Here is a 57,671-nt window from a genome sequence, read left to right on the forward strand (position 1 = left end):
TAAAAGCACGCTCCTTTTGATTTGGTTTAGTCACTTTAATCTTACACGGTTGCGTGCTTTTTGTGTACCCTAAAATCAAAAAAGTAGGACAATAATCAGATTTTCTTCTGACTATTGTCCCACTCCCCTTTTTCTCCACTCTTTTATTCTTCAATTTCAACATCAGGGAACGTGATGATAAACGTGGTCCCCTTATCTGGTTCACTTTCTACATCGATTTTTCCTTTATGCAGACGAACGAGCTGCTGCACAATCGGCAGACCTAAGCCGGATTCTCCATATTTAGTATTTTTTCTAGAAGGATCAGCTTTATAGTAGCGGTCCCAGATATTTTTCAGCTGCTCTTCCGACATTCCAATGCCAGTATCAGAAATTTTAACAATTGTTTCCAGATAGCCTTTTTCCAATTGAACATGAATCTCTCCATCGGTTGTAAACTGAATCGCATTCTGCAAAATGTTCACTACAATCTGCACAAAACGGTCGTAATCAGCAAAAACATCAATTGATTCTTCCGTATCAAGATAGAGCTTATCTCCTGCTGCATCTGCTTTAGCTTCCAGCTGGGTGAAGATATTCTTGATGGTTTCAGTAGCATCAAATTTTTTCACAACAATACTAATTTGATTGGTTCTGATTTTTTCATAATCAAGATTTTCATTAACCAGCCGAATTAATCGAGCCGTTTCATTCTGCATCAGCTTAATTGCATTTTCTTTCTGGTTTTCCGGAATCGCATTGTATTCCAAACCTTCCAGCAGACCATTAATTGTCGTCAGCGGTGTTCTCATTTCATGAGAGGCATCTGCCATAAACTGACGCCGCCTTTCCTCTTGACGCTCAATCTCTTTCTGAGACTCAGCCAGAGACTCAGCCATGCGGTTGAAGTCCTCTGCTAAATCATCAAACTCATCTTTGTCATGGACAGCTAGCTTAATATCGAAGTTCCCACTGGTAATTTCCTTCGTAGCCTTACGCATTCGATTAATTCGTTTCACCTGTAAAGTGGCGAAACCATAACTAACAAAAACAGCTACTACACTGGAAATCACAAAGCCTTTAAATAAGTTTGAGGTAACGGAGGTTACACTGTTCGATACATTTTTAGCCGGCTGCGTAATCGTTAAATAACCGACAATCGTTTCAATGCCTAAATTGGTCAATTCAACCTTAACAGGAACCGTCACGTAAGAGGTCGCTCTCGTATGACCAAAAATATCCTTGTCAATCGTCTTATCAACCCGATCGCCTTCGGCCAGGCGATCCAGTTCCTGACTGGAAATTGAAAAATCAAGCTGTTCATTATTTATTTCCGGAAACAGCCGATTCATTTCCACATCAGTATAGACAAACTGAGCCCCCTGATTACTCAATATTTCCTGAGTCATCTCCAAAGCGGCATTCAGTTTTTGTTGTTCACTCCAGCCAACCTGATTGTCAAAATATTTTTTTACATTTAAAGCAGATTTTGCGTATCCGTTGAGCTGGTCATAATTTTCAGCCTGCATCGTCTGTTTCGTAAACTGCGTAAATGATGTCCCAACAATAATAATAATCAAGACAATCAATCCCCAAAAAGCTAAGAGCTGCTGATACAAGTATTTCATGAAGCCACTCCGGAATCATCAAATTTGTACCCAACTCCCCAAACAGTCTGAATAACCTGAGGACCCACCTTTTCAATTTTCTGTCTCAGCTTTTTGATATGAGCGTCCACTGTCCGCTCATCGCCGAAATATTGGTAATCCCAAACCATTTCCAACAGCTGCTCTCTTGAAAAGACCTGCCGCGGCTTTTTCGCTAATGTATACAGCAAATCAAATTCTTTTGGCGTCAATCCTTCAATCAGCTGATCGTCAAGATAGGCTTCTCTGGTTTTCGTATTCATTTTGAAATGCTGTGTCACCACATCAAAGGTCTCATCGCTATTTTCATCGCCGCCTACGTGCTCTACTAATTCAGAACGTCTATGCAGAGCTTTCATTCTTGCGATTAAAGTCAACGGGCTAAACGGTTTAGTCACGTAGTCATCTGCACCCATCTCTAAACCAATTACCTGATCACTTTCCGAATCACGTGCAGTCAGCATAATAATCGGTACTGAGTGGGAAACCTTTCGGATTTCCCGGCAAACAGCCATACCATCCATTGAGGGCAAATTTAAATCAAGCGTCACCATATCCCATTTTTCAGGATTTTCCAAAAACGTGTCCAAGCCTTTTTTTCCATCATACTCAAAAACAGCTTCCCAGCCTTCATTTAAAAAGAACATCTGCATCATTTCCGAAACGGATTCATTATCTTCTATCATTAATACATTCATACGTTTATCATTCCTTTACCAACAGTAGTTATCTCTTTATTAGTATACTCTAAAAACCCTGCAGCTCCAATAAATTCTATATTTCTTCAAGAAAGGTTTGTTAATTATTCATTAATTTTGAGAGACTCTTCCATACTATCCCCGTATTCCTCTCTTTTCTGCTTAAAGAGACTTCGTCAAAATAATCATGTGACAATTGTTGCCGTAGACATTCGGCTGAATACCAATGACTTGAAAACCCCAATCCAGCAGCCAAGAATAATCAATACGTGTTGTTTCCAGCCTGTTCATTGCAGCTGCAACATCTGTGATTTTCTCTCCATTTATCGTAAAATCAACAGTGCTCATTCCCGTTCTCAGCATGGTATACCCTTTGCTCCTTGCATAATTCTCTGCTTGTTCGAACAGCTTTTCCAGTTTATGCTCCAGCTTAAATACACCCTGATCATCATAACCGCAGCATTCCAGTTCCAATGTATTATACGCCTTTAGTTCTCTAAACAACACCCAGCCAGTTGGCTGCTTCTGATCATTTTCCAGATACCAGCCGACAGTATCGATACTTGCCTGAACATCTGTCAGCTGAGCTAAACCATCATGAGCTGTCGGCCACCACTCAGGCTTTATCCGATTCATGAAAGAAGCCACTAACGGAGCATTCTCTTCATTTAAATTGATAACTCTTTCCATTTGTTTCTCCTGACCTATGACCATATTTTATTTTTTCTTTTCAATTAAAAAAATAATGTAAGGTTTCTCCAAAACTATATAAAAATTTCTTACCTCTGTCAATTCTTGTTTAATTGTAGGATTTTTTTGCAGAATTTATAATGTTAGATAGATTAGAAAAGCTGATGGCTCATTCGCCATCCAATCAATAGGTCCCGCATTCAGACGCATGATGCTCTTTATCATAAGGTGGATTCCCTTATTGTTGAAGATAGCTTGCTCATGTAGAGTCTAAATTTCCAGACTTTTGTCACAGTGGATGAGACAGAAGCGCTAAACTTTGAGAAAAGTCGACTTTTTTCCGAAAACTTCAACTCTTAGTGCTTTTAGCACTTAGAAATTGATGCTATCTGAACGAAGTGTAGTAAGTTGTTTTTGTCTCACCGTTTATCGGATTTTAGAAAGGGCAGCGTTTGGACATGTAGTTATGTTCCAAACGCTATATTCATAGATAATTTATAGTCTCTCTACCAACAAAAAAATCCTGACTTCTATTTAGAAGTCGGGATTTCTTTCTTCTTCTTTGTCTGATAAAAGCAGATAATGCTGCCTGTCACCTGTACCAGCAATAACGTTAATAATAAGCCGCCCAGAAAATAATGTTCTCGAAGAATTGCCCTTCGAAGTAAAACCAATACAATCAAGCTACTTGCCGAATACAGCGACCATTGTTTATCCATGCCCAAAGACCCCTTTGTTTTGTTACGTCAAGCATAGGACTTTCATATAGAAAAATCAAGTATCTTTCGGATGAAGGCGGATTCCATTAGAAAATTCTCATTATATCTAAATAGACTTCTTTCATTTGAATCTGCCGCTAAAAATGGTACACTATTTTTGGTATATATCACATTATTTATCGAGGTATTCTATGGAAAAACAATTGGATACAAATATCCAGCTATTATTTGATATCTGTCTGACTGCTGGAAAAATTATGATGGAAAATGGTTCTGAGGTTTACCGGACTGAAGACACAATGAACAGGATTGCCCGAAATGCCGGCTATCCTGATAGTGTTACCCATGTTACTGTTACCGGCATTTTTATGAGCTTTCGTTCCCTACCCTATACTCAACTGGAAAATATTACTGAGCGCAGGATGAATATGGAGAAAGTCGCTGCAGTTAACCATCTTTCCCGCAAATATGAAGAAAAGCAACTATCTCTTGCAGAGCTTCAACAGCAGTTGAAAGCTGTAGATACACAAACGCCTTCTTTTTCTGTTGCTTTACAGATTTTTGCGGCTGGCATTGTCAGTTGTACTTTAATGTACGTATTTGGAGGCTCTTGGATGGATTTTTTACCAGCCTTCTTTATTGGGATGCTGGGTTTCGCAGTCTCTTTCTATATTAAAAAATTCTTGAAACTAAAATTTCTTGATGACTTTGCAGCTGCTGTAGTTATCGGCTTAAGTGCCTATCTGTTGGTTACATTTCATTTGGCTGAAAACATGGATAGTATTATCATTGGTTCAGTAATGCCGCTGGTTCCCGGTGTAGCTATTACAAATGCCTTTAGAGATATTCTTGCAGGTCATCTAATCAGTGGAATGGCACGGGCTACAGAAGCGATTTTTGTTGCCGGATCTATTGGCATTGGCATTGCTATGGTATTTATTTTATTTTTGTAGGAGTGAACAAATGGACGTTATTATTCATCTTTTATTCAGTTATTTAAGTACTGTGGCTTTCGGCATTATCACCAATGTTCCCAGAAAAGCGCTAAATGCCTGCGGGTTAACGGGGGCTGCCGGCTGGGGGATTTTTATGCTGACCAGACATTTAGAGACAGGAGAGGTTTTCGCCAACTTCTTCAGTGCAGTTTGTATTGGACTGCTAAGCATTTTCTTTTCCCGGAAGAAAAAAATGCCGACCATTATCTTTAACATTCCTAGCTTGGTTCCTCTAGTACCTGGTGGTCCAGCTTATCAGGCAATGCGAAGCTTTGTGCTGGACAACTATATCTCTGGTCTGCACCTTACTATGACTGTAATTATGACTGCTGGAGCTATTGCTGCTGGTTTCATGATAACTAATTTGGTTGAACGAATACTCAAACGTTTAAGCACAAGAAAACAGCAGACAAACAACCAGCTTTGATTCATTCAACATACTTTCCTTTTTACGAGAAGATGATTTCACTAAAATAATGGGACAAGCATGGATAAGAGCCGCTGCTCTATCACTGCTTATCCCATTATTCATATTTCCTATGCATTAAAACTTGTACAAGAGTCCATATCCAAATAAAGCATTGCTCTTATTCTGTTTCTTCTAGCTGCTGTTGAAGCTCTTTGGCTCGTTCCTTTATCCTCTCCGGTTTTACAGAATAGGTCTTTCCAACAGCAGCCGCTTTAAGCTTCTGCAATACATAATACCAGCCTGCCAAATCTAAATAAAGATTGGGAAAGGTTAAAGGTAGTGTTTCAAAGAAGCGCAGCTTTGTTTCTCCAGTGGTTGTTTCACTTATTGACAATACCACTCTGCCATCCGCCCATGAAAAACCTAACAAGCTTTCTTCCTCATATTCAAAAACAGCCAACTGTTCGCTGAATCCCTCACTTTCGAAGTTCAATACCCGTTCTGCTAATAAACAATCTGCCTTAATCTCGGGAAACCACTGAGAAAATCCTTTGGTGGTTGTTATCAGCTGCCAAATAGCTTGCTTTGGCGCCTGAATCAACAGCTCATTTTCATACTCTATCCGATCACTTTTTTTAATAGGTTTAATGAGGATTCACCTTCCTTGTAGTTCGTTTATCTGTGAGAGCCTGCCGCAAAATAGATTGAGAATTCTGCCGCAGGTTTCTGGCATCTTTGCCTTGATAAGATAATTGAGCCGCTGTTTCTATTAAAGATCACGGCTCAACGTCTGACAAGGTACACCATCCTCGTAGTATACTTCAGAAATAAGCTGATAGCCAATTTTTTCATAGAATGGGACTGCTTCTGCTTCTGCATGAATCAAGGTCTTTTTTATATCTAATTGCTTGGCATATTCTTCAAGGCCACGAACAATTTGGGTACCAAGCTGTTGACCTCTATAGTCTGATAATGTAGCAATTCGGGTAAGTCTGGCTATATCGTCAGTTTCTTTGATAAATCGTCCAGTAGCAATTGGCTGATATCCAGCAGAAATAACAGCATACACCGTATCCGGCAAATCAAATGCATCAAATTCCAGCTCCGGCTGCATTCCTTTTTCTAAAACAAATACATTCATCCGCACAAAGCAGCTTGCTGCACGCTGCCACGGCTGACTGCCTAACGTCAGCACCATTTCTTCACCCATCTTTACCTCTCCTTCCTCTTTCAGAACAAAACGATTTAAGTAATCTGTTTTATGAATTTTGCTGCTCATATAACTACTCAGGTATCTTTCCTTGCCGCCATTTTGATACTTTTGACAAATCGGTTCTTCTTCTTAGCCGCAATACCTTCTTCTTATTTTTTAAGATGAATACAGCCTTATAAATACGCCCGTGTCTGACGTTCCGCCCTTTCCAATCAAACTTATGGGAAACCAGCTCATCTTTATCAAGGATAAATGATGGCAAACTAAGCAGATAATGCCGGGTAAAATATAGTTCTTCCAGCCATATAGCCGGCTGATTCATTTCGCCATTTAATAATTCCAACAGCTCTTCCTGTTTTTCTTTGGTTCCATCTTCAAGATATTTCCTAAGTTGATAGTAGGTAAACAGTAACGGGATAAGCTGAAATGAACTAACGAGCAGGAACACGAACAATGATAGAATAAAACTTACTAAAATCAGCTCTCCAAATGAAGTCTCTGATTCCTGTGTTTGTCCAAATACTAAAACCAGCCCCATTATGACTGCTAAAGACCCGCCAGAGAAAATTCCCAGCAGAAGGCCAACACGAATTACTTTTTTTGTATAGTCCCTTAATATTATCATGTTACTCCTTTAACGCTTTTTTCTGGTAGATTAACAGTCTGGTGTATAGTCTGATTGCAGCAAGCAATACTCATTTAAGTCACGCCATTCCCCATAAATCAGCTTATCTTGTTTGCGGGTTCCCACCAATGAAAATCCGCATTTTTCAGCAACGGCATTGCTACCTGTGTTTTCAGTATCTGCAATTATTGTAAGCTTATTCAGGTTTAGCATACTAAAGGCGTATCTACATAGCGTCTTAACCGCTTTCTGGGTAATACCCATTTTTGTATAGGATGAATGCAGCCAGTAGCCGATTTCAGCTTTCCGGTCAGATGAATTGATAAAATGGAAGTCAATACAGCCAATGATTTTTGTACCCATCGCTATGAAAAATAACTTATCTGTTCCTTCAGCTGCTCCTTTTAGCTTCAGCTTGATATAATTTTCCTGACTTTTGCAATCGACTACATCATCAACAAAATCTAAGAACTGACGCAAATGTGTTCGGTCAGAATCAATTAATCGAAAGACTTCTTCGGCCATTTGAAGCTCCGGATAGATAAGACATAGCTCATCTTCAATGACTAATGAGAAATAACTATTCATATATCCTCATCCCTTCTTATTTCTTTACGTGATTATAACAAAGAATACATCTTCTTGAAAGGTCGTTTCCATAATCTAGTATTTTATAAAACTAGATACCTATGAAAGCCAACCGCTCAGATAACTTATAAAAAAAGCATTTTTTCAACCAATTTTCAGGTTGAAAAAATGCCTTTGTCTTATATCAACTATTACTCTGCTTTTTTCTTTTTCTTAGAAGCTTTTTCACGTTCATTTTTATTCAGAATTTGCTTTCTCAAACGAATACTTTCCGGCGTTACTTCACAGTACTCATCATCATTCAGGAATTCCAAAGATTCTTCTAAAGTCAACTTTTTAGGTTTCTTAATAACTGAAGTCTGATCCTTTGTTGCTGAACGAACATTCGTCATTTGTTTTGCTTTTGTAATATTTACCGTCAAGTCATTATCCCGGTTATTTTCACCAACAATCATGCCTTCGTAAACTTCTGTAGTTGGTTCTACAAAAACCGTTCCGCGTTCTTCAATACTCATGATACTATAAGTCGTTGCTTTTCCAGTATCAATAGAAACCAGTGCGCCCTGATGACGTCCGCCAATTGTTCCCTGAATCATCGGTAAGTATTGATCAAACGTATGGTGCATGATTCCGTATCCTCTAGTCATAGACAGGAATTCAGTTGTGTAGCCGATTAGACCACGAGCAGGTGCTAAGAAAATCAGACGAATCTGACCGTTTCCAGTATGAATCATATCCTGCATTTCGCCTTTACGCTGACTCAGGGATTCGATAATACTTCCCATATATTCTTCAGGTGTATCAATTTGAACGCGTTCAAACGGTTCACACTTCACACCTTCGATTTCTCGTTCGATTACCTCTGGACGCGATACTTGCAATTCATAACCTTCACGACGCATATTTTCAATAAGGATAGATAAATGAAGCTCTCCACGACCTGAAACAGTCCATGCATCTGGTGAAGCAGTAGGATCTACTCTCAAAGATACATCTGTTTGCAGCTGAGACATCAATCTTTCTTCAATTTTACGTGCAGTTACAAACTTCCCTTCACGTCCGGCAAAAGGAGAGTTGTTTACTAAAAAGGTCATTTGAAGAGTTGGTTCATCGATATGCAGAATTGGCAGTCCATCCTGATGATCCACTGGAGTAACTGTTTCTCCAACAAAGATATCTTCCATACCAGATACAGCAATCAAGTCGCCAGCTTTCGCCTGCTCGATTTCTAAACGCTGTAAACCGAAGAAACCAAATAATTTTGTCACCCGGAATTTCTTCACAGAGCCATCCAGCTTCAGCAGGGCAACCTGATCGCCTACGCTGATTGTTCCGCGGAAAACACGGCCAATCCCAATACGTCCCACATAATCGTTATAATCAAGTAGAGAAACTTGGAATTGCAGCGGCTCATCACTATTGTCGACAGGAGCAGGAATATGTTCGATAATCGTATCAAAAATCGGTGCCATAGTTGCTTCCTGATTCGCAGGATCATCTGAAAGACTAGATGTTCCGTTGATTGCTGAAGTATAAATAACCGGGAATTCCAACTGGTCTTCATCCGCACCTAATTCGATAAATAATTCCAGCACTTCATCAACTACATGCTCTGGACGTGCAGAAGGCTTGTCAATTTTATTTACAACTACAATTGGCGTCAAATGTTGTTCTAAGGCTTTTTTCAATACAAAACGAGTTTGAGGCATTGTTCCTTCATAAGCATCTACAACAAGCAATACGCCGTCAACCATTTTCATGATACGTTCTACTTCACCACCGAAGTCCGCGTGCCCAGGTGTATCCATGATATTCACTCGCGTACCGTTGTAATCAACCGCTGTGTTTTTAGCTAGAATTGTAATACCACGCTCTTTTTCAATTGCGTTCGAGTCCATTGCCCGTTCCTGCAGCTGTGTATGTCCATCTAAAGTTTGTGATTGTTTCAGCAGTTCATCCACCAGTGTTGTTTTTCCATGATCGACGTGGGCGATGATTGCTACGTTACGAATATCTTCTCTATATTTCACCATTAATTTGTTTACTCCATTCTCTTAACTTCTGACTTGAATAAAAATCCGACTGTTTATTATAACAAATTTTTTTCATGAAATATAGTCTAAAGTTTTCAGAAATCATGAAAACTTTAGACTATCTGCCCTTTTCTCTCATTATTCAGAGCATTTTAACGCTAATCAGCTGTATTTTCATGAAAAACAGCCATGATTTCTTGATGTGCTTCCGGCGGTGCCGCCACAAAATACTCTCTGCCGTCAAAGGACAGCTGTTCACCGAAAATCGTCGTTGCTTTATAATCAAATGCTTCGATAAGCGCCATTCCAGGTGCGTAATCCCATGGTGCAAGATTGGAAACATAGCCAACATGATTCCCTTTCAGTAAAGCAATCATCTCTAGACCGGCACAACCGCTTACTCGAACACCCATGCTTTTATTTGCAACAGCTTTAGCGCCATGAATATTTTCTCCATACATATAAGCATTAAAACCCAGCAGTCCAGCTCCCAGTTCTGTTGTCTGAGGCTTAGACAATTTTTCTTCATTTCGGAAAACACCAGTCTCTTTGCCGCCCCAATACAACTCATTACGCATGACATCATAGATGAATCCTAGTTTACCAATACCGTCTTCAAAGATCCCCAGCATGATGCAGAAATTTTCCTGCTCCATCACAAAGTTCATCGTTCCGTCAATCGGGTCAATAATCCAAACACGTCCGTCCATAGAATCCAGGGTGTTATAGCCTTCTTCCTCACCAAGAATTTTATCCTTCGGGTACACCTGCTGAATTTTGCTAATCAGCAGCTGCTGCGTTTCCTCATCAATATTCGTTACTAAATCTGTACGATTGGATTTCTCCTTGACCTTCAGCGTATTATTCAAGCTACTTTTGATGAATTCTCCTGCTTCCGTCAGCCAGTTTTTGACTTCTTCAACATTAATCATCTGCATCTTTTCTTATCCCCCTACCTTTAATCTGCCTGTCCCCTTTTTCTTGGCTTCTTGTACGGTTCGATACAGCGAATAGCCGGAGACTCGTTCAAACTCATGGCCTAGACGTTTCTCTTCGCCGATACTCCGCACAACCTGTTTGAATTTTTGATAAGCATCAAGAAAGACTTCTACTGCAATTCCTGATTCATTCGCTTGTTCCAAAGCAGACCACAGATTTGTCACACTAACCATTTCATCCGTTGTCCAGTCTAAATCTAGTGGATACTGATAATCCTTCATAGTTTCACCTCATCTACCTCAGTGTAGCACATCTGGAAATTCGCTGAAAGTATTCCCGTCGATTATCTATCATCTTTTTTTTGACTCCAGTTTTCATAGAGCGGGAAAAACAGCTTGCCTTTTCCAGCACCTACCTCCTGAGCTCCATAAATCCCAGTATTTCCAGAGCACATATAGCTGATAATGCAAATCATTAAAAGAAAAACTGCACCCTCACTTCCAAACAGCTCTACGCCCATAATGAAGCAAGCGATCGGTGTATTGGTTGCTCCTGAGAAAACACCAATAAAGCCTAACGCCGCCAAAAAAGGAACGGAAACGTGAAGGACCTGAGCCAGACTACTTCCCATTGTCGCACCAATTTCAAATAAAGGCGTGACTTCTCCCCCTTGATAACCCGCACCTAGAGATAAAACGGTAAACAGCAGTTTTCCGACAAAATCGAATAGCTGAGCAGTCCCTTCAAACGCATCTGTCAGCAACGGTAAACTTAAACCAAGATAACGGCTGGTCCCTAAAAGCAAAACAGCTGCAACCACTACTGCTCCCCCTATAAAGTTACGCAGAACCGGATTGGAAAACCAATTACTGTACATCTTTTTCAGAAAAACAATCGACCGGCTAAAAAACCAGCCCATCAGACCAAAACAAATGCCCGCCAACAACAATTTCATAAATAAAGCCACTGACCATTCTGGAATTGTTCCCATTGCATAATGAGTATGAGTAACACCATACATTTCCGTCACTGTGTTCGCAAAAAAAGCAGCAAAAAAACTAGGGAAAATTGCTTCAGAACGGAGCTTTCCTAAAGCCAGTACCTCTAAGCCAAAAATAGTACCTGCAAGAGGTGTACCAAAGACAGAGCTAAACCCTGCACTAATTCCGCTTATTAAGACAATTTCACGTTCATAGCCGCTTAACCTGAATATTTTGCCAACTGCATCTGCTATAGCACCGCCCATTTGAACGGCTGTTCCTTCCCGCCCAACAGAACCACCAAAAAGGTGTGTGGTCACTGTGCCAAAAAATGTTAGCGGAATCAGACGCAGCGGCACTTCTTCTTCTCCTCCGTTCGCCTGACGAATGATTAGATTATTACCTCCGGCAGCATTTTTTCCGTATTTTGAATAAAGAAATGCAAAAACTGCACCGCTAAACGGAAGCAGGTAGAGTAAATACGGATGACTTTCGCGAGATGAAGTTACCAGAGTCAGACTGTTTAGAAATAGAGCAGAGAGACTTCCCATTATCAATCCAATAATTACTGTAATCAAAAGCCATTTAACCATGTATATTCCTATAAAAACACCTTTATGTTCTATTTTTTTCAACTCCCTCACTCCAGTATCAGTAATTTAGAAAAGCAAAAAACGCCTACCAAATAAGGGACTCATCCCTTGGTTTGGTAGGCGTCATTAATTTATTTCTTTTCAAAAATAAATGCTTATCGGCGAACACCATCGCCATCATCTTCTGTTTTTCTGTACATAACTTATCATATTATTTTCATTAACGCAAGTGATAGCACTAAAGGATTGGAATATAGATATCAGTTAAACTTCTATTATTTATTCATTTTCATTCTAAAGATTTAGAATGTTCATAACACCAATCTTGATTAACTGGCTGCTCTTTAACTTTTTTTAATTCCGCCAAAGTATAGCTTCTATCCATTATCGGAGCGCATCACAAAAGTGCAGTGGTTATACTGGTGGAACGCCAATTAAAATCGATTATTCTCTTGAACCAGAAGGACAGAAGACGAAAGACATTGAGGCAACATTAAGCAAATAGTTTAAAACTATCCCTAGCAATCTATTCAAAATGATAACGTTTGATTGCGGAAAAGAAATATAATTACTACCCAATTCTTCGCCTCTATCAATAAATCTGCTACTGGTATAGAAAATATCACATCATCTTCATTTTCTTTTCCTTAAAAGAACTACTAAGTAAATGTATAGTTTCTGCATTTAAATATTCTTTTTGATAGTCCTCCAGATTATTGTTAATCCATAATTGACCTTGTTCTTTTCTAAATAATTGTCGATTGCCAATTTCAAGAAAAAGTACACTAGTACTTTTTTCTAGTAACATACCCATCAGTTGTAAAGCCTCTAAAATCCCTTTATCAAAGGTTTTATTATAAACCTCAATTGAAAAATATGTGTTTACATTTATCTGATAATTATCTGATACAAAATCAATATCTGATTGCTCATCCAGTTCTATTGAAAAAGAGAATTTATCCATTCCCATATAAACACTTTCTTCTGTCTGGATTATATTCATTTCTTTATTGAAAAAGAGCTTAAAACTCCTTTCGTCTTCATTAAGTAATTCTTCGTAGGTCAGTTTTGTATAAATAAATAACTCATATTCCATCATTACTCCCTCCAAAATACCTGATTCACTTGTCTATCTTTGACAAAAATAACCTCTTTTAACCGCTTTAAATCTTGATTTGGATTTGCTTTTCTATGAATAGCTTCAATTAAATTATCAACTACTTGTTGATCAAAACCATCCAAATTTAGAACTAATCTTTCAGATTGCTTTTTAGTCTTACCTTTCATTTCTCGTATTATATTATCTATACTCTTTCCATTACTAGAAGCATAGCAATCAAAAACTTCATTTTCTATCAGCCAATGTCAGTGTAGTTAGCTCATCAATCGCCGTATGAGCCGCACCATTTCCTGTCACGGTTGTTCGGGTATCCTTTGTAATCATACGTGACTGACTAATCCCTTGAACCCCTTCACTAATACCTGTGGCCAACTGACCAGCAACAGCTGCGTTTGAAAATACAGTCTCCATATTCATCCACTCATTTATTTTAGCAAACTTAACATATTTAAAATTATCAATTTTAAAAAAAAATACAGATAAAATGATAAAATAACTAATTTAAAGACATAGATTGATAACAGCTTAGAGCGCACTTATTCTTTGAGATTCAAACAAAAAAGCCATCTGAGCAATACCCAGATAGCTTTACACTTGTTATTTCATTTTTTGCTAGTATTACCTATTATTACCAGTAGATGTCATGGTTTTACTGAACAGGTTCCTGATTACGGCTAAAGTATTGAGCCCACTTGCCTTTTACAGCGGAAACAAAAGGAATAGACGCTTCCTTTATTGCACAATATTTATCCACCATTGTCACAATATAGCTTTCTTTATATTTCGGAGGCGCAATCGTTGCCCCCCACATGTGCTTAATAATGATATCACGTTCAAGATCAGATAATTCCGTAATTTTTTCAGCATTTCTTGCTGCAATCCGCGGATGCATATATGCGTGCGAACCTTCGTCGAACTTGGTTGTACGCCAGTCGTAATAAAATAAATCATGAAGCAGACCCGCTCTAGCAGTAGCTCGGGCATCACCATTCCATTTTTTTGCCAGCTTATAGCTGTAGTACGACACGCTGATTGAATGTTCTAAACGAGTTGAGTTTACATGCTGAATGTAATTCCCTAGTCTCTGCACTTCTTCAGTTGCTAATAAATCCTCTACATAAGACATATACTCTTTATCTTCAGTCCATTTTTCCGTCATAGATATGGGTGCCACCTTTATATGTAGTTAAGCTCTTAAGCTTGTGAAAATTATAGCACCCTTTTTTCAAAAATACTAGATTATTTAAACACCGTAAACAAAGCTTAATATTTGTCATCAAAGGGCTTGACAGGGATACCGACCACCCAACAAAGACATCTGTTATTTATTCAACCACAGCCATTTCAAGGCTTCCTTTTCAACTTTCTTCACAAACTCATCCTTGTAATCTCCATAGCTTTCAATATCTTCAGGATAAGCAGCTGCAGCTGTCTGTTTTATTTCACCATACGTTGAAGCTATTTCCCGATGATTGCGCAGAAAATCTCTAAACGCTATGTGCCGGCCAATTTCACTTAAATTATCAAACTGATAGGCATGGATATGATGACTGCGCTGATCTCCCCCTTTAGGAAAGTATCTTCTACCAGGCAATCCATAGGCTCCCCAGCTTTCATAGCCTATTTCAGCCATTACTTCCTGATATTTGTCCAGTTCAGCTATATCTTCTACAATCAAGCAAATATCAATAATCGGTTTTGCCGCCAGTCCCGGAACTGAAGTGCTGCCGATGTGAACTACGCTAACAACCAGTTCATCCGGCAGAGCTTGCTTTAAGCACGCCTTCTCCTCTTCAAACAAATGCGGCCATGCTGGATTATAAGGAACCACTTCAATTTTTCTGCTCATTTTCTTTCCTTCTTTCTTCAAACATAAAGTCTTTGCCTAAAAATGTACTCCATCCTTTTCAATTCTTTCCATTAATAGTTTGTGTTAGTAAAAACTCTTTAAGAAAAAATCGCCAATACTTTTAAGAATTCCTGCATAAAAGAACAACTAACCGTAAACTGAATTTTTTTAATGTTACAGTTTATCAGAAAGCTAGTCATCTCATAGATAGAATACCGAAATTCTACTTAAACCTACAGCTCTCTTCTTTGGAAAAAAGGATTGTGTAGGGAATGATAAATAACCTAGCATCATACGTTTTTTGATGTAGAGCTTTTAAATCAATCATAGTTTATCAAGAGTAAAAACCGGACAACTATGCTACAGCACAATTATCCGGTTCTAGCTATTTACTTCTACTTAGCTTCTACATTTCATCTGGTGCATGCAAACCTAGCAAACGCAAATCCTCTTTTAACAGCGTAGCCATGCTGTAAACTAGTGCCAGACGAGCATCCCGCTGTTCGTCCTCCACTAGAATTTTTACATGAGCATAATATTTATTAAAAGCTTGTGCTAGTTGAATAGCATGCTTCGCAATAACAGATGGCTCATATTTTTCAGCAGCCAACAGAACTGTATCTGGGAATTTCTGCAGCAGCTTGATAATTTCCCAGCTTTCCGAATCATCCAAAACATATGTTGCTTTTTCATTCGGTGTAAATTCTGCTTTTCTTAAGATACTCATCGCCCGAGCATGTGTATACTGAACATATGGACCTGTTTCTCCCTCGAAACGAACCACTTCATCAAGAACAAAATCGAAGTTGTTCAGACGATCATTTTTCAAATCGTGGAAAATAACTGCGCCGATTCCAACCTGTTTTGCAACCTCTTCACGATTGTTCAAATCAGGATTTTTCTCCATAATCTGCTGTTCAGCCGATTGAACCGCTTCGTTCAGCACTTCTTCTAATAAAACAATCTTCCCTTTACGAGTAGAAAGCTTCTTCCCGCCTTGTGTAATCAAACCAAAGGGAATATGGTGCATATCATCTGACCAGTCAAAGCCCATCTCCTTGAGTACAGCTTTCAACTGCTTAAAGTGGTTTGACTGTTCATTACCAACCGCATAAATAGACTGGGCAAAATCATAAGTCCGTTTACGATACAAGGCTGCAGCCAAATCTCTGGTAATGTACAGCGTTGCTCCATCTGATTTCCGAATTAGCGCCGGATTCAAATTATAGGCTGTTAAATCAACAATATCTGCTCCCTGATTTTGTTTTAGCAAGTGCTTCTCTTCCAGCATAGTAATAACTTCATCCATTTTATCATTGAAGAACGCTTCTCCATTGAATGAATCAAAGGTTACACCAAGCATATCGTAAATCTTATTGAATTCCTGTAAAGACTCATCTCTGAACCATTGCCACAGCTGGATGGCATCTTCATCGCCTTCCTCCAGCTTTTTGAACCAGGCTCTTGCTTCATCTTCCAGCTCCGGCTCTTCTTCTGCCACTTCATGGAAATGTACGTATAGACGCAGCAGTTCGCTAATCGGCTCTTTTTTAACAGCTTCTTCTGAACCCCATTTTTTGTATGCCACAATCAACTTACCAAACTGTGTGCCCCAATCGCCTAAGTGATTGATTTTAATCGGCTGGTAGCCAATCTTAGCCATAATATACGCCAGTGAATTACCGATTACTGTAGAACGTAAATGCCCCATAGAAATTGGTTTTGCGATGTTTGGTGAAGACATATCGATGGTTACATTTCTATCGTTCCCCACGGACGCGTCGCCATAATGTGCTTTTTCTTCAACGACAGCTTTGATGACTGCCCCGCTGACCATTTTTTTATCCATGAAGAAATTCAAATACGGTCCGACTACTTCAATTTTTTCAAATGAGGTTTTATCAATTTGATCAGCCAAATCTGCGGCTATCTGCTGAGGAGCTTTTCTAAAGATTTTAGCTAGTGAAAATGCTGGAAAGGCCACATCCCCATGATCAGCTGACTTAGGATTTTCTAAGAGCTGAACAATTTGTTCAAATGTCAGGTCATCTTTTACAACGGCAAAAATTGCTTCTGCAACGAGTTGTTTGTTATTCATATTCTGCCTCCTATAAATTAAAATAAAAAACGTCCCTAACCACCCGACAACCGGATGATTAGAGACGAGAAATTCCCGCGGTACCACTCTACTTATTTGCTGTCTAGCCAGCAAATCTGCTTCACTCTGATAACGGTTGATTAACCGGTCGCTATACGACAGTAGTAAAGTGCGCTTCCCGCTATCTGCTCATTTTCGGCTCCCATCGCCCCGAAATTGCTGTGATGATCTAAATAGGGTACTCTCTTTACTTTTGTACTTACTTCCCGAAGTATATCAAAAATTTTTGTATTTGACTAGTGGTTTTCTTATTTTCAGCAGCTTTTGCAGAAAATTGCTTTTGCAGCTCCCTTAATCTGCTGCCTCAATATATATTAACTGACTTGCGTAGTCTCCCCATGCTTCCGTATCAATATAGAGTCCAATATTCATTAGTTCGTCGCCGCCCACAACTTTGTCCTTAATCCGATAGCTTTTCTCAGGATTCAACCCTGTTAGCTTCAACACATGGAAAGGAGCAGAGGCTTCTGCCAGTACTCTGCTGTAAAAGACCAGCGCTTCTGATTGATCAGGAGCAACAAACTGCCAGGAAACTTCATTCCCTTCAAACGGACTCTTCAAACGATAGTATGTGCCGTATTGAATCAGTTGCCGATGACTTTTATAAAAGTTTGTTTGCTCCTTCAGCTCCTCCCTTTCTCCATCAGAAAGATGCGTCAAGTCCAGCTCATAGCCGAAAAGTCCAGACATCGCCACATTCCCTCTTGTTTCCAAGCTAGTAGTACGACCGGTCTGATGATTAGGGACTGCTGCAACATGAGCGCCTATTGTTGAAACTGGATAAACCAAGCTAGTGCCATATTGAATTGCCATTCGTGATACAGCATCTGTATTATCGCTCGCCCAAACTTGAGGCATGTAGTAAAGCATCCCCGGATCAAAGCGGCCGCCCCCTCCTGAACAGCTTTCAAAAAGAATGTCAGGATATTCTGTGGTCATTCGTTCAAGAAATTCGTACAACCCTAAAATATAACGATGAGCGGTTTCACCTTGTTGTTCTTTTTTTAGAAGTACCGAATAGACATCCGTCATATTACGGTTCATATCCCATTTAATGTAATCCACTTGAACGTGATCTAAAATAGCCTTCATTTGCTGATAAACAGTTTCCCGAACATCCGCTCTGGAAAAATCAAGAACAAACTGACCGCGCCCAATCGTTTTTTCACGTCCTGGAACATGAAATGCCCAGTCTGGGTGTTTTTTATAAAGTTCGCTTTGTTCTGATATCATTTCCGGCTCAAACCACAAGCCAAAGGACAAGCCGAGTCCATGAATCTCTTTTGACAACTGAGCCAAACCTCTTGAAAGCTTACCTTCATATTCATACCAGTCACCTAAGGAGGAATTATCTGCATCTCGTTTTCCAAACCAGCCGTCATCCAAAACAAAAAGCTCTGCCCCCAGTTCTTTCGCTTCCTTCGCAATCTCCATAATCTTTTCTTCGTTAAAATCAAAAAAGGTTGCTTCCCAATTATTCGCCAGAACAGGACGCGGTGCATACTTAAATCTTCCCCGGATTAGATGGTGTTGAAATAGATAGTGAAAGCTTTGAGACATGCCGTTTAATCCTTCATCAGAGTATACCATTATTGCTTCTGGCGTATAAAAATCATTGCCTGCTTCAAGACTCCAAGAGAACTGCTGAGAATTAATGCCCATTGTGACCCTTGTTTGCTCATAAGGATCACGTTCAATAGTCGTCTCATGATTGCCGCTATACACAAGAGAAAAACCGTAGGCTTCTCCCGCTGCTTCCGTCGTCTCAGGTGTCACTAATGCTGCAAAAGGGTTTTCGTGATGGCTGCTTGATCCTCTTCTACTGCTTAAAGCTTTTGTACCTGGAGCAACCACTTCCCGCTGAATCATTCGTTCTCGTGACCATGAGCCGCTAAGATGAACCAGTTCAAAAGAACGGCTGGCAAAATCCAAAGACAGGCTAGCTAATTTTTGAATAGCAAGCGTTTCTGCCGACTCATTCCTCAGTCGGCTGGAGCGCACAAGAACGGCTTGATTGTCAAAAACAGTGTAAAATAAATCCAGATAAATGTCATAAAGCTGGTCTTTTAATGTAATAATCAGAGTGCTTGCTTCTTTTTCCATAGCATATGTAGCCGGCAGTCCGGGAATGGATTTTTTCCCTTGAATGATTTCATAATCTTCAAAACGAAAGTCACTCACACTGCTGCCGGATTCGTGTAGAAGCTCAAGCGCAGGCACTCGAAAGTCTCCAGGATTTCCGGGTAATTCCTGCAGCACAGTATCAAAAGAAAATAACCGATCCTTTGCCAATGGTGGATTGGGAGAAAAAGAACGGTCTGCTCTAGGATAACGAAATTGTCCGTGATAGCTCTGGACTGCTTTCCCAAAATAGAGGTGAGCCAGCAGACCGCCGTCCTCCACTTGAATCAAGTAGCTGATTTTATTTGTTGACAGATGGAAAACCTGCTGTTTTTCATCGTAAGTTATCATTTTCATTTTTTCAGAACCCTTCTTTCCAAAAACTGAAGCAGACAGTATCCTAGTTTTACTACAAACGCAACAAACGTAGGTTCTGCTGTTCTTTTTTGTTCAATAAATATATAGTTAATCTTTTTAGTAGAGTGGAAGCATATTAACAAAAAAGGGATGCAACATTCATTAAAAAAGCAATGCGACATCCCTGAAAAGCATCTTCCAAGTTAAATCCTTTAAAATCTGCTTCTTTCTCTTTAATCGACTAGATGAGTCTATTTAATTGGAACACATACCAATCAGCTACGATTCAAAATAAGCCTGTAGTCACTTTCATCTATCAAGTTATCTGCAGCTTTTCTAACCCAAACAAATAATAAGTAAACAAAAATCTTTTGAGGCTATCGTACTTCATTTTTCGTTTATGAATAGACTCTTCTAAGAAACCCATTTATTCATTATTCCTTTACTTTATTTAACAGAACCATTCGTCATACCTGAGATGATGTTCTTTTGGAAAATCAGATATACAATCAAGATAACCAAAATCCCTACAACATAGGAAGCAAAAGAAGGACCAAAATCGTTAAAGTATTGTCCAGAGTAATTGTATTGGAACAGCGGCAGCGACCAATTAGATGAATCCTTATTCAAAATCAAAAGCGGCAACAGGAAATCATTCCAAATCCAAAGTGCGTTAATGATTAATGTTGTTGCATGCATTGGCTTCATCAATGGAAAAATAATTTGAAAATACATCCGCAGCTTCCCTGCGCCATCAATTTCAGCAGCTTCGTCAATTTCTTCTGGAATCGTATTTTTGATGAATCCGACATATAAAAACAACGTCTGCGGAATGGCGTAGGCTAAGTATAAAAGAATCAGCCCAGGTATATTAGACATATTCAGCTTGCTCATTAAGCTGGTAATTGGAATCATGATTACTTGAAAAGGAACAAAAATCCCTAAAATCAGCAAGCTGTACATAATACCAAATGCTTTCTTCCTCGAAATATTTCTAGCAATAGAATAAGCTGCCATTGGAACAAAAATCGTGATTAAAAAAATTGAACAAACGGTGATAATAACTGAATTTTGAAAATATTGACCAATCCCATCATCCAGTAGACGGGTAAAGTTCTCACCTATGAAAGGTGCTGGTATACCTAGAAAATCTCTAGTAATCTGCTTCGTTTCTTTAAAGGCGCTGATAAATGTGTAAAACAGCGGAATAAAAATCAGAACCAGTCCAATCATTAAGCCAAGATATTTAAAAACAGCTGACTGCTTTTTCATGATGTTTTCCCCTCTCTACACTTCATATTTCCGTGATGTACGGATTTGCAGAACTGATATCAGACCAATAACCAGAAACAGAATAACTGCAATCGCGTTTGCATAACCAAACTTATTACTCTTGAATGCATAATTGTAGACCAACAAACCAACCGAGGTTGTTTTTCCACCTGGACCGCCACCCGTTAGAGAGTAAAGAAGATCAAAAGCAGTCAGTCCGTTCTTCAATGCCAGGATAAAGACCATGCTGATTGAAGGCAGCAGAAACGGAACCTCTACATTCCAGAAGCGCTGTCCCGCTGAAGCACCGTCAATCTCAGCAGCTTCCATTACATCTTTTGGAATACTTTGTAATCCAGAAAGGAAAATCACCACGGGAATAGCGATTCCCTGCCACAAAGCGACAAACAAAACGCCCAAAACCGCTGTTTTTTCATTTGCAATTAAATTTTCCTGCAGAAACGGAATATTCAAGGCCTCACCAATCTGGGGCAGCCCGTAATTAAATATCTGTTTAAAAATCAATCCTAATGTAACCGTACTCAATACTGCCGGAAAAAAGTAAACAGTTCTAAAAAAACCAGAACCCTTCAATTTGCTGTTCAGCAATCTGGCAATAAAAATACCGATGACAATTTCTCCTACAATCAGGCCCACCGTGAACAATACGGTGAACCAGATTGAAGAGCGCAGCTTTTCATCAGCCAAAATTTCCTTGAAGTTGTCTGCGCCGATAAAATTGTAATTTGATGTTAGACCTGTCCAGTCCGTCAAACTATAAAAGAACCCCTGCAGCATTGGAAAATAGAAGAAAACCAGCTGCAAAACGATAGGGATGATCAAGAATGAATACGCCCAGCCAAGATTGAGGACACCCTTCTTTTTCATTTGATCGTTACCCTCTTTCTATAATAAAGTTATTATTTCATGCTGTTGAAGAATGTGTTCAAATTTTTGGCCAGCTGACTACGGTCGCCGCTGACAATATAGTCAACTGTGGCATACCAGAAATCCGCCTCTGAATCCCATTCATTATGCAGCCAGATAATTTGCTTATCTGTTCCTACTAGTTTAGAAACTTCTTCAATTTCAGGGAACTTATCAGCAGTATCTACTGATGTAACAAATGTTGGCGAACCGTCTACATCATAATACTTCTGCATTGCTTTTTCACTGGCCAGATAGCTGACAAATTTCTCAGCAGCTTCTTTATTTTTTGTCGTTTTACTGATGGATACAGCCAAATCAGCAGCTCCTGCTGTCAGCTCTTCCCCAGCTTCTTTACCCGGATAAGCGAACATGCCAACTTCAAAATCAGGCTCCTGACTTTGAATAGCAGGCAATGCCCAGATACCATTAGGGAAAATTAAAGCTTCTCCTGTAGCAAAAGCTGCAACTGCGTCATCATAGGTCGCGCCATTTGCATTTTTCTGAGTATTTTCGTGCATGATATCCAATTCATCAGCAACTTGTTCAAAGGTTGAATCATCTACCTTGATAGCATCCTTAGGACTGCGAAGTAGGTAGTCATTTGCTTGTTCATGTCCACCGGTTAGTGTTGCCCAGGCTAATTGATGGAAGCCATTTAAGAAGCCTGCCGCATCTGTTGTCAACGCAGCAGAAAAAGGTGTTTGGCCGTCTTTCTTAATAGCAGCAACTGTTTTTTCAAACTCTGCCCAGGTTTTAGGTGCTTCCAAGCCTAATTTTTCAAAAGCTGTCTTGTTGTAGAAAAAGCCGTAAGCATTGTTGGTCAAAGGAACCGAATAAACCTTATCATCTACAGCATACGATTCAGGTACACCTTCCTTGATACCTTTCAAGATGTCGCTGTCTGTCAGATCCTCAAACATATCGTTTTTTGACCATTCAACAAAATCCGGTAAGGCTGGAAAAGCGTGAACAACATCTGGAACATCATCACTTGCCATCCGTGTTTTTAAAACAGTCAACCCATCGGGAACATTCGTCAGATTGACCTTAATATCAGGATTTTCTTTCTCGAAATCTTTAATGATTTCCTTCATCGTCGGCACCATTTCCTGCTTTTGGAAAAAGAACTCAATTTCCTTCTGTTTACCGCTATCCGCAGCTCCCTCCTTTTTACTTCCACAGGCGGTCAAAATCCCTCCTAATGTTAATGCAGCTGTCAGTAACACTAATTTCTTCATCGGTTTCATTTCTGTTACCCCTTTCATCATTTTGAAAAAGCGTTTCCACTAACTATGTGCACACATTACTGTTTACTAAAATTCTTGTCAATACTTTTGTTCACTTTCCCGAATAATTATTTCACCCGGAATGACACAGCGAATTGGATAGCTTCTCACTCCATCTATTTTCTCTTTGGCAAAGCGAATTGCCTGTTTTCCCAGTTCCATTGTCCGCAGCTCTACAGTAGACAGCGGCGGCGTCAAATATTCCGCTACCTCAATATTGTCAAAAGAAACTAGAGAGATATCTTCCGGAATCTTGACCTCCGCTTTCTGCAACGCCCGATAAACCCCTACAGCCATTGGATCGCTGGCAACCATTATTGCCGTGGGCAAATCGCCTTTTTGCTCCTCAATCAGCTCTTCTGCCAGTTTCATACCATTTTGTGTATTCCATTCACCTAGCTTCATAACAATATTTGCTTCCAATCCACGTTCAGCCATCCATTTTTTATAGGTAACTGCCCGAACATCTGCATCATCCTTCACTGTGACTCCCTCAGGGCGATGGCTTGTATGAACCCCGCCGATAAAAGCAATCCGCCGGTGACCATTTTTATATAAGCGGTCAAGATTCTGCCTAGCTGCTCCTTCAATATCAGAATAAACCGTATCGTATTTTTCCGAAGTAAACGGGTCGTCAACAACCAGCAGCTCATTATTGTGCTGATAAATTTCCTCTAGAAAAGACTCTTCCAAATGCCCAAGAATAATCAGGCAGCCAAAGGCTTCCAGCTCTTCCAGTTTGACTCCGCTACCTAAACGAAAGAAGCGGTTAGCAGCTATCTTCTGTTTCTTTGCCTCTTCAAAAATCCCTAGGCGAATTGACCGGAAATACGGATCATCAATCTCTTCAGCTTCCGATACAGTAGTGATGATAGCAATTGAAGCTGTTCTGGAACGCGTACTTTGCCCCTTTTTATAATCCAGCTCCTTCACTGCCTCTTCAATTCTTTTTTTCGTTTCATTTGTAATGGACAGCTTTACATCTTCATTCAAAAAGCGTGAAACGGTTGTGGGCGATACGCCAGCCCTTCTTGCTACATCTCTAATTCCTGCCATATTCTTTTCCTCCTACTATAAGTAATCAGTTATTTTCGTTTACTGTTTACCGTAACTATAAATCTAATTAATGCTTTTTTCAAGAGAAAACACAAAAAAGTAAACAGCATGTTCACCTGTTTACTTAATTGCTTTTTTATTCCTTATTTCACTTCATCCAGCCATTTAGCCATATCCTCAGGCCATGATTGAATACGAGGTAAAATCATATCACGTTCTGGTGATTTCGTTTCTTCTGTTCCCAAAGATAAGCCGTGAGGTCCCTTAGGATATAAATGGAACTCACAGAAAATTTTTTTCTTCACCAACTGTTCAACTAACAACAAACTGTTTTGAACAGGAACTACCTGATCTTCAAGTGTATGCCAGATAAAAGTCGGTGGAAACGCTGCTGTGACTTGTTGTTCAATGGATAATTGATCTCGCAGGGTTTCCAGCCGATCTCCTAAAAGTTTCTTAAAGCTGGAGACATGCATATGACTACCGCCTGAAATGACAGGATAACATAATATCAAGCCTGCTGGTCGAAGTTGCTCTGAATTATTTGTCAAATCCGACAACAGCTTATCCTGCCAAAATGCACCCAAACTAGCCGCCAGATGCCCACCTGCTGAAAAACCCATCACGAAAATTCGCTGATGGTCAATCCCATGAACTGCTGCCAGGTCTTTGATGCAAAGTAGTGCCTTACCCAGCTGTCTTAGAGCTGTTGGGTATTCTGCCGGTGCGACACTATACTTCAAAACCGCCGCGTGGAAGCCTAATGCAAGCATTCTTAACGCCACCGGCTCCCCTTCCCTGTCGGAAAGATTTTCATAGCCGCCCCCGGGACAAATTAGAATCAGCGGCCGTTTTCGTTTTGGATCTATCCCTGCAAAGTTGTCTTGAATGTAGAGACTTAATTCAGCAGTCCAGCCCTCTTCTAAAATTTCTTGCTTGGCATAAAACATAATTAGCCCTCTTTTCTGTAGGGAATTTTTAAGCTCTGACTGGCTGTTAGGGTATACTCATGGTCATAAACCACAATCCTCTTTGGTTCATTTCCCTCTGTTGTTAGAATAATTTCCTGCTTTCCAGCAGCAACCTTTATTGGACTGCCCTGATAATTAACCGTGAAATGTAGTGCGTGCCATTTTTTAGGTAGTCTTGGATTCAATGCTAAGTGGTCTTTTCGAATCCGTAATCCGGCAAAACCAAAAACCAATCCTAAATAGGTTCCTCCCATGTTCGCAGCATGAATACCGTCCTGCGTATTGCCATGAGAATTTGTAATATCAATTTTAGAGGACTCGTCAAAATAGTGATAAGCCTTCTCTACGTCGCCGATTTGATTTGCGACAATACTAAAGATACAGGAGGACAGAGAAGAATCATGAGTCGTCAACTTCTCATAATAATCGTATCCTCGTTTCATCTCTTCTTTATTAAATGCTTGATCATGTAGAAAATAAGCCAAAACTAAATCAGCCTGCTTACAAACCTGATGACGGTATAAGAATAGTGGATGGTAGTTAAGCAGCAGCGGGAACTTCTCTTTAGGCAGCTCCTCAATCGGCAGTACTGGTTTAGCCAAAAAGCTATCATCCTGCGCTTGTATCTGCAATTCCTCAGAATAAGGCAAATACATAGCTTCAGATGCTTTTCGATAGTCTGCTATTTCTTCGTCAGTTACACCGAGACGGTCTAAAAAAGGCGCCTGTTTTCCTTTCAGCAGTGGATAGTGATCCGCTAGCCAAGACAGTTGGTACTGTACAGATATATTTGTATAGTAATTATTATTAACGACACAGGTGTATTCATCCGGACCAGTCATACAGTTCAGCTTAAAACTGCCGTTTTCGTAGCTGCCTGCGTCCAGCCAGAGGCGGCTTGTTTCAATCAGGATTTCTCCACCGTAAGAGAGTAGTGTCTCCAAATCTCCAGTTGCCTGATAATACTGAATAATAGAATACGCAATGTCGCTGTTGATATGGTATTGGGCAGTACCAGAAGGGTAATAGCCGGAACATTCCATACCGCTGATTGTCCGCCAGGGGAACAAAGCACCTTGCTTATGCCCAAGAACAGCCGCATTTTCTTTAGCCGATTCCAATATATTGTAGCGAAATTCGATTAGCTTCTTAGCAATCTCAGGATGAGTCAGAGTAAAGAAGGGCAGCATATAGATTTCAGTATCCCAAAAATAATGTCCTTCGTATCCTTCTCCACTCAATCCTTTTGCCGCAATATTAGAAATACCGTCTTTGCCAGCAGATTGAAGTAGACTGTATAAGCTGTAATTCAACGAGTCATTCAACAGCGGATCCCCCTCAACAGAGACGGAAGATTGATTCCAAAAAGCAGCTAAATATTCTTTTTGCTTCCGATACCAGCCCTCCAGCGGCTGTTTTTTCACCTCTTTAGCCAGAAGGCTGGCATCTGTTTTTAAATCATATCGGCGTGAGTCTAAAAATAGGCTATACTTATTCAGACTGATTGTTTCTCCCTCAGTGATTTCACCGTCAAAAACAGTCGTTATTCCTTCGTGTTCTTCAATAGCCCCTAATTCCAAGCTGTCTGATACTTCATGAAAAACCACTGTTTGTACACGTAAGTTGGAGTTGGTTGTTTCTGCGGTAATAGAAGACATCTGCTTTTCCTCGTCATATACGCACTCCTTAACGGTTAGATACTTCTCTGCTTCAGCAGCCATTCTGGGATCATCAGGATTCACAAAGTTTTCAGCAGTCCCGAAATGCTCGGAGACAATTGAGACTTTCCCGGAAAAATCTCTAGATTTCACTTCAACCTCAATCGTAAACAAGGGCAATAATACCAGTGAAGTCATTCTACGGTAGCTAATCTCAACCTCTTTGCCCTGTTTGCTTTTCCAGACAAAGCTGCGCAGCGCTAAACCATTCTCCATATCTAAAACTCTGGTTAACCCTTGTATCCTATCGGTAAAGACTGTCACTTCCTCTTCATCCAGATAAAGGTGAATGCTCTGAGTATCTGCAACGTTTAGCAGCACCTGCTTCTTATTAGGAAAACCATATAGCTGTTCCGCCTGTTTCATCTCAGCAATATCATAAAATCCATTGATGTATTGGCCTCTGCTGGAAACAAAACTCTCTGGATACCCCTCTTCAAAATTTCCACGAACACCAATATAGCCATTTGCAGTATGAAATAGTGTCTCTTGCAAAAGAAGTTCTTCATTTGTTAAAGAAAAATCTTTACGAACCATTTTTTTACTCATGCTGAACGCTCCTCTCATTTGGCTTTAGTTTATCATTGATGCTGGTTTTATTTCTCCTCGATTCCTCTTTTATTTATGTTGATTTCTTATTTTCATTTGATATTCTTTTGGTGTCAGCTGATATTTTTTCTTAAAGCCCTGAATGTAGGAATGAATACTGGAAAAGCCGTTTTCTATTGCGATATCAGTCACTGTTTTATTGGCGTAGTGCAGCTCCTTTAATGTTTTATTTAAACGAAACTCTATCAAATATTGATAAAAACTTATTTTCATTGTTTCTGTAAAAATTTTTGAAAAATAAGAAACTGAATAACCTGAGGCTTTGGCAGCCTGCTCCAAACTTAATGGATTTTGATAGCTCTTTTCAACTAAACTCAACACGGGAGAAAGCCGCTCTTTGATCTCCAACTGACTTTCCGCTGCAGTAGCTGCCGCCCAAGTATTTCGGTAAAGCTGAACCAGTAAATCCAGCAGCAGTGAACCAATTTCTCCTTCATAGTACGCTTCTTCACTTTGGTAAAGACGTCCGATTTCTTCAACAATCGGATAGAAAAGATGCTGTTTGCTCTGTACAGCCAGTTGGTTAAAGCGACCTTGATCATAATAAGGAAACCAGCTTTGGACAAAATCTGATGGAATCAACAAGGTAACACCTTCCATTTTATCCTCAGCAGCAACTGAAAAAATCTGATGGGTATCCCCACTATTAATGACTATTAGTTCTTTTTCTTGTAGTATTTGCTGCTTGCCTTCTATTTCTATGCCAACTCGCCCCGAAGCGATGAGTAGTATTTCAAGACTCCTGTGCCAGTGAACAGGAGAAGAAAGCTCAGGACCACTCAGCCTCTGATTCCATATTTTTAAAGGCAGCAGCGGGTTCTCACTGCGAACGACCTCATGTATCAACATTTCAACTTCCTCACTTCCAGCAACAGCTGTTACTGTTGCTTATTATACCCTACGACACAGCACAAAACTTTCGACAGCTCTCTTATACTTATCTAAACAAACATCACCAGCGACAAGCTCTGCTAACTATTGCTTGTCAAAAATGTTCTTTTAATGATGCTAAAAAGAGTTTGAACAAAAATAAATACTCATCCTTTTCTTTAAAAGACAATAAAACGGCGTTCCAGCAATCGTTTATTACACTACGCTTCGATAGCATCAACTTCTAATGTACGATAGCACTAAGAGTTGCAGTTTTCGGAAATCAACCGAACCATTCCAAAAATACGGGAAGCTCCAGCTGGGCAACAATCAACAGCTACTCGATTTCCTCGTAGCATTTCTTGACAATTCTCGGATAACTTGTCTTGTTGCTGAGAAACACAGTGAGGGACGAGCTGATGTTGAACCGCACCTTCCTGGTTCTCAAAGCTAAACACTTTTGTCTCGCCCTCAAACGCCTACCTACTATACCACAAATAAAAAACAATTTAAAACGCTCTCTATTTTCCTCTTGAGTTTATTTAGTAAATATTTTATAATATATTTACTAAATAAATTACGAGGTGATTTTGTGAAGGCAAAGCTGCAAGAACTCTATAAAAATCGTTTTAACTCTGAAAATGGTCAGTTTTATTTTGCTCCCGGCCGCATTAACTTAATTGGTGAACACACAGACTACAACGGCGGACATGTTTTTCCAGCAGCAATTTCCATAGGCACGTATGGTTTAGCTGAAAAAAGGACAGACAGAAAAATTTGTCTCTACTCAGAAAACTTTCCTCAGCTAGGTGTTATTGAGTTCAGCTTAGATGACTTGGATTATCGTAAAGAGGACGATTGGACTAACTACCCTAAAGGCGTTATTCGCTATTTAATTGAAGATGGAGCCGTTATCAATCATGGCGTGAATATCCTTTTCTACGGTACGATTCCTAACGGTGCGGGCCTTTCTTCTTCCGCTTCTATCGAGCTACTGACGGGCGTAATTCTGACTGATTTGTTCGACTTAGATGCAAATACACTTGACCTAATCCGAATTGGAAAGCTTGTTGAGAACAAATTTATCGGCGTAAATTCAGGCATTATGGATCAGTTTGCCATTGGCATGGGTAAAAAGGACCACGCTATTCTATTGGATACCAACACGATGTTTTATGAGCTGGTTCCCGCTGCCTTTGGAGAATACGCTGTGGTTATTATGAACACCAACAAACGCAGAGAGCTGGCCGATTCTAAATATAATGAACGCCGGGCAGAGTGCGAAGAAGCGTTAAAAAGACTTCAAGAAGCTTTAGCCATTGATTCTTTAGGTGAATTAGACGAAGAAACCTTTGAAGCAAATACTCATCTGATCAAAGACGAAACCTTAATCCGTCGGGCAAAACATGCAGTTACTGAAAATCAGCGGACATTAAAGGCCAGACAAGCACTAAAAGAAAATGATTTGATTACCTTTGGAAAGCTGCTAAATGCTTCCCATTACTCCCTACAGTTTGATTATGAAGTAACAGGTATCGAACTCGACACACTGGTAGAAGCGGCACAGAAACAGCCGGATGTTCTTGGAGCTAGAATGACTGGAGCCGGATTTGGCGGCTGCAGCATTGCCTTGGTGAAGGAGCAGTCTATTCCTACCTTCACTCAGGCTGTTGGCACAGCCTACAAAGATAAAATTGGTTATGAAGCAGACTTTTATACAGCTCATATCAGTGATGGTGCCAGAAAATTAGACATAGATGAAGCATTCTAAGGAGGAAAAATAATGGGTATTTTAGTATTAGGCGGAGCCGGTTATATTGGTTCCCATGCAGTCAATCAGTTAATTACTGCAGGTGAAGAAGTGATTGTCATTGACAATTTATTGACCGGACATAGAAAAGCAGTCCATCCAAAAGCAGTCTTTTATGAAGGCGATATCCGCGATAAAGAATTCATGGAAAAGATTTTTGAAAAAGAAAATATTGAAAGCGTCCTTCATTTTGCTGCCAGCTCTCTGGTGGGCGAATCGATGGAGAATCCTTTGAAATACTTTAACAACAACGTTTACGGTATGGAAATCCTATTAGAGGTTATGGCTGCTTATCAGGTGAAGCACATTGTCTTTTCCAGCAGTGCCGCAGTCTACGGGGAACCAGAAACTTCTATTATTACAGAAGAACTGCTTCCTAACCCTAAGAATCCCTATGGAGAAAGCAAGCTGATTATGGAAAAAATGATGAAGTGGTGCAGTCAAGCCTACGGCATTCAGTTCGTTGCTCTCCGTTACTTTAATGTTGCCGGAGCTAAGTCTGACGCTTCAATTGGAGAAGATCATACGCCTGAGACTCATTTGGTACCGATTATTCTGCAAACTGCATTAGGACAAAGAAAAGAGCTGGCCATTTTTGGTGACGACTATGCTACACCTGACGGCACCTGCATTCGGGATTATGTCCATGTGGAGGATTTGATTGCTGCTCATCTTTTAGCTTTGAAGTACCTGAAATCAGGAAACAGCAGTGCCGTTTTCAACTTAGGCAGCAGTCGAGGCTATTCAGTTAAAGAAATGCTGGAGGCTGCCAGAGAAGTCACAGGCAAAGAGATTCCTGCAGTTGTAGCGCCAAGAAGAGCTGGCGACCCAGCGGTTTTAGTCGCATCCAGTGAAAAAGCAAAAGCAGTTTTAGGCTGGACACCTGCCTACACGACAATCAAAGATATTATTAAAACTGCCTGGGATTGGCATGTAAGTCATCCAGAAGGCTATCAGGAATAGGAGCATACACTTATGACAACGAGTCAGACAATTAAAGCATTTGCCGCTGCCGCTATCCAAAGCGGCGGCTGGCAAGAGCTGGACCGGATTTACTTGGAGAATCGAGTGTTGGCATTGATTGGGGAAGCAGGTTTAGAGGATGAGACAGCTGCTGCAACCGTTCTATCCCCTCTCCAGTTAACTGAACAGCTGATGAAGCTGGCAAAGAAAAATCAAGTCATTGGTGAACTACAGGCGGATTATGACATGCTTGAGGCTCAGCTCACTGATTTATTAACCCCTTCTCCTTCTCAAGTTAATCAGCTGTTTAATGAAAAATATGCAGAAAATCCAGTAGCTGCCACAGATTATTTTTATCAGCTAAGCCAAAATAATAATTACATTAAAACAAAAGCAATTGCTCAAAATATTGTTTTTCCAGCTAAATCAGAATATGGTACACTGGAAATAACAATTAATCTTTCCAAGCCGGAAAAAGATCCGAAGCAAATTGCAGCAGAAAAAGAATCGCCAAGCAGTAATTATCCAAAGTGTCTGTTGTGCATGGAAAATGAAGGCTATAAAGGACGGATAAATGCACCTGCCCGCACCAATCACAGGATTATCCGAATGAAGCTTGGCGAAGAAGACTGGGGATTCCAATACTCCCCCTATGCCTATTACAATGAACATGCGATTGTTTTAGCTGAGGAACACCGGCCAATGAAAATCACCCGACAGACCTTTCAGAGACTGCTGGAGATAACTCAAGTCCTTCCTCACTATTTTGTTGGTTCAAATGCTGACTTACCTATTGTGGGCGGCTCTATTCTTTCCCATGATCATTATCAAGCTGGACGCCATACCTTTGCCATGGAAAAAGCTGAGATTGAAAAGAGCTTTACGCTGACTGATTTTCCTGCGGTAAACGCCGGAATCGTCAAATGGCCGATGTCTGTTATTCGACTACAAGGAACTGAAACGACAGTACTAACAGAAGCTGCTGCAATGATTTTACAGAAGTGGCAGACCTACTCCGACTTAACTGTTTCAGTTAAAGCCCACTCTGAAGACGGGACACCCCATCATACTATTACACCGATTGCCCGTAGAAAAGGCGACTTGTTTGAATTGGACTTAGTTCTCCGTGATAATAATATCTCAGCAGAATTTCCAGATGGTATTTTCCATCCTCATAAAGACGTCCATCATATAAAAAAAGAAAACATCGGTTTAATCGAAGTTATGGGACTGGCTGTTCTGCCGCCAAGGCTGGCAGCTGAGCTTAAGGAAACAGAGGCTTACCTGCTGGAGCAGGAGAACAATCTGGCTGTGTATCACAAGGCCTGGGCGGATAAGCTCAAAAAAACAAAAACAATTACTAAAGAAAATGTAACAGAGGTTGTTCAGCAAGCTGTCGGTAAAGTATTCGAACGAGTTTTGGAAGATGCGGGAGTTTTCAAACGAAACCAGCAAGGACAGGACGCCTTTCATAAATTTATCAATTATTTAAATTCTGCTGAATAATTATCTGCAGGCTAAAAGGAATGAATCTATTTTCGATTTAGCAGAATTTATAGATTTTAGTTAAGAGAAGGTGATGATTATCGCAACAATTAAAGATATTGCTCAGCTGGCAGGTGTTTCCCCTGCTACTGTTTCCCGCGTTTTGAATTACGATCAGGGACTATCCGTAGGTGATGAGACAAAGAAAAAAATATTTGAAGCTGCTGAAGAATTGAGCTATACAAAGCATAAAAGAAATCAGCCTCAAGGAAAGCACACTCTTCGGTTGGTACAATGGTATAACGATCAGGAAGAGCTTGCGGATATTTACTACTTATCCATTCGGTTAGGAATCGAGCGCAAAGCTGAAGAATTAGGCATTTTCTTATTAAAAGAGCCCTTGGATGCACTATCTGAAACTAAAACTGACGGTACTATTGCCCTCGGTAAATTTGATGAAAAACAAACTACAGCTCTAGGCTCATTAGGAGGCAAATTACTGTTTGTCGATTTTGATGCTTCGGCTGCTGGATATGATTCACTAGTTGTCGATTTCTCACAGGGGATTGACTTAGTTTTAAACAAGTTTATTACAGATGGACATCAGAAAATTGGCATTCTGGCAGGAGTCGAACATACTAAAGGCTCTGGCACAAAGCTGGCTGACCCTCGATACCAATTATTTAAACAAAAAACAATGCAAAAAAAGCTGTTTTCCGAAGACTTTGTTATCGAAGCAAATTTTTCAGTAGAAAACGGTTATGAAAAGACTAAAGAATTTCTTGATAATAGACAACCTTTACCAGAAGCACTTTTTGCTTCCAGTGATGCCTTAGCAGTTGGTGCAATCAAAGCAATCCAAGAGCATGGTCTTCAAATCCCTGAAGATATTTCTGTGATTGGCTTTAACGATGTCAGCGTTGCGAAATATCTCTCACCGCCGCTTACCACTGTAAAAGTCCATACTGAATGGATGGGCGAACTGGCGATCGATACTATTCTTGAACTGATGAAAGAAAACGCACCAGTTCCAAGAAAAGTAATGATTGGCACAGAGCTAATTGAGCGAACCTCTACCCGCAACAAGCACTAGTTTAATCAGATTGCGATTAAATGGTATTGGCTTGAGAAAAATTAAATAAAACCCTAGAACTTGGAACAGCAAGCAGAAAAAGTCTGGCTTTGTTCCAAGTTCTATTATTTGAAAAAGAACTTCGCCAATGATTTGAATAATCAGTTGGCAGTAATCTGACATTCTCTTTTCTTGAAAATAATTTCTAGTTAAAAATCCTAGCTGGCACCCTACGCTGCTTTTATATATAATAGTTTATATAACACTAGCTGCAGCAGCGATATTTTTACTTTATCCCCTTACTCTATTGGAGGACGGCAACTGTTTTTATCTATAGGTATGCGCACAGATTTTATAAGGAATAACTGTTATATCATGCTTATTTCTGATGTTAAAAAGGAGCGAACCATTGGAATTACTATCGAAGAATAACATCTTTAACGATTAAAAGGAGGCAAATAAATGAGCGAACCTTTGTTGTTCAACACCCGTGATACATTTAGAGAGTGGTTGACAAAAAATGCCGAAACTAGTGATGGCGTCTGGCTAACCTTTGGTAAAACAAAGGCACTACCCACATTAAAAGCCGGTGAAGCACTAGAAGAAGCCCTTTGTTTTGGCTGGATTGATGGTTTAATGAAACGGGTAGACGACCAGTCTTACATTAAATATTTTTCTCAACGTAGAAAAGATAGTAAATGGTCAAAAAAGAATAAAGAGCTGGCACTTCAGCTGGAAGAAAAAGGGCTGATGACCGATTTAGGCAGAAGAAAAATAGACGAAGCAAAGAAAAACGGAAAATGGGCGAGTGCCTCTTCCCCTTCCACTGTGACAGAGGAACAAGTGGCACAGGTTCGTCAGCTGTTGAAAGCAAATGAGGCAGCTTATCTAAATTTCACAAATATGTCTCCTTCTGTGAAACGGACATATACCAGAGCCTATTTCGATGCTAAAACAGAAAGCGGACGTACAAAACGCCTAGCATGGATGCTGGAACGGCTAGAGCAAAATTTGAAACCTATGTAGATAACAGTCAGGAAATCAAAAAAGGATGGAACACATATTACATGTGCCTCATCCTTTTTTGATTATTGAGTCCGTTTTTTCATTGATAAAAATTCTATGAACGCAGGTAGGACTGGTGATCGATAATCACAGCTTTTGCCTAAATCAGCTAGTAAAGCTCAGCCCGGGAACAGCATTTAGACGATAGTCGGCAAGATGCCCTTTCTCTAATTCAATAAAAGCAGCGGCGCCAATCATTGCTGCGTTGTCTCCACAAAGCTTCAATGGCGGAACAATCAACGTGACGTCAGGAAGCTCTTGCGCGACAGCTTTTTCCAACGCTTCCCGCAATCCTTTATTGGCCGCCACACCGCCTGCAACAATCAGCTGCTTTACAGGATATTCCCGACAGGCACGCAGTGTTTTGGATACAAGAACTTCTACTACACTTGCTTGAAAGCTGGCAGCTAAGTCTTCTTTACTGAGCGCTTCTTCCCGCTGCTGTGCATTATGAACAGTATTGATAAAGGCACTTTTCAACCCGCTGAAGCTAAAATCGTAGTTGTCTTCTTTGATCATCGCCCGCGGAAAATCAAAGGTATCCCTGCCGAGATGAGCTAGCACATCAATTTCCTTCCCACTGGGATAGCTTAGACCCAATACACGGCCAACCTTATCATAGGCTTCTCCTGCAGCATCATCCCGAGTTTCACCGATAATTTGATACGAACCATCTTCCTCCATATACACCAACTCTGTATGACCACCACTGACCAGCAGCGTCATCAAAGGGAACACCAATGGCTGAACTAGTTTTGCTGCATAAATATGGCCAGCCATATGATTTACCGGAATCAAGGGTAAATCATTCGCCCAAGCAAATGCTTTGGCTGCAGATACTCCAATGAGCAACGCTCCAACTAGGCCAGGACCATAGGTTACCCCAACAGCGGTTAAATCATCCGCTTCTATACCTGCTTCTTCCAGCGCTTCCTCCATGCATATTGTAATTTGTTCTACATGATGACGACTGGCAACCTCTGGTACAACACCGCCAAAACGCCGATGGCTTTTTATTTGAGAGGCTATTATATTAGAAAGCACTTCAGTACCGTTTCGAATGACCGCGGCACTTGTTTCATCACAGCTGCTTTCAATTGCCAATATTAAGCATTCTTCTTGTTTTAAATCCGACATTTAATCCCCTTCTTCTATTCTCAGTTCCATCACTAAGCCGTCTTCCTGAGGGTGATGGTAATAATTCTTTCTTCGATGGATACATTGGAAACCAAGCTTATTATAGACCTTTTGTGCAGAAAGGTTTGAAGCCCGAACTTCTAGAAAAACTTTCTGCAACCTGTTCTCCTGCCATATTCTGAAAGTATTCAGCAGCATATCTTTCCCATACCCCTGATTTTGACTATTCTTTTCAATTACAACATGAGTTATATCTGCTTCATCTAATACTTGCTGATAGCTGACAAAGCCAATCAGCTGCTCTTCATCAGTGTAAAGCAAATAATGGCTGCTCTCTCTCATCACATCTTCTTGAAACTGTGCAGCTGACCAGGGAGAACCGTGTGGATAGCTATCCACACACAGCTGCCAAAGTTTTTCTGCCCAGCTGGAATAGTCTGTACTCTTTATTTTTTTCAGCTTCTCTAAACTAGCCATTGCTCAAATCCATAATCATTTCTAATGCATCTTCCCCGTCATCGTAATATCCTTCAGTGATTTTACTTGAGGTAAAGCCGATTTTTCGATAAACACTTTGCGCATGCTTATTTATCAGCTTAACCTCCAATGACATTTGGGTACAGCCTTGTGCAGAAGCAAATTGAATTGCTTCGTTCAGAAGATAACTGCCAATCCCCTGTCCCTGTGCTGATTTTCCAACCGCAACATTCGTAATGTGCCCGTCATGCTCAATCACCCGACAGCCAATAAATCCCACGGTCTTTTCTTCTTTCTGGATTAGGATATAGAGATGAGGATTTTTCGAATGAATTTCTGATAGAAAAGCAGAACGAGTCCAAGGCAGCTCGCCATTGTATACCTCTCGTTCAATGGTCAGAAGATCCTTGATATCACTTTCCACAATCCCTCTTACTGTATACTCTTTATCTTCAATAGTGACTGTTTTACGGTCAAAAGCCTGCCAATTCGACTTTTTTTTAAACAGTCTGCGAAGCGACTCAAATTTTTTCAACGTAACTCTCATCCCCCATTGAATGTTCTTTCAGCCAATTTTCTTCCGCCTCTACTCTTTTCAAGTAGTCAGGCAAAAATGTATGTATCTCTTCCACAGGTTCTTCTACCGCTCCTAAAAAGGCGGCAGCTGCACTGGAAGGAATCTGCCACTGCGGATAAGTATTAAGGGAACTGTCCGGCAGTTCCTGTTCTATTTGTTCACGAAATTTTTCGATATCTTCTCCAACAAAATAAACAGCAGGATAGCTTTGGAGCTGTTTTAGCCAGTCACTCATAGAAATATGCCGGTCAGAAATAATAGTTTCCCATGCTTCTGTCTCTTTATTAAACGTATAAGCTCCTGTATAAACATTGTTTCTGCGAGCGTCAAACAAAGGGACAATCAGTCCTGAAATATTTATGCAGTTGGCTGCCAGCACTTTTAAACTGGATATGCCCACAAGCTCCTTTTTCAATGTATAGGCCAACGTCTTTGCTGTAGTAACACCGATTCGTAAGCCAGTGTAGGATCCAGGTCCTTGAGCAACTACAATCCGATCCAGCTCCTGAGGCTTCAACTGACAAACAGTCATCAGCTCTGTAATCGCCGGCATCAGAGTAATGCTATGATTTTTCTTTACAGTACTTGTAAATTCTCCCAGTATTTTGTTATCTTCGCATACTGCAACGGATAATGTTTGATTTGATGTATCTATAGCTAAAATACGCACAAAAACCAGCCTTTCCATCTCTTTGTCGATTTATTGTAGCACATTTTCTCATTAAGGTAAAAAGTAGAAAAAGACTTACTCTTTTTAATCATTATAAAAAGCAACAAAATACCTAATTTTTTGTTTTTTCATACAGTATAAGTTTCTGAAACATCTGAGATTTTTTTTATTAAAAAAACTAAACATAAAACAGGGTTATATTTTCTTGGAATCCCCTATGGTATAATTAATACGTTTACAAGTATTTTGAAGGAGGAATCGTAATGGGTATTATTAAAGCAGCAATTGGCGCTGTCGGCGGAGGCTTAGCTGATCAGTGGGTCGAGGCGATTGAGCCGGCTGACATGTCAGACACGACTGTTATGACAAAGGGTGTATTTGTACGAAAAGATGACCGTAGAGGTTCGAATAAAAAAGGAACGGCAGATGTTTTAACTGATGGTTCTGTTGTCCATGTTTATCCTAATATGATGATGATCTTGGTCGACGGCGGAAAAATTATCGATTATACCGCCGAAGAAGGCTACTATGTAGTAAAAAATGATTCCGCTCCATCCATGTTCAACGGCAGCTTGAAGGACGCTGTAGCTGAGACCTTCAATCGTTTCAAATTTGGTGGTGTAACACCACAGAAGCAGCAGGTTTATTACATTAATCTGCAGGAAATCAAAGGCATTAAGTTTGGAACAGCTTCGTCAATCAATTACTTTGATAATTTTTATAATGCAGAGCTGTTTCTCAGAGCACATGGTACGTACTCAATTAAAATCACTGACCCGTTATTGTTCTTCTCAAATGCCATTCCGAGAAATAAAGAACAGGTTGAAATTAATGACATTAATGAACAGTATTTATCTGAGTTCTTAACTGCTTTACAGGCTGCCATTAATAAGATGTCAGCTGATGGGGAAAGAATTTCCTATGTACCATCAAAAAGCATGGAACTAAGCAGCTACCTTAGCTCTATTCTTGATGATAACTGGCGGGAGCTTCGCGGAATGGAAATAGTTTCAGCAGCGGTTGCCAGTATTTCTTATACTGATGATTCTACAAAATTGATTAACATGAGAAATCAAGGTGCGATGCTGGGAGATCCAGGAGTTCGTGAAGGCTATGTACAAGGTTCCCTTGCCCGCGGCATGGAGGAAGCTGGTAAAAATCCGAATGGGTCAATGAGCGGCTTTATGGGTGTCGGTATGGGGATGAATACCAGCGGCAACTATTTCAATCAGGCTTCGCAGACCAACCAGCAGCAAATGCAGCAAAATCAACAACAGCAGGAGCAGCAGAAACAATCAGCCGCGGATTCTTGGACCTGTCCTCAGTGTGGTGTAGAAAATCAAGGTAAATTCTGCTCAAACTGCGGCACACCAAAACCAACGAATGAAGCACCAAAGCTGGAAATGAAGTGCAGCGAATGCCACGAAATCGTTGATCTTGCCAACGGTATTCCGAAGTTCTGCCCTCATTGCGGCAAGCCGTTTCAAGGAGTTCCTTTATAAAGACTTGGTCAAACATGACAATGCAGCAGCACCTCTATCACTACAGCCTGCTGCTGCATTGTTTTGTTGTTGGACAGGATTAATTTAGCACTAAATAATTTCAATTTTAGTAGTTACCCATTTATATATCCTGGAAAGGAGTACTTATGGAAAGTTCATTTACACACAAGTGTCCCAACTGTGACGGACCACTCTTTTTTGATCCGAAGGATCAGAAATTTCACTGTGAATATTGCTTAAGTATTTTCACTGAAGAAGAGGTAACCGCCTACGAGAAAAATCAAAAGGAAGCACGGCTTCAAAAAACACCTGATGAAGCTGCACAGGAGACAGATACTTCAGCAGCAGAAAAAATGACAAGTGAAGCTCAAACAAGCAGCGGTGACTTGGAACTGTTTACCTGTGCCAGCTGCGGCGCAGAAATTGTAACGGATGCAACTACTGCAGCGACCTACTGTTATTATTGCCATAATCCGGTTGTATTATCTGGTCGAATCAGCGGGAAATTTCTCCCGGATAAAGTCCTCCCTTTTAAAATCGAAAAGGAGGAAGCGGTCAACAGATTTCTTGACTGGACTAGAAAAAAGAAATTTATTCCAAAGGATTTTTTTAATGCCTCACAAATTGAAAAGATGACTGGGGTTTATTTCCCCTACTGGTCGGTTGACTCTGATATTACTGGTCAGCTGAACGCCACTGGGACAACGGTTCGTGTTTGGCGCGTAGGAGATATTGAACATACGGAAACAAAGCAGTTTGCTATCAGACGAAAAGGAAAGCTTTCCTTTAAGGAACTAGTAAAAAATGCGTTATCAAAGAACACCCAGCAAAAAATGGTCGAGGTTGTTCAGCCATTCCCACTGGAACAAGCGGTTCCTTTCAAAAGTCAGTATCTATCAGGATTTCAGGCTGAAAAACGAGACATTGAATTTGAAGCACTTAAGGCGGACATTGAGCAGGAGCTAAAAGGATATTCTAATCAATTGTTGAAAAATTCCGCTTCCGGCTACACAACTTTAACAGGCGTGAATACGGACATCCGTATCGACCGGCAGCAGCAGGATTATATTTTATTGCCTGTCTGGCTAGTTACTTATAATAACCGTTCAGGTGATGATAAAATATATTATTACGCGATGAACGGTGTTACTGGAGAAACGCACGGTGAACTGCCGATTAGCTTCAAACGCCTTCTTTTCGCAGGGTTTGGCATTTTTGCAGTCCTCTTTATTCTCTTTATGATTGGGGGATATATGATATGAGAAAATATCGGATAATAGCTGCAATTCTTTTAGGCTTTTTACTTTCTTTCCCTCTATATGGGGAAGCCTCATCAGTAACAGTGGATGACCAAGCGGGTCTTCTAACGACTGAACAGGCACAGCAGTTAAATGAAAAAGCAAATGAAATTGAACGAAAGGCAAAGGCCTCTGTTTTCATTGTAACCAATACGGATAATACGGTAGACTCCACCCGCTTTGCCGATCAGTACATGCTTGATAAAATTGGAAAAAATCAGAACGGTATTACTTTGTATATCGATATGAATCAAAGAAAATTTATCATCTCTACATCTGGAAATATGATTGACTACATGACAGACAGTCGGATTGAAAACACGCTGGACAACATGGAATCTTATATGAGTGATGGCCAATATTTTCAGGCAGCTGACAGCTTTTTAGGCAATGTCAGCACCTACTTTGACGACGGCGTTCCCAAAGGGCACTATCGCGTAGACTCAGAAACCGGTAAAATCACGTATTATAAAGTATTGACCCCTTTTGAAATTGCTGTTGCTTTCATCGCAGCACTCGCGATTAGTGCTTTATTCGTTTGGCTGACAATGTCTAAATATAGACTAAAATCCGCAAAGCATAGCTATCCGGTTTATGAAAAATCCTCATTGCAATTAACTGAAAAAGAAGACCGCATGACCAACTCCTTTATTACGACACGTAAGATACCACGAAACACATCTGGTAGTGGCGGCGGTGGAACTAGAGGTGGTGGCGGCAGTACTACACATACCACTGGCGGCGGTACCTTTGGCGGCGGCGGACGCAGCTTTTAATTGAAAAGAACGAATGTTTATTGGAAAGAAAGTAAATTTCCAATAAACACTCGTTCTTTTATATTTCCGGGAAATGCTTTAATACATAATCCTCCGCCTCTTTGGACCAAATTCCCTGATTGTCAGCTAGGATTTCTGCTAAGGCTTTATCCAGCTGTGCTATTTCGTTCAGAGCTGTACGTTCAAAGCTTTTATGAGTGTAGACCAGCTTTTTCCCGCCGCCAATTTCAGGTTGGGTCAAAGTCGTTTCTCCAACTGCATTCAATCCTAAAATATGGGTTACTACATTAGCTACATGAACTTTTCCATTTTCAATCAGTTGAACTGCTTTTCGCATATCATCTGTATTGCCGCCGGAAGTACCTACATAATGAGTAAATGAATAGTGTAAATCATAAAAATTAATTGGTGCAGCAAACTCCTTATTCTGCGGTCCTGCAAAAAAGTTCAAACAGCCATCGGGATTCAATAAAGCTGAAGCCTCCTCTAACACTTTAGCAACCGGAATCATAACAAAAATATCATCAAATTTTCCATTAATAGTTTTTTCTAAATGCTCTGCCTGATTTTCCACATTTCCTACATTTACATAAAAAACTTCAATACCATCCTGACTCGGATATAATCGCGCTGCCCGCTCGAGCTTTTCGTCGTTGACATCCGTTACAACAATTCTTTTCGGCTTTCTTTCCCCGTGTAACGCATAATCTATTGCCAGCAGTCCCATCGGACCAGTCCCGCCCATAATCAATAAATCTCCGTCTTTTTTTATCCCCATCTGATGCTCATAACTATTCTCAATCAAATGAAAATTTGCTTCAAAAGCACCAATTACACAAGATAATGGTTCAATTAACGAACCTTCGAAATACGTTTCTCCATTATATGGAATCAGACAATCCTGTTCCATAACATCTTTTGAAAGAATGATATAAGTTGCATCTCCTCCAGTATAAGGGTAGGAATATCCTGGACAATCTGGACGATCCGGCAGCTGCAAGTTGGCTTGAACAACATATTTTTCACCAGCTTTAAAGCGATTATGCCAGTTTGCACCAACTTCTAGCAGCTCTCCACAAAATTCGTGACCAATAATAATTGGATTTTCAGCGAGATTATCTGGTGCCTTTTTGTGATCTGCTCCTTGATTCGCCAGTTTCCAGGTGGACATACAAATACTATCTGTGATAACTGAAGCCAGGATTTCATCCTCGGTAATTTTTGGCAGCTCAAATTCTTCCAGCCGAAGATCCTTTTTTCCATATAAGCGTATTGCTTTTGTTCTCATCTTTTTTCTTCCCCTTCTCTACTGTAAAATTCCCAATCCATACCCGGCAATTCCAACTGCAAATAAAATAAAAATTAACAAAATTGGACTAATTTTCTTCTTCAACAGTTTCATCATTAACAAAGTTAAACCTAAAGCTAATAGTCCAGGTATTAAATCGTCCAGAATATTCTGTACAGTAGTTACAATTATTTCTCCATCGGCTCCCGGTGTTTCAGAAACAACAAGAGGAACATTGATGGTTGTCCATTTTGTAACCAAAACGCCCATTATGAATAATCCTAAAATCGTTGCTCCTTCAGTCAATTTCTGCAGCAAATTTCCAGACAGGTCTTGAACAATATCCAACCCTTTCCTAAAACCGTAAGTCAGACCAAACCATTTCATTGCTAAACGAATAAGATTAAAGACTAGAAAGAAAAATACCGGTCCCAACAAATTACCAGTCAATGCTAAAGAAGCGCCTACTGCTGCTGTAATCGGGCGCAGCGTACCCCAAACCAATGGATCGCCAACTCCTGCCAACGGTCCCATCAATCCGACCTTTAGGCTGTTAATCGTTCCATCATCAATCTCTGCTCCGCTAGCTTTTGCTTCCTCCATAGCAATCGTTACGCCAATAACGGGTCCACATACTGCTGGTGTCGTATTAAAAAATGTCAAATGACGCTTCAAGGCTTCTGCCTGCTCCTCTTTTGTTTTATAGACTCTTTTAATTGTCGGAATCATATCTACGCAAAATGCCAGCGCATGAATTCGCTCATAATTAAACGAGGCCTGTTGAAAATTTGAAAAAACAAACGTTGTCATTAAATCCTTTTTGGTAATCAGAGATTGCTCCTTTTTTTCTACTGGAGCCGTTGTATCCGTTGCTTCCATTTTTTCTCCTCCTTAATCTTCCAGTTCATCATCTGCAACTGCTGACACACTGCCGGCAACCGCTGGCTCTCCTAGCTCAGTGCCCTGCTTCTTGAACTCTGGATTCAGTTGAACATAAATTAGCGCAGTTATCAGACCAACTACTCCAAATGACAGTAAACTGAATTCTAAATAACCGCCCAATACGAACCCTAAATAGAAAAACGGCATTAAGTACTTAACACTCATCATATTCAAGACCATAGCATACCCAACAACTACAATAAAACCACCGGCAACAGCCAACCCGCCAGTTACTATATCGGGAATCGCAGAAAGCATGGTATTAACCATCTCAGCACTGACAAAGGTTGCTATTATAACAGCTGGAATCGCAACCCGCAGAGCTTGAACAAAAAGAGCGCTGAAGTGAAGAAAAATAATTTTATTAAATGCTGCTTTTTCTGCTTCTTTATCTGCTGCATGCTGGAAAGCGACTGTAATTGTTCGGGCAATCACGGTTAGTACTTGGCCGGCAGCTGCAACTGGCAAAGCGATAGCGATGCCTGCTTGAATATCCTGTTGACCAACAACAACTAAAATCGTAGAAATGATACTAGCTAAAGCTGAATCTGGTGATTGGGCGGCACCGATATTCATCCAGCCAAGTGCAATAAGCTCCAAAGTGCCTCCCAGAATAATCCCGGTTGTCAAATCACCAAGAATTAAGCCAATTACTGTACAAGCGATTAATGGTCTGTGGGTCTGAAACTCATCTAAAACACTACCCATTCCTGAAATAGCTGAGAAAATAAAAATAAGAATAATCTGAATGACTGAAAGTTCCATAGTATAACCTCCTTTTAAACTACTGCTTCCTTAAGTTTCGCTTCAAAATCAATTTTTGAATCAGTTGCAACTACCCTGCAATCTAATTCCACACCGGCAGCTTTTAATCCTCTAAACGCTGCTACATCCTCTGGGCTTACAGAAATAGCTTTAGTAATTTGCGTCTTACCATTCCTAAACTGCATACCGCCGATATTAATCGATGCCAATGGCACTCCTTGTTGCACCAGCTCCAATACCTCTGTCGGATTAGTAAATAGATAAAAGACTGTTTCCTTCTCATATTTGGGATTTTGAAAAACCTTTACTGCTTTTTCTACATCAACTATATTTACTTTTATTCCTGGAGGGGCTGCTTGCTTGACCAGTGTTTTCCGTATACTGTCCTCATTCACTTCTTTACTTACTACGATAATTCGTGAGGCTCCTGCTTCTTTTGCCCAAACCGTTGCAACCTGTCCATGAATTAAACGATCATCAATTCTAGCTAAACGTATCTCCATCTATAATTCCTCCTCGTCTTCAACCTCATCCTTCGAAAATAATTTAACTGTCTCAGGGATCATCTCTTTAATCTTGCATACGATTTCATTTATTGGCATTATCTTCAACTGACCTGCAATTTCCAGTACCATTGGCAGTGACATACCTGAGAGAACCTGTATATTCTGCGTTGACTCCTTCATTGCCAGACTACAACTTGCATTAAATGGAGTGCCACAATATAAATCTGTTATAATCAGTGCCGTTTCTGCATCTGCCAACGCATACCTAAGCTTTTCTTCCAGACTATCCAAACCATCCTCTGTATTAAACACTACCGGAAAAAATTCATCTGCTTTTCCAAAAATCATTTCCAGTGAGTTTTTCATTTCTACCGCTAAGCAGCCATGTGCTGCTAAAATTACTTTTGTCATAGTCTTTCTCCTATCCCCTAGTCTTTCCTCCTGCAACATTCAATGTTACACCACTTATGTAGCTGGCTTTATCTGAAATAAGATAAGCGACTGTATCAGCAACTTCGGATAGCTTTCCACTTCGCCCTAGCGGGATAGTTGCCGTCTGACTGTACCCTTCTCGAATAGCCTCTACCGTTTTCCCTCTAGTGTAAGCTAGCGCTGTCTCGTAAGCTAAAGTTCGAAGACCAGTTTCTTCCATAATTCCGGGTGCAATCCCTACAACTCGAATCCCTTCCTTTCCTAATTCTTTCGACCACGAACGGGTGAAACTGTTAACTGCTGCTTTAGTTGCAGCATAGCAGCTTTGTCCCTCCGAGCCTTCTAAACCTGCTTCCGATGACATATTGATAATGACTCCTGAATGCTGCTTTAACATAATCTTGCTGACTAACTGACTAGCAAGATAAACACCTTTTTGATTAATCATAGTCATCTTCTCAAATAGATCATCTGTTAATTCATAATCACTGACATTCTTTTTATCTGACAACAAAGCCGGAACATTTACTCCCGCATTATTTACCAGAGCATCTACTCTACCGAATTTATCAATAGTAAAATCAACCATCTGCTTCACAGATTCTCTCAATGCTACATTGGTCTGAACAAAGAAATAATTACTATGCGTGAATGCTCCTTCATTAATATCTGCATTAACAACAAATGCACCTAAGTTACATAGCTCTTTTGCAATGGCTTCCCCAATTCCTGAAGAAGCTCCTGTTACGATAACAACTTTATTCTCAATATTTAACCAGCTCATTTTTCTCCCTCACTCACATTTGATATTTTATATTAACATTTGTGATATCACAAATTCATTATATGTATATGCTTTCACAATGTCAACACTTTTTTCACGTTTGATATACAGAAATCACGTTTGTTATTTTTGCAAAAACTAAAAAACAGGCAGTCTGTTAACAAACTACCTGTTTTTGTTGCTAAATTATTTATTTTAATGCTACTATTTTTCTTGCGGTTTCTTCAGTTGTTATCAAGGTTGTTAGCAGATGTCCTTTTAATGCAGCACGAATACCGGCAGCCTTTTCTAAAGATTCAGCTATCCCAATCCGTTCAGGAACATTTTGCAGCTGCTCCATTGAGATACCGATAATCCGACCATCCAAGTTGCTCCTTACCTGTCGTCCTTCTTTGTCAAAGAAGCGGGATACAATATCACCGGCAATTCCTTTTGTTTCCAGCTCTTTTAAAACCTCTTCTCCATAGAAGCCCTTCCAAACATCATTTTCACTTAAGATTGGACTACCGATTCCGAATACAGCAATATCCAGTTCCTGCCAAAGCTGCAGCAACTCTTGGTTAAACGAACCATTCATCAGGCCATCTCTTAATTCACTAGTTTCAGTAATTGCTGGAGAATCAATCATTAAAGCGTCACCAGTAATTTTTTTTGAAACAGCATAAGCAATCGTATTTACATGATACTCACTCGCCAGCTTTCCGGAAGGTCCTCCTATCATTGGTACACAAAGGATATTTTCAAAGGCTCTTGAAGGCATTTCTTCAGCCATCGCGGCAAGAGAGTGTCCCCATGAAAAACCAATCTTTAATTGATTTTTTAGATAAGAGAGAAAGCATTCGCCGGCAGCTTTACCTAATATATGTTCCTTTTGCTGTCTGGTTAAATCAGCAGCTACAGGAACAACAACTGCCTTGTTTAACCCAAATTGCTGTGTTAGCTCTTGTTCCAGTGAATAGCTAGTTGATTTGTCATAATTGATTGTAATTTGAACAATTCCTTCTTCTCTTGATTTTTTCAACAGGCGACTAATCGTCGTCCGATGAATATTCAACTCTTTCGCAATCTGACTTTGATTTTTGTCTTCTTGGTAATACATCTCCGCGATTCTCATCAGTAATTTTTCTTCATCCATAGCTTTGCTCCTTTTTCATCTGAACAAACTATATCATACAATGCACAATCGTGAAAGAGTAATATCATTTGTAAGCCACTCTTAGCTCCTTTTTAATTTTTTTACCAATTTCTCTTTACTCTAAACCTGCTTCATAGTTTATTATTAGAATATCAATTGATAAGCAACGAAAGGAGTACCAATGAATATTGCGCAATTTTCAAAAATCAGCGGTGTATCCGTCAGTACACTGCACTACTACGATCGACAGGGCCTTTTTTCTCCTAGCGGACGAATAGCTCAAAACGGCTACCGAACTTATTCAGCTGAACAATTACCTGAGCTGAATCAGCTGCTGGTTTTAAAGGATTCCGGCTTTAAACTTGCGGAGATTAAAGAGCTTTTAACGGACAGCCAAGCCTCTGCTACATTGAGTCAGCGGCTTGCCGAAAATATTACAGCATTGGAAAATGATATCTCTCAAAAAAAACAGATGATTCGCAGAATACAAACTAATTTATTTTTACTACAGAATGGAGGAATCCCCGTAATGAATGAGATTATTATAAAAACAGTTGAACCTATTTTAGGCGCCAGTATTCGACGGAGCTTTAAAAAGAAAAATCCAAAACAAACCTTTGATGCATTTTCAGAAGAAGTCTGGCATGAACTGGAAACTGCCATTCAAACATGTGGAGGGCAGGTGACTACTCCCTGTCTAACCATTTACCGTGAAGGCTTGTTCTTGAAACAGGAAAGCCCAATTATTGACCAGGAAATCATCGAGCCTTTGGTTAAAGAGTTGAAGCTTCCGCCAAGCAGTGATGTAAAACTAACAACTTTACCGGCAGAGCAGGTTGTTTCTGCTATTCATGAAGGAAAATTGAACAGTATTGGCGAAACTTATACTCAGATGTTGGACTGGATTGAACAAACTGGGCTGACTGTCAGCGGATTTATCAGGGAGATTTATCATCAGGAAAACATCACCGAGCTTCAAATTCCAGTCAATGCTAAATCGTTAGAGAAATTTTAGCAGTTAACTAAAAAGAATGATCCAATCCTTTGAGTGAACGAGGATTGGATCATTTTTTTATTCATATTAAAAATCAAGAAAAAATTTTTTCACAGATTATCAAATCTACAACCAGAGACCGAATAATCAGCACTGAAAAGTCAGACCGAAGCAGGATGAAGAAAAAGCGTTAATTCTATAGAATAAGAGTAAGAGAGAAAGAAGAATGGAGGAAATAGAAATGAGAAGAGGAAGTAAAATTGTCGTAGGTGTCGCACTAATTGGGGTCATTTGTCTCATTGGTTTTTCTAAAGGGGCTATTTTCTATTCAAATGATTGGCAGAAAGAGACACGTTCACAGCTGGATAAGACTGCAAAAGAAATGAAAAAAGAGGCAAAAAATTTCCGTTCATCCTTAAAAAAGACATGGAAAGAAACTTCTGAAGATATTAAAGAAGAATGGATACATATTGATTAACCATGCATAGTTAAATCCTTTAGAAGCTTCTATTACAAAGCAGCCTCTTTTGTTTAAGAGCGGCTTTGATAGCAGCCTTTGTTTAAATTTAATACAAAAAGAGAATTTGAGCCATAAGGGATGGCCAAATTCTCTTTTTTTGCACAAAGCTGCATAACTGTTGGAACAGACTCAGCTTTTCCAAATATTTCTATGACTGTTTCAGCAGCTGAGAAGGCTGCTGATCGCTTTCAAGTAAATACAGTTCTGACATCGCCCGTGTACAGCCCACATACAAGAGATTTTTATCTAAGTTGGAATGATAGTTTTCCTCTGTAATATATGGAAGAATCACAACGTCGAACTCCAAGCCTTTTGCTAGCGTGAAGGTTGTCAAATTAATGCCTCTTTTGAACTGCTTGCTGTTTTCATCTAAAACGTGCAGCTCCCTTTCTTTAAAAAAATTCTTGATTTCAGCAATTTCTTTCGAGTTCTTGCAAATGACACCGCATAGCTGACTACCTGATGCAGAAAAACGGATGAACAATTCCTCTAGTTGTTTCATCTGATCAGTCAGATTTTTGTAACGCTTTACTTCCGGTAATTTTCCGTGGCGCTCCACTGGAATCAGTTTTTGATCCGAAAGGAATCGCCGAGCGTATTGAATGATTTCGTATGAGGAGCGATAGCTTTTATTTAGCTCTACCATTCTTCCGTCGGAGAAATATTTACTGATTTCTTGGCTGTTCAGTCCTTGCTCTAGTGAAATATTTTGAGAAACATCCCCTAAAATTGTTTTACTACAGCTGAACAGCCTGCTGATTACCTCGTATTGAATTTCTGAATAGTCCTGCATTTCATCAATAATCAGATGCTTGACGTTTTTGATTTCTTCCTGTCCCTCCCAACTAAATTTACAAAGAAGTAGCGGAAAAATATCTGAATAACTGAGTGCTTCTTTGTTTTTGCTAGTGAACATCAGTCCTGTTTTGGAACAAAAATCTTTATAAATTGAAAGCGGGCTTTGATGTATCAATCTTTTTAAGAGCAGCTGGTGGATTTGCTTTTGAGTTAAGCTCTTTGCAGTCTGCTGCTCTTCCCTTTGACGAAGAAACAGTTGCTTCGCTAGTTCATCTACTCTGTCATACACGGAAGCGGAGCTGCTGCATAGGGCAAATAAATTGTTTAATGCCTCTTTTGATAGCTGCAGAGTTCCAGCCTCGATTCCTTTTTCAAAGGGAGCTTTAGCTACCTCCTCTAAGTAATTCTTCAGTTTTTTAGTGAATCCTTTTCGATTAATTTCTCTACAGCGTTTTGCTTGTTGGCTGTTGGGAAAAGCACTAAGATTATTTGTTTCTTTTAGGTAAGATGAATCAATCGTCAGTTGAGGTAAAAACGGCTGGAGAATAGTCCCTAACTCTTGTTGAATCAGCTCCTCTTCCCCAAGCTCCGGCAGTACGCCTGCGATAAAATCAGAAAATACCGCATTGGGTGAAAGAATCAGAACCTCAGAAGCCCGCAGACTCGTTCGCTTGTTGTAAAGCAGATAGGCGATACGATGCAGTGCAATCGATGTTTTTCCCGACCCTGCTACTCCTTGAATAATTAAATGCTTTGTTTGCTGATCTCGAATAATCTGATTTTGCTCTTTTTGAATCGTATGAATGATTGTCTTCATTTGTTCACTGGAAGAGTTCGTTAGTTCCTCCATCAAAACCTCGTCATGAAGAGCTTGATCGGTATCAACTACATATTGAAGGAGCCCATCTTCAACTTTAATTTGTCTTTTCTTTGTCAGCTCCCCTGAAAAGCAGCCGCTATCTGTTTGATATTCAGCAGTTCCTGGACCAAAATCATAATATAATGAAGCAACCGGGGCTCGCCAATCGTAAATCAAACTGTCTCCCGCAGCCTGGGAAAAACCAAAGCGCCCAATATAAAAACGCTCTGCTTCACTCTCATCATCATAGCAAAAGTCAATTCGTGCAAAGTAGGGACTGGATAAGGCATACCGCAGCTTTTGCTGACTCTGACGTTCTGCGCCGACCTGACGATCCATCGAAGCTAAGCTCTTCTGGTAGTCATAAACTTCGTATTTGTCCAGCTCATGGTGATAATCTACCGTATATTTTTTTAGTTCCATATAGCCGGCATCTGTTTTCTGTTCTTTGCCAAGAGAAATTTGAAATGCTTTCTCAAGCGTTTCTAGTGTTTTAGTCAAATGCTTTTGTTCTTCTGTCGAAATCGTCATTTTATCATCCACTCCTTTTCTGATAATAAAAACGGCTGTTAAAAATCAACAAATCTGCCATAGAAAAGAAGCATACCACCAATCAAAACCTTGGTGGTATAGTGGAGGGTTTTTAGTTAAACGTTCTGTTCATTTCTTGAAGTTTTTTCTTAACAAGCTTAGCATTTTTCTCAGCCAGTTCTAAAGAATCAATTAAGGTATCGCAGACACTAATGATTTCTTCATCAGCTGCTGGTGTATTAAGAAGTCCTGTGATTGCTGCTGCCGGCAGCGGATTATCTATAGTATTCAATAAGCGCAGGATTGCTTCAAGGGAATAGTTGGCATTGCGCAGAATACGGATGATTCTTAGCCGGTTGATATCTTCTGCGGTATAGATTCGATAGTTATTATCCCGCCGTTTAACTAATAACAAGCCATTAAGCTCCCAATTACGTAATGCGTCTACTGTGATTGCCAGATAGTCAGCTGTTTCCTTGCGTTTCATCGGTTTTAGCTGTTCATTTTTCCCTGATAAAAGCGCCTCTACAGCTGTAATCGCTTCACGAGCCTGCTGTTGTTCTTTTTGAATTTGCTGGAGGTAGTCATCTGCCAGCTGACTGGCCTGTTCAAAATCTTTCTTTGCTGCCGACTGAATAACTCCAACCATTTTCTTCCGAAGTCCCTTCTGCAGCACCTCCACCTGAAAAGCAGTCTGAGCTAGTTGAATCATTGCAATATGAAAGTCGGTAAACCGCCGATAGCCGTTTTCTTCACGCTCAGCCTGCGGAATTAGCCCCCATTCTTCATAACGGCGAACTGTATTTGGATGCAGGCCCACGATTTTTGCTACTTCTGATGTTCTGTAGATGTTAACTGTCAGCCCCTCCTTTCTTCCATACAAACCTTGTAAAAAACAGCCTCACAACAATGCCAAGGACAAGCAGTATTTCCTATGAAATATTTTCTCAAAAGATCGAAATAAATTGTTTATTTAAATGAGTTGTGAAGTTGATTTTTGATGAACTTATAGAATTTTAGTCTACAAAGTTTATTTAGCGATTGTTTGTCCTTTTACCCAGCGGAATTTTCTAGTACTTCTGAAAGAAATTATACAGGTAGAAGCCCTTACCAGTCAAAGGAATGAATGCTAAAAAGCAGCAAACAACTGCTCGCTAAACAGCTTATCTACTGAGAAGCTTTGTCTCCAATTTTTCAATGAAAGCAACCAGCTGATTCATTATTTTAGAAGAAAACAAACTACGATAAATAAGTATACCTACAGCTATCGCCAATAATCCTCCTGCTACCACATCTGATGGATAATGAACCCCTACAAAAATTCTGCTGATTCCAACTAGCAGTGCGCTAAAGAAGCAAAGAACTTTTCCTTTTCTGCCGCTATATAAAAATAATGGTGTTAAGATGCTAAAGAACAAAACTGTATGGTCACTGGGAAAACTATTATTCACTTCTTTTTCAATCAGCTGATTTACATTTGGAAGAACCGCAAAGGGCTGCAAATGTTCATAGAGCTGTCCTAAACCTTTCGCCAGTATTTCGGCAACGATAAAGGTTAATAGAGACAGTATCAGAACTTTTCTGTAAGAGCTGTCCTGCCTTTTATAGAACCATTGAAAAATCAGAAAGGCTGCCAGAATGAAAATCGTATACTTACTAATAAAAATTCCCAGATAATCTAGAACATCGTTCCTTCCTGCTAAATTATTAATGCTTCGAAAAACTTCATTGTCTATTGTTGTCATTTTTTTCTCCTTTACAACTTTTTTATTTGAAAAATTTCATTCATGTAAATCCTAAAAATAAATCATAATTATAAATCCTTTGCAGAATTTATATTAAAAAAATCAACTAATCCTTTCATATTTTTTTCTCCTCTTTTGAGGATTTTTTTACTTTTCCGTTTTCTCGATTATTAACTTCTTCCAGGCAAAGTCCAAGAATCCTTTCGTCACATACAAAAAAACCTTTGACACTTTCCGTGTCAAAGGTTGGTATTAAAGGCTTTCCCCTATTTATTTGCTTTAAATAAAAGAAAGGCTTTTATTATAAAAATCGAAAACAGATAGACAATCACATAAGGATGTCTTGCCATTGCGAAAAATAAAATGACCAGTGAATGGACAAATAGCGACCAAATTCGACTATATCTTAACAGCTTATCCTTTTTCCAAAAATATAAAATCAATTCTATGATACCCGTCACAATCATCAGCAACAGTAAAATCAAAAAAAACGATTTATCAATTACAGATTCATTAAACTCAATCAAGGAAACTAACCGAATCATTTGTCCAGCTGATTGACCATAGAAGGGCAGGAAAATACAGACCAAGGTGAGTATATCCAGCAGTCCATAAATCAGCGTATATAAACGATTCTCCTGCTGCTGTTTTTCTTCTCTTCTTTCAACCTGCTCCATCTCTTCACCTGATAATAAGTCATCAATTGACACAGAGAACAACTGAGAGATATTTTTCAGAGATTCAATATTCGGGTATCCTTTGCCGCTCTCCCATTTTGAGACCGCAGTCCGGGAAATAAATAGTTTTTCTGCTAATTTTTCCTGAGTTAAATCATGTTCTTTTCTAAGCTGTTTCAGCTTCTCACCTAATTCCACAAACGTCATCCTCATTTTTCTACTTCTCTTGCTTGGTACAGCTTTGTCAAAATCTGCCGCCCTCTTTTGATAGTATAATACATAATCCAAAGACCTTGAACCCTCTTCGCTTTTCTTTGAAAAAAATTTAGTCATTCAACAAGCTTGCGAATGATTCTTTTCTCTATCAAACATTTTCTATATCTAGTCCAAAAAAGAACTTGAAACAAAACCAGCAATTTTCTGCTGTTTGTTCCAAGCTCTTCGCGTTCCTTCAGTGTTTTATTACTAAGACAATTTAAGTTAACGCCTTTATTATTTAATGCGGTTGGCAAGATGGTCATGTCCTAACGCCTTCATCACTAGGATAGGAGTCAAAAGGCAGACAAGAAATACTAACAGCAGGGAGCCGCTGACCTCGAGTAAGGGTAAGCTGAAAACTGCAAAAGTGGCGGAATTTTTTACAACTAGAAACAAACCATATGTCAAACACATTCCCAGTGTCAATACAAGAACAGCCGTTATCCCGCCATAGTAAAGACCTTCATAAGCCAGCATTTTATTGGTTTGTCTGCGTGTCATGCCAATACTCTCTAAGGTTGCCAGCTCCTGTTTTCTAGAGATAATACTGGTGGTAATTACATTAATAAAATTCAATAGTCCAATAGCAGCTAAAATTACTGCTAGTGCATTTCCCAAGATTCGCATCGTCATCGTTCCTGTACGTGCTGCTTCAATCTGCTCTTTCTTGGACATCAAATGAAAGTAGGGGCGTTGTTTTACCAGCTCTGTCATGAGCTTAACGCCAGCCTCTTCCTCTTCATCAGAAAAATTCATTCTTATTTCTAAAATCGTTGCTTTAGGGATTATTTGTTTCATATAATTTTTTGAAATCAGAATGGTTGGTGCGCCGTCACTTTGCTGCTCAAGATAAGCTATTGGAAAATAACCGCCGATTGGCAAGTTAAGCTTCTGCTGTGTTTCAAGGACAGTAAAATCCAGATTAGGAATAGCTTTAAAGTCTTCTGGTGTATCCGATTGAACCAGACAGAGTTCACCAACTTCAAATGCCTCTTCATCGAAAGAACGGTGGTTTGCCTCCATCACTGTACGGATTTCCTCAGTGTCCATACCAATTATCTGGCTAAAGAAGTTTTCTTTATTCAGGTTTTCTTCTTTATGCGTGCCATATTTAAATGTTTTATTATAGTTCTTTATATAATCAGAGAATTTGCCTTTTTCAAAATCTACTAGGATTCTACTCGATAAATAAATGTGCAGCTCTTCAATACCAGAGAATTGATTCATTTGCTGCAGCAGCTCCTGATCCTCTTCCCAACGGTTGGAAGCAGGTATCTCCCTTTGGGAAATCGATAAGTCTTCCGACATTTCACTGGTCACAAAATTTTCCAAATCCATACTTTCCAAGGCTGTATTCGTAGCAATAAATAGTGAAATCCCTAAAAATAAGGATAAAATCACAACTAATGCCCGTTTCTTATCCCTAAAAATATTGCGCCAAGCCATAGCGTACAGCTTCCCGCCCGAATGTCCGCGGACCTTCTGTTTTTTAGGGGCACTTTCTGTAAATCTAATCGCCTGAATAGCCGGAACCTTAGCAGCAATTCGGGCAGGCTTAATAGAGCTGCCTAAGGTTACAAATAGTGCAAAGACAGCAGCAGATATATAAATCCAGGGATTGATAGAAGTCACTTTTGTATCAGCAAAGGTTGAAATATTCAAGGCAAAAGGAACTGCTATTGTAGAGACCAAACTGCCTAAAATAAGACCAATAGGAATACCTATCAAGGATAAAATCAGAGCCTGACGTAAAATGATGCTTCGAATTTGCTTTCCTGTCGTCCCTAAGGCTTTTAGCAAGCCATAGAAACGGATATCATTTGCAATCGAAATATACAACACATTGTAGATTAACAAACCGCCGGATAACAAAATAATTAAAATAAACGCACCAACACCTAGATACAGAGTCATAGAGCTGCCCCCGCTTTCACGGACAGTTGTTTTTATTTCCTGATTTTCAGTCAGACCCAATGATTTGGCCAGCTCGTCATTTTGCTTTCCAATCCCTTGACTGCTTTTATATTTAACCGAAACAGTATTTTTTCCCTCTAAATCCGGATACTCTGCTGCAAAGGTAGAAGATACCAAAAGATAGCTCATATTCGAAACCCGCTGTGTCACATACTCCTTAAAGTAACCAGATAAAGTAAAGGACTGAGTGATTGTCTGATCTTGATAAGTATAGGTTAGTGGAATCTCCATGCCAATTTTCGGATGCTCAATTCCTAAAATCGTCAGCGCTGACAAAGGGACTAGAATCTCATCTTTTTTCTTGGGAAACTGCCCTTCAATATCAGTAACTGTGGGTACTCTTAGATTCAGCCATTCTGCTTCATCATACCAGTGCAGAATGAGCTCAGCATCTTTCTTCTTCTGACTGACTGGATTAATCATACCAATGGTTCGCTGCGTTCCATAAGCTTCAACACCTTCATTCTCCGACAGCTTTTTATATTGAGCGGTCGTCAGATTATTCATGTTGGCATCAGCCATCGTGCCCAAAACTCTTCTCTGCTGCTGCTCATTTGATTCAAGAAAACTCATTCCTAAACTGACAACGGAAGTCAGCAGCACGGTTGTTAGAATAATCGCAATACTGACAAAAATATTTCGGCGTTTATTAGCTCGAAAGCTCTTGAGTCCAATTGAGCGAATAATCTTTTTTTGTGTTTTCATGAGAAGTCACCTTCTTCAGATAAACGACCATCTTCGATTCGAATAACCCGGTCTGCCAGCTGAGCAATATGATCATTATGCGTAATCATAATAACTGTTTGATGAAATTTTTTAGCAGTCATTTTCAATAAGCCCAACACATCCTGGCTGGTGTGACTATCCAGATTTCCGGTTGGCTCATCAGCTAGAATAATAGCCGGCTTTGAAGCCAGTGCTCTAGCAATCGCAACCCGCTGCTGCTGTCCGCCGGATAACGCATTAGGCAGTTCATTTTCCCGCCCTGACAAGCCCAAGGTCTCAATAATCTGAGCCACAAAGTCCTCATCAATCCTGTTTCCATCCAACTGAATTGGTAACACAATGTTTTCATAAACACTTAAAATCGGCACTAAATTATAATTTTGAAAAATGAAGCCTACATTACGACGGCGAAAAATCGTTAATTCTTCTTCTGTCATTGCAGACAAGTTTTTCTCATCAACAAATAGTTCACCGCTGGTTGGCTGATCCAGTCCTCCCAGTAGATTAAGCAAAGTGCTTTTCCCTGAACCAGAAGTACCAACTATTGTTACAAACTGCTTTGCTGAAATTGTTAAACTGACATCGTTAACTGCATGAACCTGATTTTCTCCCTGCCCGTATGTTTTCATCAAATGTTTGACTGTTACGATTTCCATAGTAGACGCCTCCTTTGTTAATCTAAGTGTAGCAAGGCGTTCTTACTCCTCGCTGACAATCCGGACTTCTTTTCTGTCAGTTTAGTAAGAATAGAGAAAACACAGTCTTCTCTGATGTCTCCTTAGAGAGAATATAGCCACCCTGTTTTTCCAAAATCAGCTTAGTCAGATGAAGACCGATACCCGCACCAGACATATCTCCAGCATTTTCTCCCCGATAATATTTTTGAAAAATTAACCGCATTTCGTCAGGCAGGATACCTATTCCTGAATTACAAATGTCAATTCGCGTATAAGAAAGAAGCCGTTTGACAGTTATGCTTATTTCAGTTTTGGGATTTGCATACTTCACTGCATTCTCAATGACGTTGCTAAAGGCCTCTGCTGTCCATTTGGAATCATGCATAAGCGGATTCACCTCTTGAAATACCAGTTGAATAGTTATCCCCTTCTGATTGGCCGCTTCACGATTTTCTGCTATTGCCTGCTGAAGGGTTTGGTTGATATCCAGCAACTCCGGCTGTAAATCAATCGTTTCCGTTTCAAATCGAGTCATAACAATAAATTCAGAAGCTAACCACATGAGCCGCTCAGAGCTAACCTCGATTCTGGCTAGAAACTCCTTTGCCTCATGTTCTGACAATCCGGTCATCTGCATTAATTCAGTGTACATCATAATACTGGATAACGGTGTTCGCATCTGATGGGAAATATCCGCAATCAGCTCTTGAATCCGCTGATGTTCAAGCTCTACCGTTTGTTTGCGGTCCTCTGCAATCTCCGCAATTCGCTGAGCTTTAAAAATGACCTTAGCTAACTGCCCCT

Annotated in this window: 56 protein-coding genes, 1 pseudogene and 1 riboswitch (1 of these 58 running past the window's edge); of the genes and pseudogenes, 13 read left to right on the plus strand and 44 right to left on the minus strand. The window is 39.9% G+C overall.

Translation table 11 applies throughout. From position 1 onward, the window contains the following. Nucleotides 1-143: 143 nt before the first annotated feature. The 4 genes from AC1Z3K_RS16640 to AC1Z3K_RS16655 form a co-directional block, all read right to left on the minus strand. On the minus strand, nt 144-1,607 hold the full coding sequence (locus AC1Z3K_RS16640) for an ATP-binding protein (protein WP_461733350.1): 1,464 nt from the start codon (nt 1,605-1,607) through the stop codon (nt 144-146). Next, nucleotides 1,604-2,323: a winged helix-turn-helix domain-containing protein gene (locus tag AC1Z3K_RS16645; RefSeq protein ID WP_426081612.1), complete on the minus strand. Its 720-nt coding sequence runs from the start codon at nt 2,321-2,323 to the stop codon at nt 1,604-1,606. Before AC1Z3K_RS16645 ends, AC1Z3K_RS16640 begins: the two co-directional genes overlap by 4 nt. 162 nt (nt 2,324-2,485) lie before the next feature. Beyond that, nucleotides 2,486-3,013 carry a hypothetical protein gene (locus AC1Z3K_RS16650; protein WP_461733351.1) on the minus strand — a complete coding sequence of 176 codons (528 nt, stop codon included), beginning with the start codon at nt 3,011-3,013 and terminating at the stop codon, nt 2,486-2,488. 530 nt (nt 3,014-3,543) lie between these two features. Next, entirely contained in the window at nt 3,544-3,732 is a 189-nt protein-coding gene (locus AC1Z3K_RS16655) for a hypothetical protein (RefSeq protein ID WP_461733352.1), read from the minus strand. A 191-nt stretch (nt 3,733-3,923) separates the two neighbouring features. Between AC1Z3K_RS16655 and AC1Z3K_RS16660 the strand changes: the two genes are divergently transcribed. Both AC1Z3K_RS16660 and AC1Z3K_RS16665 read left to right on the plus strand, forming a co-directional pair. Next, on the plus strand, nt 3,924-4,685 hold the full coding sequence (locus AC1Z3K_RS16660) for a threonine/serine exporter family protein (protein ID WP_426081615.1): 762 nt from the start codon (nt 3,924-3,926) through the stop codon (nt 4,683-4,685). Nucleotides 4,686-4,695: 10 nt separating this feature from the next. Then, nucleotides 4,696-5,154: a threonine/serine exporter family protein gene (locus tag AC1Z3K_RS16665; RefSeq protein WP_426081616.1), complete on the plus strand. Its 459-nt coding sequence runs from the start codon at nt 4,696-4,698 to the stop codon at nt 5,152-5,154. Nucleotides 5,155-5,314: 160 nt separating this feature from the next. Here AC1Z3K_RS16665 and AC1Z3K_RS16670 read toward each other — a convergent pair whose 3' ends face one another. From AC1Z3K_RS16670 to AC1Z3K_RS16705, 8 genes are all read right to left on the minus strand, one after another. Continuing rightward, nucleotides 5,315-5,737 carry an SRPBCC family protein gene (locus tag AC1Z3K_RS16670; RefSeq protein WP_461733353.1) on the minus strand — a complete coding sequence of 141 codons (423 nt, stop codon included), beginning with the start codon at nt 5,735-5,737 and terminating at the stop codon, nt 5,315-5,317. 168 nt (nt 5,738-5,905) lie between these two features. Further along, the gene (locus AC1Z3K_RS16675; RefSeq protein WP_426081618.1) at nt 5,906-6,346 is read right to left on the minus strand and encodes a GNAT family N-acetyltransferase; all 441 of its coding nucleotides are present in this window, start codon (nt 6,344-6,346) and stop codon (nt 5,906-5,908) included. A gap of 73 nt (nt 6,347-6,419) precedes the next feature. Then, nucleotides 6,420-6,974 carry a hypothetical protein gene (locus tag AC1Z3K_RS16680; RefSeq protein ID WP_461733354.1) on the minus strand — a complete coding sequence of 185 codons (555 nt, stop codon included), beginning with the start codon at nt 6,972-6,974 and terminating at the stop codon, nt 6,420-6,422. 30 nt (nt 6,975-7,004) lie between these two features. Then, complete coding sequence (locus AC1Z3K_RS16685; protein WP_461733355.1) at nt 7,005-7,562, minus strand: GNAT family N-acetyltransferase; 558 nt, start codon at nt 7,560-7,562, stop codon at nt 7,005-7,007. Between the two features lie 191 nt (nt 7,563-7,753). Further along, complete coding sequence (gene typA, locus AC1Z3K_RS16690) at nt 7,754-9,592, minus strand: translational GTPase TypA (protein WP_426081801.1); 1,839 nt, start codon at nt 9,590-9,592, stop codon at nt 7,754-7,756. A gap of 161 nt (nt 9,593-9,753) precedes the next feature. Then, entirely contained in the window at nt 9,754-10,533 is a 780-nt protein-coding gene (locus tag AC1Z3K_RS16695) for an inositol monophosphatase family protein (RefSeq protein WP_426081621.1), read from the minus strand. A gap of 6 nt (nt 10,534-10,539) precedes the next feature. Further along, a complete protein-coding gene (locus AC1Z3K_RS16700) occupies nt 10,540-10,815 on the minus strand; it encodes a UPF0223 family protein (RefSeq protein ID WP_426081622.1) in 276 nt (91 codons plus the stop codon). A 62-nt stretch (nt 10,816-10,877) separates the two neighbouring features. Beyond that, a complete protein-coding gene (locus AC1Z3K_RS16705; protein ID WP_461733389.1) occupies nt 10,878-12,107 on the minus strand; it encodes a voltage-gated chloride channel family protein in 1,230 nt (409 codons plus the stop codon). Between the two features lie 110 nt (nt 12,108-12,217). Next, nucleotides 12,218-12,292: riboswitch (Fluoride riboswitch) on the minus strand. A gap of 195 nt (nt 12,293-12,487) precedes the next feature. Here AC1Z3K_RS16705 and AC1Z3K_RS16710 point away from each other — a divergent pair. Further along, a pseudogene (locus AC1Z3K_RS16710) lies at nt 12,488-12,609 on the plus strand (IS30 family transposase); the annotation flags it as partial. A 120-nt stretch (nt 12,610-12,729) separates the two neighbouring features. On the opposite strand, the gene AC1Z3K_RS16715 reads toward AC1Z3K_RS16710, so the two are convergent. From AC1Z3K_RS16715 to AC1Z3K_RS16780, 14 genes are all read right to left on the minus strand, one after another. Then, entirely contained in the window at nt 12,730-13,203 is a 474-nt protein-coding gene (locus tag AC1Z3K_RS16715; RefSeq protein WP_461733356.1) for a hypothetical protein, read from the minus strand. 2 nt (nt 13,204-13,205) lie between these two features. Further along, nucleotides 13,206-13,466: a CdiA C-terminal domain-containing protein gene (locus AC1Z3K_RS16720; protein ID WP_426081804.1), complete on the minus strand. Its 261-nt coding sequence runs from the start codon at nt 13,464-13,466 to the stop codon at nt 13,206-13,208. Then, on the minus strand, nt 13,453-13,638 hold the full coding sequence (locus AC1Z3K_RS16725) for a TIGR04197 family type VII secretion effector (RefSeq protein WP_426081624.1): 186 nt from the start codon (nt 13,636-13,638) through the stop codon (nt 13,453-13,455). Before AC1Z3K_RS16725 ends, AC1Z3K_RS16720 begins: the two co-directional genes overlap by 14 nt. A 238-nt stretch (nt 13,639-13,876) precedes the next feature. Then, complete coding sequence (locus tag AC1Z3K_RS16730) at nt 13,877-14,386, minus strand: HD domain-containing protein (RefSeq protein WP_426081625.1); 510 nt, start codon at nt 14,384-14,386, stop codon at nt 13,877-13,879. Between the two features lie 162 nt (nt 14,387-14,548). Further along, nucleotides 14,549-15,076, minus strand: coding sequence for a GrpB family protein (locus AC1Z3K_RS16735; RefSeq protein ID WP_461733357.1), 528 nt, complete (start codon nt 15,074-15,076; stop codon nt 14,549-14,551). A 406-nt stretch (nt 15,077-15,482) separates the two neighbouring features. Then, entirely contained in the window at nt 15,483-17,174 is a 1,692-nt protein-coding gene (gene argS / locus AC1Z3K_RS16740; RefSeq protein WP_461733358.1) for an arginine--tRNA ligase, read from the minus strand. 351 nt (nt 17,175-17,525) lie between these two features. Next, on the minus strand, nt 17,526-19,706 hold the full coding sequence (locus tag AC1Z3K_RS16745) for an alpha-galactosidase (protein ID WP_461733390.1): 2,181 nt from the start codon (nt 19,704-19,706) through the stop codon (nt 17,526-17,528). Between the two features lie 453 nt (nt 19,707-20,159). After that, entirely contained in the window at nt 20,160-20,984 is an 825-nt protein-coding gene (locus AC1Z3K_RS16750; RefSeq protein WP_426081628.1) for a carbohydrate ABC transporter permease, read from the minus strand. A gap of 15 nt (nt 20,985-20,999) precedes the next feature. Then, a complete protein-coding gene (locus AC1Z3K_RS16755; protein ID WP_426081629.1) occupies nt 21,000-21,872 on the minus strand; it encodes a carbohydrate ABC transporter permease in 873 nt (290 codons plus the stop codon). A gap of 32 nt (nt 21,873-21,904) precedes the next feature. Continuing rightward, complete coding sequence (locus tag AC1Z3K_RS16760) at nt 21,905-23,161, minus strand: extracellular solute-binding protein (RefSeq protein WP_461733359.1); 1,257 nt, start codon at nt 23,159-23,161, stop codon at nt 21,905-21,907. 78 nt (nt 23,162-23,239) lie between these two features. Beyond that, entirely contained in the window at nt 23,240-24,256 is a 1,017-nt protein-coding gene (locus tag AC1Z3K_RS16765; protein ID WP_461733360.1) for a LacI family DNA-binding transcriptional regulator, read from the minus strand. A 143-nt stretch (nt 24,257-24,399) separates the two neighbouring features. After that, entirely contained in the window at nt 24,400-25,206 is an 807-nt protein-coding gene (locus AC1Z3K_RS16770) for an alpha/beta hydrolase (protein ID WP_461733361.1), read from the minus strand. A 2-nt stretch (nt 25,207-25,208) separates the two neighbouring features. Continuing rightward, the gene (locus AC1Z3K_RS16775; protein WP_461733362.1) at nt 25,209-27,494 is read right to left on the minus strand and encodes a glycoside hydrolase family 65 protein; all 2,286 of its coding nucleotides are present in this window, start codon (nt 27,492-27,494) and stop codon (nt 25,209-25,211) included. A 69-nt stretch (nt 27,495-27,563) separates the two neighbouring features. Further along, entirely contained in the window at nt 27,564-28,403 is an 840-nt protein-coding gene (locus AC1Z3K_RS16780) for an AraC family transcriptional regulator (RefSeq protein WP_426081634.1), read from the minus strand. A gap of 613 nt (nt 28,404-29,016) precedes the next feature. On the opposite strand from AC1Z3K_RS16780, the gene AC1Z3K_RS16785 reads away from it, so the two are divergent. From AC1Z3K_RS16785 to AC1Z3K_RS16805, 5 genes are all read left to right on the plus strand, one after another. Next, nucleotides 29,017-30,195: a galactokinase gene (locus tag AC1Z3K_RS16785; protein WP_461733363.1), complete on the plus strand. Its 1,179-nt coding sequence runs from the start codon at nt 29,017-29,019 to the stop codon at nt 30,193-30,195. A 12-nt stretch (nt 30,196-30,207) separates the two neighbouring features. Then, nucleotides 30,208-31,197, plus strand: a complete 990-nt coding sequence (gene galE, locus AC1Z3K_RS16790; protein ID WP_461733364.1) for a UDP-glucose 4-epimerase GalE — start codon at nt 30,208-30,210, stop codon at nt 31,195-31,197. Between the two features lie 12 nt (nt 31,198-31,209). Continuing rightward, on the plus strand, nt 31,210-32,703 hold the full coding sequence (gene galT / locus AC1Z3K_RS16795) for a UDP-glucose--hexose-1-phosphate uridylyltransferase (protein ID WP_461733365.1): 1,494 nt from the start codon (nt 31,210-31,212) through the stop codon (nt 32,701-32,703). Between the two features lie 70 nt (nt 32,704-32,773). Then, nucleotides 32,774-33,775, plus strand: coding sequence for a LacI family DNA-binding transcriptional regulator (locus AC1Z3K_RS16800; RefSeq protein ID WP_461733366.1), 1,002 nt, complete (start codon nt 32,774-32,776; stop codon nt 33,773-33,775). Between the two features lie 441 nt (nt 33,776-34,216). Beyond that, complete coding sequence (locus tag AC1Z3K_RS16805; RefSeq protein ID WP_426081639.1) at nt 34,217-34,780, plus strand: YdeI/OmpD-associated family protein; 564 nt, start codon at nt 34,217-34,219, stop codon at nt 34,778-34,780. Nucleotides 34,781-34,924: 144 nt separating this feature from the next. On the opposite strand, the gene tsaD is transcribed toward AC1Z3K_RS16805, so the two are convergent. Genes tsaD through tsaB form a run of 4 tightly spaced genes read right to left on the minus strand, consistent with a single transcriptional unit; the run spans nt 34,925 to nt 37,680 of the window. Next, entirely contained in the window at nt 34,925-35,956 is a 1,032-nt protein-coding gene (gene tsaD, locus AC1Z3K_RS16810; protein ID WP_461733367.1) for a tRNA (adenosine(37)-N6)-threonylcarbamoyltransferase complex transferase subunit TsaD, read from the minus strand. Beyond that, entirely contained in the window at nt 35,957-36,433 is a 477-nt protein-coding gene (rimI, locus tag AC1Z3K_RS16815) for a ribosomal protein S18-alanine N-acetyltransferase (RefSeq protein WP_426081641.1), read from the minus strand. It lies immediately after the preceding gene. Continuing rightward, nucleotides 36,426-36,980 (minus strand): ribosomal protein S18-alanine N-acetyltransferase, encoded by a 555-nt coding sequence (gene rimI, locus AC1Z3K_RS16820; protein WP_461733368.1) that lies wholly within the window; start codon nt 36,978-36,980, stop codon nt 36,426-36,428. The genes rimI (AC1Z3K_RS16815) and rimI (AC1Z3K_RS16820) overlap by 8 nt, the downstream gene beginning before the upstream one ends. Next, the gene (tsaB, locus tag AC1Z3K_RS16825; protein WP_461733369.1) at nt 36,955-37,680 is read right to left on the minus strand and encodes a tRNA (adenosine(37)-N6)-threonylcarbamoyltransferase complex dimerization subunit type 1 TsaB; all 726 of its coding nucleotides are present in this window, start codon (nt 37,678-37,680) and stop codon (nt 36,955-36,957) included. Before tsaB ends, rimI (AC1Z3K_RS16820) begins: the two co-directional genes overlap by 26 nt. 263 nt (nt 37,681-37,943) lie before the next feature. Here tsaB and AC1Z3K_RS16830 point away from each other — a divergent pair, with 263 nt between their 5' ends. The 3 genes from AC1Z3K_RS16830 to AC1Z3K_RS16840 all read left to right on the plus strand — a co-directional run bounded on the left by AC1Z3K_RS16830 (nt 37,944) and on the right by AC1Z3K_RS16840 (nt 41,256). Beyond that, complete coding sequence (locus tag AC1Z3K_RS16830) at nt 37,944-39,182, plus strand: SPFH domain-containing protein (protein ID WP_461733370.1); 1,239 nt, start codon at nt 37,944-37,946, stop codon at nt 39,180-39,182. Nucleotides 39,183-39,328: 146 nt separating this feature from the next. After that, nucleotides 39,329-40,444 (plus strand): TFIIB-type zinc ribbon-containing protein, encoded by a 1,116-nt coding sequence (locus AC1Z3K_RS16835; protein ID WP_461733371.1) that lies wholly within the window; start codon nt 39,329-39,331, stop codon nt 40,442-40,444. Further along, the gene (locus tag AC1Z3K_RS16840; protein WP_426081648.1) at nt 40,441-41,256 is read left to right on the plus strand and encodes a TPM domain-containing protein; all 816 of its coding nucleotides are present in this window, start codon (nt 40,441-40,443) and stop codon (nt 41,254-41,256) included. Before AC1Z3K_RS16835 ends, AC1Z3K_RS16840 begins: the two co-directional genes overlap by 4 nt. A 58-nt stretch (nt 41,257-41,314) precedes the next feature. Here the strand turns inward: AC1Z3K_RS16840 and AC1Z3K_RS16845 are convergent, their stop codons facing one another. The 7 genes from AC1Z3K_RS16845 to AC1Z3K_RS16875 form a co-directional block, all read right to left on the minus strand. Next, a complete protein-coding gene (locus AC1Z3K_RS16845; RefSeq protein WP_461733372.1) occupies nt 41,315-42,544 on the minus strand; it encodes a zinc-binding dehydrogenase in 1,230 nt (409 codons plus the stop codon). 18 nt (nt 42,545-42,562) lie between these two features. Continuing rightward, a complete protein-coding gene (locus tag AC1Z3K_RS16850; RefSeq protein ID WP_426081650.1) occupies nt 42,563-43,423 on the minus strand; it encodes a mannose/fructose/sorbose PTS transporter subunit IID in 861 nt (286 codons plus the stop codon). Between the two features lie 12 nt (nt 43,424-43,435). Then, nucleotides 43,436-44,251 (minus strand): PTS mannose/fructose/sorbose transporter subunit IIC, encoded by an 816-nt coding sequence (locus tag AC1Z3K_RS16855; RefSeq protein ID WP_426081651.1) that lies wholly within the window; start codon nt 44,249-44,251, stop codon nt 43,436-43,438. A 14-nt stretch (nt 44,252-44,265) separates the two neighbouring features. Next, the gene (locus AC1Z3K_RS16860; RefSeq protein WP_426081652.1) at nt 44,266-44,754 is read right to left on the minus strand and encodes a mannose/fructose/sorbose PTS transporter subunit IIB; all 489 of its coding nucleotides are present in this window, start codon (nt 44,752-44,754) and stop codon (nt 44,266-44,268) included. Further along, nucleotides 44,755-45,168, minus strand: a complete 414-nt coding sequence (locus AC1Z3K_RS16865; RefSeq protein WP_461733373.1) for a PTS sugar transporter subunit IIA — start codon at nt 45,166-45,168, stop codon at nt 44,755-44,757. It lies immediately after the preceding gene. A gap of 10 nt (nt 45,169-45,178) precedes the next feature. Further along, nucleotides 45,179-45,973, minus strand: a complete 795-nt coding sequence (locus AC1Z3K_RS16870) for an SDR family oxidoreductase (RefSeq protein WP_461733374.1) — start codon at nt 45,971-45,973, stop codon at nt 45,179-45,181. A gap of 190 nt (nt 45,974-46,163) precedes the next feature. Beyond that, nucleotides 46,164-47,108, minus strand: coding sequence for a sugar-binding transcriptional regulator (locus AC1Z3K_RS16875; protein ID WP_426081655.1), 945 nt, complete (start codon nt 47,106-47,108; stop codon nt 46,164-46,166). A 181-nt stretch (nt 47,109-47,289) separates the two neighbouring features. Between AC1Z3K_RS16875 and AC1Z3K_RS16880 the strand changes: the two genes are divergently transcribed. Beyond that, nucleotides 47,290-48,123, plus strand: coding sequence for a MerR family transcriptional regulator (locus AC1Z3K_RS16880; RefSeq protein WP_461733375.1), 834 nt, complete (start codon nt 47,290-47,292; stop codon nt 48,121-48,123). A 220-nt stretch (nt 48,124-48,343) separates the two neighbouring features. Further along, on the plus strand, nt 48,344-48,580 hold the full coding sequence (locus AC1Z3K_RS16885) for a hypothetical protein (protein WP_426081657.1): 237 nt from the start codon (nt 48,344-48,346) through the stop codon (nt 48,578-48,580). A 190-nt stretch (nt 48,581-48,770) separates the two neighbouring features. Here AC1Z3K_RS16885 and AC1Z3K_RS16890 read toward each other — a convergent pair whose 3' ends face one another. The 7 genes from AC1Z3K_RS16890 to AC1Z3K_RS16920 all read right to left on the minus strand — a co-directional run. Then, the gene (locus AC1Z3K_RS16890) at nt 48,771-50,810 is read right to left on the minus strand and encodes a HelD family protein (protein WP_461733376.1); all 2,040 of its coding nucleotides are present in this window, start codon (nt 50,808-50,810) and stop codon (nt 48,771-48,773) included. A gap of 112 nt (nt 50,811-50,922) precedes the next feature. Next, entirely contained in the window at nt 50,923-51,693 is a 771-nt protein-coding gene (locus tag AC1Z3K_RS16895; RefSeq protein ID WP_426081660.1) for a MerR family transcriptional regulator, read from the minus strand. 280 nt (nt 51,694-51,973) lie between these two features. Next, nucleotides 51,974-52,555, minus strand: coding sequence for an undecaprenyl-diphosphatase (locus tag AC1Z3K_RS16900; protein WP_461733377.1), 582 nt, complete (start codon nt 52,553-52,555; stop codon nt 51,974-51,976). A 266-nt stretch (nt 52,556-52,821) separates the two neighbouring features. Further along, complete coding sequence (locus tag AC1Z3K_RS16905) at nt 52,822-53,520, minus strand: helix-turn-helix domain-containing protein (RefSeq protein ID WP_461733378.1); 699 nt, start codon at nt 53,518-53,520, stop codon at nt 52,822-52,824. A 204-nt stretch (nt 53,521-53,724) separates the two neighbouring features. Further along, the gene (locus AC1Z3K_RS16910) at nt 53,725-56,169 is read right to left on the minus strand and encodes an ABC transporter permease (RefSeq protein WP_461733379.1); all 2,445 of its coding nucleotides are present in this window, start codon (nt 56,167-56,169) and stop codon (nt 53,725-53,727) included. Beyond that, a complete protein-coding gene (locus tag AC1Z3K_RS16915) occupies nt 56,166-56,846 on the minus strand; it encodes an ABC transporter ATP-binding protein (RefSeq protein ID WP_461733380.1) in 681 nt (226 codons plus the stop codon). Before AC1Z3K_RS16915 ends, AC1Z3K_RS16910 begins: the two co-directional genes overlap by 4 nt. A gap of 76 nt (nt 56,847-56,922) precedes the next feature. Next, nucleotides 56,923-57,671, minus strand: the 3' portion of a protein-coding gene (locus AC1Z3K_RS16920; RefSeq protein ID WP_461733381.1) for a sensor histidine kinase. The gene runs 163 nt beyond the window's last position; 749 of the gene's 912 nt are visible here — the last part of the coding sequence; the start codon falls outside the window, past its right edge — the gene reads right to left on this strand; its stop codon occupies nt 56,923-56,925.

The sequence above is a fragment of the Enterococcus sp. LJL128 genome (assembly GCF_056924295.1).

Excerpts from the sequence above, each read along its gene's own strand:
- AC1Z3K_RS16765 (WP_461733360.1), bottom strand. The coding sequence starts at position 24,256 with ATGGCAGGAATTAGAGATGTAGCAAGAAGGGCTGGCGTATCGCCCACA.
- AC1Z3K_RS16830 (WP_461733370.1), top strand. The coding sequence starts at position 37,944 with ATGGGTATTATTAAAGCAGCAATTGGCGCTGTCGGCGGAGGCTTAGCT.
- AC1Z3K_RS16885 (WP_426081657.1), top strand. The coding sequence starts at position 48,344 with ATGAGAAGAGGAAGTAAAATTGTCGTAGGTGTCGCACTAATTGGGGTC.
- AC1Z3K_RS16715 (WP_461733356.1), bottom strand. The coding sequence starts at position 13,203 with ATGGAATATGAGTTATTTATTTATACAAAACTGACCTACGAAGAATTA.
- AC1Z3K_RS16780 (WP_426081634.1), bottom strand. The coding sequence starts at position 28,403 with ATGTTGATACATGAGGTCGTTCGCAGTGAGAACCCGCTGCTGCCTTTA.
- rimI (WP_426081641.1), bottom strand. The coding sequence starts at position 36,433 with ATGGCTAGTTTAGAGAAGCTGAAAAAAATAAAGAGTACAGACTATTCC.
- AC1Z3K_RS16805 (WP_426081639.1), top strand. The coding sequence starts at position 34,217 with ATGAGCGAACCTTTGTTGTTCAACACCCGTGATACATTTAGAGAGTGG.
- AC1Z3K_RS16915 (WP_461733380.1), bottom strand. The coding sequence starts at position 56,846 with ATGGAAATCGTAACAGTCAAACATTTGATGAAAACATACGGGCAGGGA.
- AC1Z3K_RS16660 (WP_426081615.1), top strand. The coding sequence starts at position 3,924 with ATGGAAAAACAATTGGATACAAATATCCAGCTATTATTTGATATCTGT.
- argS (WP_461733358.1), bottom strand. The coding sequence starts at position 17,174 with ATGAATAACAAACAACTCGTTGCAGAAGCAATTTTTGCCGTTGTAAAA.
- rimI (WP_461733368.1), bottom strand. The coding sequence starts at position 36,980 with ATGAGAGTTACGTTGAAAAAATTTGAGTCGCTTCGCAGACTGTTTAAA.
- AC1Z3K_RS16880 (WP_461733375.1), top strand. The coding sequence starts at position 47,290 with ATGAATATTGCGCAATTTTCAAAAATCAGCGGTGTATCCGTCAGTACA.
- AC1Z3K_RS16760 (WP_461733359.1), bottom strand. The coding sequence starts at position 23,161 with ATGAAACCGATGAAGAAATTAGTGTTACTGACAGCTGCATTAACATTA.
- tsaD (WP_461733367.1), bottom strand. The coding sequence starts at position 35,956 with ATGTCGGATTTAAAACAAGAAGAATGCTTAATATTGGCAATTGAAAGC.
- AC1Z3K_RS16725 (WP_426081624.1), bottom strand. The coding sequence starts at position 13,638 with ATGGAGACTGTATTTTCAAACGCAGCTGTTGCTGGTCAGTTGGCCACA.
- AC1Z3K_RS16860 (WP_426081652.1), bottom strand. The coding sequence starts at position 44,754 with ATGGAGATACGTTTAGCTAGAATTGATGATCGTTTAATTCATGGACAG.
- AC1Z3K_RS16640 (WP_461733350.1), bottom strand. The coding sequence starts at position 1,607 with ATGAAATACTTGTATCAGCAGCTCTTAGCTTTTTGGGGATTGATTGTC.
- AC1Z3K_RS16750 (WP_426081628.1), bottom strand. The coding sequence starts at position 20,984 with ATGAAAAAGCAGTCAGCTGTTTTTAAATATCTTGGCTTAATGATTGGA.
- AC1Z3K_RS16650 (WP_461733351.1), bottom strand. The coding sequence starts at position 3,013 with ATGGAAAGAGTTATCAATTTAAATGAAGAGAATGCTCCGTTAGTGGCT.
- AC1Z3K_RS16700 (WP_426081622.1), bottom strand. The coding sequence starts at position 10,815 with ATGAAGGATTATCAGTATCCACTAGATTTAGACTGGACAACGGATGAA.
- AC1Z3K_RS16655 (WP_461733352.1), bottom strand. The coding sequence starts at position 3,732 with ATGGATAAACAATGGTCGCTGTATTCGGCAAGTAGCTTGATTGTATTG.
- AC1Z3K_RS16875 (WP_426081655.1), bottom strand. The coding sequence starts at position 47,108 with ATGGATGAAGAAAAATTACTGATGAGAATCGCGGAGATGTATTACCAA.
- AC1Z3K_RS16845 (WP_461733372.1), bottom strand. The coding sequence starts at position 42,544 with ATGAGAACAAAAGCAATACGCTTATATGGAAAAAAGGATCTTCGGCTG.
- AC1Z3K_RS16665 (WP_426081616.1), top strand. The coding sequence starts at position 4,696 with ATGGACGTTATTATTCATCTTTTATTCAGTTATTTAAGTACTGTGGCT.
- AC1Z3K_RS16910 (WP_461733379.1), bottom strand. The coding sequence starts at position 56,169 with ATGAAAACACAAAAAAAGATTATTCGCTCAATTGGACTCAAGAGCTTT.
- AC1Z3K_RS16855 (WP_426081651.1), bottom strand. The coding sequence starts at position 44,251 with ATGGAACTTTCAGTCATTCAGATTATTCTTATTTTTATTTTCTCAGCT.
- AC1Z3K_RS16890 (WP_461733376.1), bottom strand. The coding sequence starts at position 50,810 with ATGACGATTTCGACAGAAGAACAAAAGCATTTGACTAAAACACTAGAA.
- AC1Z3K_RS16695 (WP_426081621.1), bottom strand. The coding sequence starts at position 10,533 with ATGCAGATGATTAATGTTGAAGAAGTCAAAAACTGGCTGACGGAAGCA.
- AC1Z3K_RS16735 (WP_461733357.1), bottom strand. The coding sequence starts at position 15,076 with ATGAGCAGAAAAATTGAAGTGGTTCCTTATAATCCAGCATGGCCGCAT.
- AC1Z3K_RS16870 (WP_461733374.1), bottom strand. The coding sequence starts at position 45,973 with ATGAGCTGGTTAAATATTGAGAATAAAGTTGTTATCGTAACAGGAGCT.
- AC1Z3K_RS16705 (WP_461733389.1), bottom strand. The coding sequence starts at position 12,107 with ATGGTTAAATGGCTTTTGATTACAGTAATTATTGGATTGATAATGGGA.
- galT (WP_461733365.1), top strand. The coding sequence starts at position 31,210 with ATGACAACGAGTCAGACAATTAAAGCATTTGCCGCTGCCGCTATCCAA.
- AC1Z3K_RS16835 (WP_461733371.1), top strand. The coding sequence starts at position 39,329 with ATGGAAAGTTCATTTACACACAAGTGTCCCAACTGTGACGGACCACTC.
- AC1Z3K_RS16645 (WP_426081612.1), bottom strand. The coding sequence starts at position 2,323 with ATGAATGTATTAATGATAGAAGATAATGAATCCGTTTCGGAAATGATG.
- AC1Z3K_RS16745 (WP_461733390.1), bottom strand. The coding sequence starts at position 19,706 with ATGATAACTTACGATGAAAAACAGCAGGTTTTCCATCTGTCAACAAAT.
- AC1Z3K_RS16730 (WP_426081625.1), bottom strand. The coding sequence starts at position 14,386 with ATGACGGAAAAATGGACTGAAGATAAAGAGTATATGTCTTATGTAGAG.
- AC1Z3K_RS16775 (WP_461733362.1), bottom strand. The coding sequence starts at position 27,494 with ATGAGTAAAAAAATGGTTCGTAAAGATTTTTCTTTAACAAATGAAGAA.
- AC1Z3K_RS16865 (WP_461733373.1), bottom strand. The coding sequence starts at position 45,168 with ATGACAAAAGTAATTTTAGCAGCACATGGCTGCTTAGCGGTAGAAATG.
- AC1Z3K_RS16850 (WP_426081650.1), bottom strand. The coding sequence starts at position 43,423 with ATGGAAGCAACGGATACAACGGCTCCAGTAGAAAAAAAGGAGCAATCT.
- AC1Z3K_RS16755 (WP_426081629.1), bottom strand. The coding sequence starts at position 21,872 with ATGAAAAAGAAGGGTGTCCTCAATCTTGGCTGGGCGTATTCATTCTTG.
- AC1Z3K_RS16840 (WP_426081648.1), top strand. The coding sequence starts at position 40,441 with ATGAGAAAATATCGGATAATAGCTGCAATTCTTTTAGGCTTTTTACTT.
- AC1Z3K_RS16770 (WP_461733361.1), bottom strand. The coding sequence starts at position 25,206 with ATGTTTTATGCCAAGCAAGAAATTTTAGAAGAGGGCTGGACTGCTGAA.
- AC1Z3K_RS16675 (WP_426081618.1), bottom strand. The coding sequence starts at position 6,346 with ATGGGTGAAGAAATGGTGCTGACGTTAGGCAGTCAGCCGTGGCAGCGT.
- AC1Z3K_RS16900 (WP_461733377.1), bottom strand. The coding sequence starts at position 52,555 with ATGACAACAATAGACAATGAAGTTTTTCGAAGCATTAATAATTTAGCA.
- galE (WP_461733364.1), top strand. The coding sequence starts at position 30,208 with ATGGGTATTTTAGTATTAGGCGGAGCCGGTTATATTGGTTCCCATGCA.
- AC1Z3K_RS16680 (WP_461733354.1), bottom strand. The coding sequence starts at position 6,974 with ATGATAATATTAAGGGACTATACAAAAAAAGTAATTCGTGTTGGCCTT.
- AC1Z3K_RS16685 (WP_461733355.1), bottom strand. The coding sequence starts at position 7,562 with ATGAATAGTTATTTCTCATTAGTCATTGAAGATGAGCTATGTCTTATC.